Source organism: Hymenobacter sp. H14-R3 (assembly GCF_030063445.1).
Classification (GTDB): domain Bacteria; phylum Bacteroidota; class Bacteroidia; order Cytophagales; family Hymenobacteraceae; genus Hymenobacter.
On sequence record NZ_JASITD010000007.1, the window covers coordinates 56,878 to 111,993 of the forward strand.

Annotated in this window: 56 protein-coding genes and 1 pseudogene (2 of these 57 cut by a window edge); 20 read left to right on the plus strand and 37 right to left on the minus strand. The window is 61.0% G+C overall.

What is annotated here, in order from left to right:
• From QMK33_RS08550 to QMK33_RS08570, 5 genes are all read left to right on the plus strand, one after another.
• A protein-coding gene (locus tag QMK33_RS08550; RefSeq protein WP_283564161.1) for a glycosyltransferase family 4 protein crosses the window boundary here: on the plus strand, window positions 1-634 show its 3' portion. It extends 530 nt beyond the left edge of the window; only the last 634 of its 1,164 coding nucleotides appear in the window; its start codon lies beyond the left edge, outside the window; it ends in the stop codon at window positions 632-634.
• A gap of 40 nt (window positions 635-674) precedes the next feature.
• On the plus strand, window positions 675-1,982 hold the full coding sequence (locus tag QMK33_RS08555) for a glycosyltransferase family 4 protein (protein ID WP_283564162.1): 1,308 nt from the start codon (window positions 675-677) through the stop codon (window positions 1,980-1,982).
• Between the two features lie 11 nt (window positions 1,983-1,993).
• Window positions 1,994-3,208: a glycosyltransferase gene (locus QMK33_RS08560; RefSeq protein ID WP_283564163.1), complete on the plus strand. Its 1,215-nt coding sequence runs from the start codon at window positions 1,994-1,996 to the stop codon at window positions 3,206-3,208.
• An 87-nt stretch (window positions 3,209-3,295) separates the two neighbouring features.
• Window positions 3,296-4,525: a bifunctional 3,4-dihydroxy-2-butanone-4-phosphate synthase/GTP cyclohydrolase II gene (locus tag QMK33_RS08565; RefSeq protein ID WP_283564164.1), complete on the plus strand. Its 1,230-nt coding sequence runs from the start codon at window positions 3,296-3,298 to the stop codon at window positions 4,523-4,525.
• A gap of 129 nt (window positions 4,526-4,654) precedes the next feature.
• Complete coding sequence (locus tag QMK33_RS08570; protein WP_283564165.1) at window positions 4,655-5,119, plus strand: BLUF domain-containing protein; 465 nt, start codon at window positions 4,655-4,657, stop codon at window positions 5,117-5,119.
• A gap of 79 nt (window positions 5,120-5,198) precedes the next feature.
• Here QMK33_RS08570 and QMK33_RS08575 read toward each other — a convergent pair whose 3' ends face one another.
• The gene (locus QMK33_RS08575) at window positions 5,199-6,959 is read right to left on the minus strand and encodes a M14 family zinc carboxypeptidase (protein ID WP_283564166.1); all 1,761 of its coding nucleotides are present in this window, start codon (window positions 6,957-6,959) and stop codon (window positions 5,199-5,201) included.
• Between the two features lie 142 nt (window positions 6,960-7,101).
• Here QMK33_RS08575 and surE point away from each other — a divergent pair, with 142 nt between their 5' ends.
• Window positions 7,102-7,956, plus strand: a complete 855-nt coding sequence (gene surE, locus QMK33_RS08580) for a 5'/3'-nucleotidase SurE (protein ID WP_283564167.1) — start codon at window positions 7,102-7,104, stop codon at window positions 7,954-7,956.
• A 199-nt stretch (window positions 7,957-8,155) separates the two neighbouring features.
• Here surE and QMK33_RS08585 read toward each other — a convergent pair whose 3' ends face one another.
• Together QMK33_RS08585 and corA are read right to left on the minus strand one after the other, a co-directional pair.
• A complete protein-coding gene (locus QMK33_RS08585) occupies window positions 8,156-8,344 on the minus strand; it encodes a hypothetical protein (RefSeq protein ID WP_283564168.1) in 189 nt (62 codons plus the stop codon).
• A 96-nt stretch (window positions 8,345-8,440) separates the two neighbouring features.
• Window positions 8,441-9,652, minus strand: coding sequence for a magnesium/cobalt transporter CorA (corA, locus tag QMK33_RS08590; RefSeq protein ID WP_283564169.1), 1,212 nt, complete (start codon window positions 9,650-9,652; stop codon window positions 8,441-8,443).
• A 116-nt stretch (window positions 9,653-9,768) separates the two neighbouring features.
• Between corA and QMK33_RS08595 the strand changes: the two genes are divergently transcribed.
• Entirely contained in the window at window positions 9,769-10,773 is a 1,005-nt protein-coding gene (locus QMK33_RS08595) for a GNAT family N-acetyltransferase (protein ID WP_283564170.1), read from the plus strand.
• A 32-nt stretch (window positions 10,774-10,805) separates the two neighbouring features.
• Window positions 10,806-11,750 (plus strand): glycosyltransferase family 2 protein, encoded by a 945-nt coding sequence (locus QMK33_RS08600; protein ID WP_283564171.1) that lies wholly within the window; start codon window positions 10,806-10,808, stop codon window positions 11,748-11,750.
• Here QMK33_RS08600 and QMK33_RS08605 read toward each other — a convergent pair.
• The 7 genes from QMK33_RS08605 to QMK33_RS08635 all read right to left on the minus strand — a co-directional run bounded on the left by QMK33_RS08605 (window position 11,747) and on the right by QMK33_RS08635 (window position 16,570).
• Window positions 11,747-12,124 carry a sugar 3,4-ketoisomerase gene (locus QMK33_RS08605; protein ID WP_283564172.1) on the minus strand — a complete coding sequence of 126 codons (378 nt, stop codon included), beginning with the start codon at window positions 12,122-12,124 and terminating at the stop codon, window positions 11,747-11,749. The two genes, QMK33_RS08600 and QMK33_RS08605, sit on opposite strands and share 4 nt — an antisense overlap.
• Before the next feature lie 87 nt (window positions 12,125-12,211).
• On the minus strand, window positions 12,212-12,631 hold the full coding sequence (locus QMK33_RS08610; protein WP_283564173.1) for a thiol-disulfide oxidoreductase DCC family protein: 420 nt from the start codon (window positions 12,629-12,631) through the stop codon (window positions 12,212-12,214).
• A gap of 204 nt (window positions 12,632-12,835) precedes the next feature.
• Window positions 12,836-13,891: an OmpA family protein gene (locus tag QMK33_RS08615; RefSeq protein WP_283564174.1), complete on the minus strand. Its 1,056-nt coding sequence runs from the start codon at window positions 13,889-13,891 to the stop codon at window positions 12,836-12,838.
• A complete protein-coding gene (locus tag QMK33_RS08620; protein ID WP_283564175.1) occupies window positions 13,888-14,403 on the minus strand; it encodes a nuclear transport factor 2 family protein in 516 nt (171 codons plus the stop codon). Before QMK33_RS08620 ends, QMK33_RS08615 begins: the two co-directional genes overlap by 4 nt.
• Before the next feature lie 118 nt (window positions 14,404-14,521).
• Window positions 14,522-15,397: an aldo/keto reductase gene (locus QMK33_RS08625; RefSeq protein WP_283564176.1), complete on the minus strand. Its 876-nt coding sequence runs from the start codon at window positions 15,395-15,397 to the stop codon at window positions 14,522-14,524.
• Between the two features lie 148 nt (window positions 15,398-15,545).
• Window positions 15,546-15,896 (minus strand): DUF6892 domain-containing protein, encoded by a 351-nt coding sequence (locus QMK33_RS08630; protein ID WP_502867055.1) that lies wholly within the window; start codon window positions 15,894-15,896, stop codon window positions 15,546-15,548.
• Window positions 15,897-16,150: 254 nt separating this feature from the next.
• Complete coding sequence (locus tag QMK33_RS08635) at window positions 16,151-16,570, minus strand: pyridoxamine 5'-phosphate oxidase family protein (RefSeq protein ID WP_283564178.1); 420 nt, start codon at window positions 16,568-16,570, stop codon at window positions 16,151-16,153.
• Window positions 16,571-16,677: 107 nt separating this feature from the next.
• Here QMK33_RS08635 and QMK33_RS08640 point away from each other — a divergent pair, with 107 nt between their 5' ends.
• A complete protein-coding gene (locus QMK33_RS08640) occupies window positions 16,678-17,175 on the plus strand; it encodes a hypothetical protein (RefSeq protein ID WP_283564179.1) in 498 nt (165 codons plus the stop codon).
• 21 nt (window positions 17,176-17,196) lie between these two features.
• On the opposite strand, the gene QMK33_RS08645 is transcribed toward QMK33_RS08640, so the two are convergent.
• Window positions 17,197-17,709 (minus strand): DUF6155 family protein, encoded by a 513-nt coding sequence (locus QMK33_RS08645; protein ID WP_283564180.1) that lies wholly within the window; start codon window positions 17,707-17,709, stop codon window positions 17,197-17,199.
• Window positions 17,710-17,940: 231 nt separating this feature from the next.
• Between QMK33_RS08645 and QMK33_RS08650 the strand changes: the two genes are divergently transcribed.
• Window positions 17,941-18,915 carry an SEC-C metal-binding domain-containing protein gene (locus QMK33_RS08650; protein ID WP_283564181.1) on the plus strand — a complete coding sequence of 325 codons (975 nt, stop codon included), beginning with the start codon at window positions 17,941-17,943 and terminating at the stop codon, window positions 18,913-18,915.
• Window positions 18,916-19,376: 461 nt separating this feature from the next.
• Here QMK33_RS08650 and QMK33_RS08655 read toward each other — a convergent pair whose 3' ends face one another.
• The 12 genes and pseudogenes from QMK33_RS08655 to QMK33_RS08705 form a co-directional block, all read right to left on the minus strand.
• Window positions 19,377-19,715: a hypothetical protein gene (locus tag QMK33_RS08655; RefSeq protein WP_283564182.1), complete on the minus strand. Its 339-nt coding sequence runs from the start codon at window positions 19,713-19,715 to the stop codon at window positions 19,377-19,379.
• A 488-nt stretch (window positions 19,716-20,203) separates the two neighbouring features.
• On the minus strand, window positions 20,204-20,506 hold the full coding sequence (locus tag QMK33_RS08660) for a helix-turn-helix domain-containing protein (RefSeq protein WP_283564183.1): 303 nt from the start codon (window positions 20,504-20,506) through the stop codon (window positions 20,204-20,206).
• A complete protein-coding gene (locus QMK33_RS08665) occupies window positions 20,481-20,831 on the minus strand; it encodes a type II toxin-antitoxin system RelE/ParE family toxin (RefSeq protein ID WP_283564184.1) in 351 nt (116 codons plus the stop codon). Before QMK33_RS08665 ends, QMK33_RS08660 begins: the two co-directional genes overlap by 26 nt.
• A gap of 253 nt (window positions 20,832-21,084) precedes the next feature.
• Complete coding sequence (locus tag QMK33_RS08670; protein WP_283564185.1) at window positions 21,085-21,981, minus strand: hypothetical protein; 897 nt, start codon at window positions 21,979-21,981, stop codon at window positions 21,085-21,087.
• A gap of 15 nt (window positions 21,982-21,996) precedes the next feature.
• Window positions 21,997-22,137, minus strand: a pseudogene (locus tag QMK33_RS23585) (methylmalonyl-CoA mutase family protein); the annotation flags it as partial.
• A gap of 34 nt (window positions 22,138-22,171) precedes the next feature.
• Window positions 22,172-22,762: a hypothetical protein gene (locus tag QMK33_RS08675; protein ID WP_283564186.1), complete on the minus strand. Its 591-nt coding sequence runs from the start codon at window positions 22,760-22,762 to the stop codon at window positions 22,172-22,174.
• Entirely contained in the window at window positions 22,738-22,953 is a 216-nt protein-coding gene (locus QMK33_RS08680) for a hypothetical protein (RefSeq protein ID WP_283564187.1), read from the minus strand. Before QMK33_RS08680 ends, QMK33_RS08675 begins: the two co-directional genes overlap by 25 nt.
• Before the next feature lie 34 nt (window positions 22,954-22,987).
• Window positions 22,988-26,494, minus strand: a complete 3,507-nt coding sequence (locus QMK33_RS08685; RefSeq protein ID WP_283564188.1) for a methylmalonyl-CoA mutase family protein — start codon at window positions 26,492-26,494, stop codon at window positions 22,988-22,990.
• Window positions 26,495-26,626: 132 nt separating this feature from the next.
• A complete protein-coding gene (locus QMK33_RS08690; RefSeq protein WP_283564189.1) occupies window positions 26,627-26,968 on the minus strand; it encodes a hypothetical protein in 342 nt (113 codons plus the stop codon).
• Window positions 26,969-27,118: 150 nt separating this feature from the next.
• Window positions 27,119-28,312: a formaldehyde dehydrogenase, glutathione-independent gene (gene fdhA, locus QMK33_RS08695; RefSeq protein ID WP_283564190.1), complete on the minus strand. Its 1,194-nt coding sequence runs from the start codon at window positions 28,310-28,312 to the stop codon at window positions 27,119-27,121.
• Window positions 28,313-28,463: 151 nt separating this feature from the next.
• Complete coding sequence (locus QMK33_RS08700) at window positions 28,464-28,871, minus strand: GlcG/HbpS family heme-binding protein (protein ID WP_283564191.1); 408 nt, start codon at window positions 28,869-28,871, stop codon at window positions 28,464-28,466.
• Window positions 28,872-29,038: 167 nt separating this feature from the next.
• Window positions 29,039-29,896, minus strand: a complete 858-nt coding sequence (locus QMK33_RS08705) for a hypothetical protein (RefSeq protein ID WP_283564192.1) — start codon at window positions 29,894-29,896, stop codon at window positions 29,039-29,041.
• Between the two features lie 99 nt (window positions 29,897-29,995).
• On the opposite strand from QMK33_RS08705, the gene lepA reads away from it, so the two are divergent.
• On the plus strand, window positions 29,996-31,783 hold the full coding sequence (gene lepA / locus QMK33_RS08710) for a translation elongation factor 4 (protein WP_283564193.1): 1,788 nt from the start codon (window positions 29,996-29,998) through the stop codon (window positions 31,781-31,783).
• Between the two features lie 60 nt (window positions 31,784-31,843).
• On the opposite strand, the gene QMK33_RS08715 is transcribed toward lepA, so the two are convergent.
• The gene (locus tag QMK33_RS08715) at window positions 31,844-32,272 is read right to left on the minus strand and encodes a DUF5684 domain-containing protein (RefSeq protein WP_283564194.1); all 429 of its coding nucleotides are present in this window, start codon (window positions 32,270-32,272) and stop codon (window positions 31,844-31,846) included.
• A 248-nt stretch (window positions 32,273-32,520) separates the two neighbouring features.
• Between QMK33_RS08715 and QMK33_RS08720 the strand changes: the two genes are divergently transcribed.
• The 5 genes from QMK33_RS08720 to QMK33_RS08740 all read left to right on the plus strand — a co-directional run bounded on the left by QMK33_RS08720 (window position 32,521) and on the right by QMK33_RS08740 (window position 39,358).
• Window positions 32,521-34,770 carry a mechanosensitive ion channel domain-containing protein gene (locus QMK33_RS08720; RefSeq protein ID WP_283564195.1) on the plus strand — a complete coding sequence of 750 codons (2,250 nt, stop codon included), beginning with the start codon at window positions 32,521-32,523 and terminating at the stop codon, window positions 34,768-34,770.
• An 82-nt stretch (window positions 34,771-34,852) separates the two neighbouring features.
• Entirely contained in the window at window positions 34,853-35,752 is a 900-nt protein-coding gene (gene folD / locus QMK33_RS08725; protein WP_283564196.1) for a bifunctional methylenetetrahydrofolate dehydrogenase/methenyltetrahydrofolate cyclohydrolase FolD, read from the plus strand.
• A 224-nt stretch (window positions 35,753-35,976) separates the two neighbouring features.
• Window positions 35,977-36,558, plus strand: coding sequence for a 7-carboxy-7-deazaguanine synthase QueE (locus QMK33_RS08730; protein WP_283564287.1), 582 nt, complete (start codon window positions 35,977-35,979; stop codon window positions 36,556-36,558).
• Window positions 36,559-36,656: 98 nt separating this feature from the next.
• A complete protein-coding gene (locus tag QMK33_RS08735) occupies window positions 36,657-38,618 on the plus strand; it encodes an OmpA family protein (RefSeq protein ID WP_283564197.1) in 1,962 nt (653 codons plus the stop codon).
• Between the two features lie 368 nt (window positions 38,619-38,986).
• Window positions 38,987-39,358 (plus strand): hypothetical protein, encoded by a 372-nt coding sequence (locus tag QMK33_RS08740; RefSeq protein WP_283564198.1) that lies wholly within the window; start codon window positions 38,987-38,989, stop codon window positions 39,356-39,358.
• Between the two features lie 350 nt (window positions 39,359-39,708).
• On the opposite strand, the gene QMK33_RS08745 is transcribed toward QMK33_RS08740, so the two are convergent.
• The 5 genes from QMK33_RS08745 to QMK33_RS08765 all read right to left on the minus strand — a co-directional run bounded on the left by QMK33_RS08745 (window position 39,709) and on the right by QMK33_RS08765 (window position 45,703).
• A complete protein-coding gene (locus QMK33_RS08745; RefSeq protein ID WP_283564199.1) occupies window positions 39,709-41,001 on the minus strand; it encodes a citrate synthase in 1,293 nt (430 codons plus the stop codon).
• A 208-nt stretch (window positions 41,002-41,209) separates the two neighbouring features.
• A complete protein-coding gene (gene mnmE, locus QMK33_RS08750; RefSeq protein ID WP_283564200.1) occupies window positions 41,210-42,631 on the minus strand; it encodes a tRNA uridine-5-carboxymethylaminomethyl(34) synthesis GTPase MnmE in 1,422 nt (473 codons plus the stop codon).
• Entirely contained in the window at window positions 42,631-43,284 is a 654-nt protein-coding gene (locus QMK33_RS08755; RefSeq protein WP_283564201.1) for a metal-dependent transcriptional regulator, read from the minus strand. The genes mnmE and QMK33_RS08755 overlap by 1 nt, the downstream gene beginning before the upstream one ends.
• A gap of 84 nt (window positions 43,285-43,368) precedes the next feature.
• Entirely contained in the window at window positions 43,369-44,388 is a 1,020-nt protein-coding gene (locus QMK33_RS08760; RefSeq protein ID WP_283564202.1) for a 3-oxoacyl-ACP synthase III family protein, read from the minus strand.
• A gap of 127 nt (window positions 44,389-44,515) precedes the next feature.
• Window positions 44,516-45,703, minus strand: coding sequence for a glycosyltransferase family protein (locus tag QMK33_RS08765; RefSeq protein ID WP_283564203.1), 1,188 nt, complete (start codon window positions 45,701-45,703; stop codon window positions 44,516-44,518).
• Between the two features lie 129 nt (window positions 45,704-45,832).
• Between QMK33_RS08765 and QMK33_RS08770 the strand changes: the two genes are divergently transcribed.
• Both QMK33_RS08770 and QMK33_RS08775 read left to right on the plus strand, forming a co-directional pair.
• Window positions 45,833-46,696, plus strand: a complete 864-nt coding sequence (locus QMK33_RS08770) for a 2,3,4,5-tetrahydropyridine-2,6-dicarboxylate N-succinyltransferase (RefSeq protein ID WP_283564204.1) — start codon at window positions 45,833-45,835, stop codon at window positions 46,694-46,696.
• Window positions 46,697-47,247: 551 nt separating this feature from the next.
• Complete coding sequence (locus QMK33_RS08775; RefSeq protein WP_283564205.1) at window positions 47,248-47,427, plus strand: hypothetical protein; 180 nt, start codon at window positions 47,248-47,250, stop codon at window positions 47,425-47,427.
• A gap of 36 nt (window positions 47,428-47,463) precedes the next feature.
• On the opposite strand, the gene msrA is transcribed toward QMK33_RS08775, so the two are convergent.
• A complete protein-coding gene (gene msrA / locus QMK33_RS08780) occupies window positions 47,464-48,006 on the minus strand; it encodes a peptide-methionine (S)-S-oxide reductase MsrA (protein ID WP_349361711.1) in 543 nt (180 codons plus the stop codon).
• A 98-nt stretch (window positions 48,007-48,104) separates the two neighbouring features.
• Window positions 48,105-48,992, minus strand: coding sequence for a 3-hydroxybutyryl-CoA dehydrogenase (locus QMK33_RS08785; RefSeq protein WP_283564206.1), 888 nt, complete (start codon window positions 48,990-48,992; stop codon window positions 48,105-48,107).
• 202 nt (window positions 48,993-49,194) lie between these two features.
• Here QMK33_RS08785 and QMK33_RS08790 point away from each other — a divergent pair, with 202 nt between their 5' ends.
• Window positions 49,195-49,365, plus strand: coding sequence for a lmo0937 family membrane protein (locus QMK33_RS08790; protein WP_283564207.1), 171 nt, complete (start codon window positions 49,195-49,197; stop codon window positions 49,363-49,365).
• Between the two features lie 85 nt (window positions 49,366-49,450).
• On the opposite strand, the gene QMK33_RS08795 is transcribed toward QMK33_RS08790, so the two are convergent.
• Together QMK33_RS08795 and QMK33_RS08800 are read right to left on the minus strand one after the other, a co-directional pair.
• On the minus strand, window positions 49,451-50,263 hold the full coding sequence (locus QMK33_RS08795; protein WP_283564208.1) for an outer membrane protein: 813 nt from the start codon (window positions 50,261-50,263) through the stop codon (window positions 49,451-49,453).
• A 91-nt stretch (window positions 50,264-50,354) separates the two neighbouring features.
• Window positions 50,355-51,977, minus strand: coding sequence for an ABC-F family ATP-binding cassette domain-containing protein (locus QMK33_RS08800; protein ID WP_283564209.1), 1,623 nt, complete (start codon window positions 51,975-51,977; stop codon window positions 50,355-50,357).
• A gap of 192 nt (window positions 51,978-52,169) precedes the next feature.
• On the opposite strand from QMK33_RS08800, the gene QMK33_RS08805 reads away from it, so the two are divergent.
• Complete coding sequence (locus QMK33_RS08805; RefSeq protein ID WP_283564210.1) at window positions 52,170-52,664, plus strand: DUF4199 family protein; 495 nt, start codon at window positions 52,170-52,172, stop codon at window positions 52,662-52,664.
• Window positions 52,665-52,747: 83 nt separating this feature from the next.
• Here the strand turns inward: QMK33_RS08805 and coaD are convergent, their stop codons facing one another.
• The 4 genes from coaD to QMK33_RS08825 all read right to left on the minus strand — a co-directional run.
• The gene (coaD, locus tag QMK33_RS08810; RefSeq protein WP_283564211.1) at window positions 52,748-53,215 is read right to left on the minus strand and encodes a pantetheine-phosphate adenylyltransferase; all 468 of its coding nucleotides are present in this window, start codon (window positions 53,213-53,215) and stop codon (window positions 52,748-52,750) included.
• 32 nt (window positions 53,216-53,247) lie between these two features.
• On the minus strand, window positions 53,248-54,117 hold the full coding sequence (locus QMK33_RS08815) for a DUF3822 family protein (RefSeq protein ID WP_283564289.1): 870 nt from the start codon (window positions 54,115-54,117) through the stop codon (window positions 53,248-53,250).
• A gap of 76 nt (window positions 54,118-54,193) precedes the next feature.
• The gene (locus tag QMK33_RS08820) at window positions 54,194-54,703 is read right to left on the minus strand and encodes an NUDIX domain-containing protein (protein WP_283564212.1); all 510 of its coding nucleotides are present in this window, start codon (window positions 54,701-54,703) and stop codon (window positions 54,194-54,196) included.
• A gap of 30 nt (window positions 54,704-54,733) precedes the next feature.
• Window positions 54,734-55,116, minus strand: partial view of a DUF4126 domain-containing protein gene (locus tag QMK33_RS08825; RefSeq protein ID WP_283564213.1) — the 3' portion only. The gene runs 253 nt beyond the window's last position; the window shows 383 of its 636 coding nt (coding positions 254-636); the start codon falls outside the window, past its right edge; its stop codon occupies window positions 54,734-54,736.

The window sequence follows — 55,116 nt, forward strand, 5'->3', positions numbered from 1 at the left end:
TTTTCGGCCGCAGCCGCCCGCCCGGCAGGTGGCCGTGCGGGCGCAGTTCAGCCAGGGCCAGCCGTACTTTTTGTTTGTGGGGGCCTTGCAGCCGCGCAAAAATTTAGAAAATTTACTCATAGCCTTTGGCCTGTTCAAGGCTGCCGGGGCAGCGGGAAGTGCGCCCGCGCGGGCGGCTGCCGTGCAGCTGCTGATTGTGGGCCGCGAGGCTTGGCGGGCCGGGCCCATTTTTGAAGCCTACCAAGCCCTGACGCCGGCCGTGCGGGCCGCCGTGCACTTCACGGGTCGCGTGAGCGAGGAGGAGCTGTCGGGCCTGTACGCCGCCGCGCTGGCTACGGTGTATGTGCCCTTTTTTGAAGGCTTTGGCTTGCCCGTAGTAGAGGCGCAGGCCAGCGGCTGCCCGGTTATCACGTCCAATTTGTCGTCGCTGCCCGAGGTGGCGGGCGGTGCGGGCGGGGCCCTGCTCTGCAACCCGCACCAGCCGCCAGCCATTGCCGCAGCCCTCACCCAGCTAAGCCAGGACGCGGCCCTGCGGGCGCGCCTGCAAGCCGCGGGCCTGGCCAATGCCGCCCGTTTTTCGTGGGCCCGCAGCGCCGAGGTGCTGTGGCAGGCGGTGCAGGCCGCCCTTAAGTAGTCGTCTACGTAAGGATAGCCCGGGCTTACCTTCGCTGCCAATGCACGTTTTACAAGTTTGCTTCCGCGTTCCGTACCCGCCGCACGATGGCGGGGCCATTGCCATGTATGAAACGGTGCGGGGCCTGGCCGAGGCCGGCCACATCGTAACGGTGCTGGCCGTGAATACCCCCAAGCACCACCAGCCCGCCGACGCCCTGGCCCACCTGGGCCCCAACGTGCAGATGGTGCCCGTGGATGTTGATACGCGCCTCTCACCACTGAAGGCGCTCCACAACCTGCTGCTCACCGACCGGCCCTACAACGTGGAGCGCTTCATTAGCTCGCGCCTGGCCGAAACCTTTAAGAACCTGCTACTTACGCAGGCTATTGATGTGGTACACGTCGAAGGCACGTTTGTAGCCTGGTACGTGGCCGTGTACCTGGCCCAGGAAATAGCGGCCGGCCGCCTGCCGGCCCGCGCGCAGCTTCCGCTGTTTGTGCTGCGGTCGCATAACGTGGAGTACACCATTTGGGAGATGTTGGCGAGTCGCACGGGTAACCCGTTAAAAAAGTGGTACTTAACTAAGTTGGCCCAGCGGCTGCGTGCGTTCGAGCACTGGATACTGCCGCACTTCGACGCCATTATTGCCATTACGGAGGAAGATGCCGTGCGCTTTCGGGCCATGTACGCCAGCTTGCCAGCAGCTACTACAGGCGCGCTGGCCGCCGCTGCCACCGCGCCTACCATCGCCGTGATGCCGGCCAGCTTCGACCTGCGCCGCCTGCGGCCCGCCACCACGGCCCCGCAGCCACGCACGGTTTTTATGCTAGGCTCGCTCAACTGGCTACCCAACCTGGAGGGGGTCGACTGGTTTTTGCGCGAAATATGGCCCCAGGCCCACGCCGAGCTACCCGAGCTAGAGTTGCACATCGCCGGCTCGCACCCACCCAAGTCGCTCACCAGCCGCCCCGCCGGCCAGGATAGCGTATTTGTGCACGGCTTTGTAGAGTCGTCCACGGCCTTCATGGCCCAGTATGAGCTGATGCTGGTGCCGCTGCTCAGCGGGGGCGGCATGCGCGTGAAAGTGGTTGAGGGCCTGGCCGTGGGCAAAGCCATCCTGAGCACCACCATTGGGGCGGAGGGCATTGCCGCCCACGACGGCGAGAACCTGCTGCTGCGCGACGCGCCCGCCGCCTGGCTGCAAGCCCTGCGCGACTACTACCACGGCCGCCTGCCGCTGGCCGCTATTGGCCAAGCGGCGGCCCGCACGGCCCACGAGCTCTACGACACGGTGCAGGTAACGGCGCAGCTAGTGCGACTTTATGAGCAGGTGCGGCCCCGGCTGGCCGCCGCGCAGCCCCAATGATGGCCCTGCTCATGGCGCTCACCCTGCTTAGTGGTGGGCTGGTGGTGTACTCCTACGCCGGCTTTCCGCTGCTGCTGAGCCGCTTGAGCCGGGGCCGCACCCTGCCCGGCCCCGTGCACAGCCCCGCCGACGCCCTGCCCGCCGTAGATGTGCTGCTGGCCGTGCACAACGAGGAAGTAGTGCTGGAGCAGAAAATCAGGGCCACGTTTGCGACCACTTACCCGCGCACGCACCTACGGCTGCTGGTGGGCTCCGACGGCTCAACCGACCACACCAATGCCCTGCTGGCCCGCCTGGCCACCGAGTTTCCGCAGCTGCACTACACGGCCTTTGCCGAGCGCCAGGGCAAGCCCGGCGTGATGCAGTACCTCTCGGCCCAGGCTACCGCCCCCGTGCTGGTGCTCACCGATGCCAACGTTTTTTTTGAGCCCACTACACTCTTCGAACTGGTAAAATATTTTGCCAACCCGCACGTGGGCCTGGTGGGGGCCAATGTGCTGGCCCCGCCCATGCTGGCCGGCCCCAACCAGGGTATTACGGCCCAGGAAAGCGCCTACCTGGCCCGCGAAAACCACTTTAAGTACCAGGAAAGCGTAATTTGGGGTGCGGCTATGGGTGCGCACGGCGGGGCATTTGCCGTGCGCCGGGCCGCCTACACGCCCGCGCCGGCGGGCTTCGTGGTCGACGATTTTTTTACGTCGATGGCGGCGCTGCGGGCGGGCTACCAGGTGCTACTGAACCCGGCCGCTCGCGCTACCGAGGACGTGGGCTACCACGTAGCCGAAGAGTTTCGGCGCAAGGCGCGCATCTCGGTGGGTAATTTTCAGAATGCCCACGAATTTCGCCGCCTGTTGTGGCCGCCGTGGCGCGGCGTGGCGTTCGCATTCTGGTCGCACAAGGTGCTGCGCTGGCTCACGCCCCACCTGCTGCTGCTGGGCCTGGCCGCCAGCATGGCCCTGGTGGCGCGGGGAGCCGGCTGGTTCTGGCAGCTGGCGCTGGTGGGGCAGGTGGCGCTGCCGCTACTGGGCGGGCTCGACTGGCTGCTGCGGCGCGCCGGGGGGCCACCCGTGGCGGGGCTGCGCTACATCCGCCACTTTTACGTGATGAACGCCGCCCTGCTGCTGGGCTGGTGGCGCTACCTGCGCCGGCAGCGCTCGGCAGTGTGGCGGCCCACGGCCCGCAACCAACACGCCGGCCACGGCCCGCCGCCCCGCGTGGGGCCGTAGGCCGGCTTTAAAACGAAGTAGCGCTTTGGCGGTTACTTTCCATTATTACCTACTCTACCTGGGCAAGCCACTGCTTACCCCACCTGTATGCTTGACACCATCGAATCCGCCATCGAAGATATCCGGGCCGGCAAAGTTGTAATCGTTGTGGACGATGAGGACCGCGAAAACGAGGGCGATTTTATCTGCGCTGCCCGCTGCGCCACGCCCGAAGTCATCAACTTTATGGCTACCCACGGGCGTGGCCTCGTGTGCGCGCCGCTCACCGCCGAGCGCTGCGACGAGCTGGGCCTCGACCTGATGGTGGGCCGCAACACGGCCCTGCACGCCACGCCCTTCACGGTATCGGTCGATTTGCTGACTAACGGCGTGACTACCGGCATTTCGGCCTCCGACCGCTCCAAGACCATCCTGGCACTCATCGACCCCGCCACCAAGCCCGAGGACCTGGGCAAGCCGGGCCACATTTTCCCGCTCAAGGCCCGCAAAGAGGGCGTGCTGCGCCGCGCCGGCCACACCGAGGCAGCCGTCGATTTGGCCCGCCTGGCGGGCTTCGAGCCGGCCGGCGTGCTGGTCGAAATTCTTAAGGAAGATGGCGAGATGGCCCGCCTGCTCGACCTCGAAAAGGTAGCCAGGCAGTGGAACCTGAAGCTGATTTCGGTGCAGGACCTCATCAAGTACCGCTTGGCGCAGGAGAGCCTCATTCAGCGCGAAATCACGGTGAAGCTGCCCACCGCCCACGGCGATTTTGACCTCTACGCCTACACCCAGCGCTCCAACGGCGCGCAGCACCTGGCCCTGGTGAAGGGTGATATTACCGGCCCCGAGCCGGTGCTGGTGCGCGTGCATAGCTCATGCGTAACCGGCGATATTTTTGGCTCGTGCCGCTGCGACTGCGGCCCGCAGCTGCACCAGGCCATGGAGCAGATTGAACGCGAAGGCCGCGGCGTAATCGTGTACATGAACCAGGAAGGCCGCGGTATTGGCCTGCTTAATAAGCTGAAAGCCTATAAGTTGCAGGAATCCGGCCGCGATACCGTGCAGGCCAACGAAGACCTGGGCTTCCGGGGCGACGAGCGTGACTACGGCGTGGGAGCGGCCATTATCCGCGACCTGGGCCTGCGCAATCTGCGCCTGCTCACCAACAACCCCCGCAAGCGTACCGGCCTCAGCGCCTACGGTATTGAGGTGATAGAAACCGTGCCCATTGAAATTGCGCCCAACCAGCACAACGAAACTTACCTCACCACCAAGCGCGACAAGATGGGCCACGATATTTTACGGGCCATGACGCCCTTGGCCCCACCGGTAGCCTAGGTGTTGATTACCAGTGAAAGGCTGCGCGTACGCTTCTGTTTAACAGGCTGATGGCCGGGCATTGCCCGGCCATCAGCCTAACTTCGCCAGTGTTGCGTCGTAAGAACGAGTTCCTTTTCCTCGTTTTGCATGCTCGCCCCCCAGCCGCTCTACCACATCATTTACCACAGCATGTCCTCGGGCGAGGGCATGAGCCCCGAAGCCCTGGCGCACCTGCTGCGCAAGGCCCGGGCCTACAACCAGGACCACCGCCTCACGGGCCTGCTCCTCTACGCGGCCGGTACCCATGAGTTTGTGCAAGTGATTGAGGGTCCGCGCGATGAGGTAAAATATCTATACGATAAAATTGCCCTTGACCCGCGCCACAAGCACTCGTTTGTGCTGCACGAGGCGCTGGCCACCGGCCGCATGTTTCCCGACTGGCGCATGGGTTTTGTGGCCGCCGCCACCCAGGATTTGCGCAGCACCACCGGCTACTTTCCGCTTACGGCGCAGCCCGGCTACGCCCGCCCACCCGGCCTGGCCGTGCACGCCCCCGAGCAGCTGCGCCGCTTTTTAGCCGACTTCGCCACCCCCCTGGCTTCGGACGAATGACCCTCCAATTGTAAACTAAAAACCCGCCGTTTCTTCGAAGCAGCAGGTTTTAGTTTGTAAATAGTTGACTAGTAATAAGTTAATCAACGTTCCCCAGCCAGCGCAATACCGGGTAGCGGCGGTAGCCCGGCTCGGCGTAGGGCGAGTGCTGGTACACCCATTCGAGTTGGGCCGGGCCGCTGGCAGCCAGGGCGGGGTCGGCCTTTTTGGCGGCTTCGAGCTGCTGGCGCACGGCGGGGTTTTGGGTCAGAAACGTGGCCGCCAAGTCCTCAAACACGTAGTCGGAAAAGTGCTCTTTTTGCTGCAACACGCTGTCGAAGAAGCCCCAGGCAAAGAACGAGTCGGTGGCCTGCGGCTCCAGGGCCTGCACGAGGTAGCGGCGGGCCGGCCCCTGCTCGGCCAGCACGGCCAGGTAGTAGGTGCCGGGGGCCAGCGTATTTTGCTGCGGCGGGCGCAGGCTGGCCAATTTGACCTGCGAATGCAGATAGTGGCCCTCGTAGGGGCGCGGGCTGGTTTTATAGTCGGTAATGGAATAGGTTTCGCTGGGGCCGGTGAGGGGCTGGACGGGCTGGCGCAGTACCACGCCATTACGGCGCAGGTTGTCAAGCACTTCGCCCCAGGCGCTGGGGATGGCGTAGGCCACCGGCGCGGTCGCCGTGGCGGTGGCGCGGGCCGCGTTGTAGTAGGGCACGGGCCGGGTGTAGGGCCGGGCGCGGTCGTAGTAGAGGCGCGGCTGGCCGCTCACGGCGCTGGGCTTGTGCCCCGCCTCGTAGCCCCGAAACTGCACCGTGGCCGAAGCCGTGTCGCGCAGGGCCCAGGCCAGCGGAAACTGCGTTTGGGTGGCCAGCGCCCGGTCGGCGGCGGCGCGGGCGGCCAGTAGGGCAGGGGCCTGCTGGCCAATTACTTGCAGGTAGGTCAGCAGTAGGTCGTAGGTGGCCTGCACGCGCGGCCCAAACGCCTTGAGCATGTGCGTCTCGGGCATGAAGCCGATGGTGTTGAACAGGGCCGCGTAGCCGGTGGAGTAGCGCGGGCTTTCGAGAAAGGCGCGCAGGCCGCTCTCGGGCGTTTCGCCCTCAAAATCGACGTAGGGCGCCATCGGCCAGTGCTTCTGGTTCATGCCTTGGTACAAGGCCGGCAACAGGCTGCTTTGCAGATACTTACCCAGCTCCGGCCCCAGCTTGTCGGGCTGCGTGGGAATGAGCGTGATGGTGTACTGGTAGTCGGCGCCGTTGGAGGTGTGGGTATCAACAAAAACCTCGGGCCGCCACTTGCCAAACAGCGCCGCAAACGAGCGCGCATTGCGCGAATCCTGCTTGCTGAAATCGCGGTTGAGGTCGAGGTGCCGCACGTTGCCCCGGAAGCCGTACTCCCGCGGCCCGTTCTGGTTGGCGCGGGTGGTACTGTTGCGGTTCAGCATACCGCCGATGTTGTAGGCGGGAATGATGACGACGGTGACCTTTTGCAGCAGGGTACGTAATTTATTGTCTTGCAAGAGGTTGCGGGCCAGCATCATGCTGGCGTCGATGCCCTCGGGCTCGCCGGGATGAATGCCGTTTTGGATGAACAGCACCGGCCGGCCCTTGGCGCGGCTGGCGGCTGGCTCGAAGGTGCCGTCGGCGCTCAGCACTAGTTCGTGCAGGGGCTGGCCGCTGTCGGTGGGGCCGGCTTCGCGCAGCTGCATGGTGGTGGGGTAGCTGGCGGCCAGCGCTTTATAGAAGCCAATGCACTCGGCGTAGGTGGCCGTGGTGTTGCGAGCCGGGTCGCGCTCGAAGGGCGTGGGGAGGAGTGGCGGCGGGGTAGTGCCGAGCGCGGCGGCCAGGAGCAAATAGGCGAAGAACATGGGGCGAAAGTACCTTTGCTGGTAGTTAATCCGTACCAGCTGTCATCCCGAGCTTGCGAAGGACCTTCGTACGCTTGGGGGTCGTATCCCTGCCGTGAAAAGGTCTTTCGCAAGCGCAGGATGACACATTTATTTTCAATTAATGTCTACCCGCCCCCTCATCCTTATTTCCAACGACGACAGCCTCGTTGCCCCCGGCATTGCGCATTTGGTGCGCTTCATGCAGGAGCTGGGCGCCGAGATTGTGGTGGTAGCGCCCGCCAGCCCGCAGTCGGGCATGGGCCACGCCATCACCATCGGCCACCCGCTACGGCTCGATAAATCCGATATTTTTGGCCCCGAGGTAACGGCCTACGCCTGCTCGGGTACCCCGGCCGACTGCGTCAAAATTGCCAAGCACTACATTTTGAAAGACCGCCGGCCCGACCTCGTGGTGTCGGGCATCAACCACGGCTCCAACTCGTCGGTGAACGTGCTGTACTCGGGCACCATGTCTGCGGCCATTGAGGCGGCCATTGAGGGGCTGCCGGCCATCGGTTTTTCGCTCTGCGAATATGGCGATGATGCTGATTTCTCGCACGTTGGCCCCTGGGTACTCGCCGTGTGCCGGCAGGCGCTGGCCCACGGCCTGCCCGCCGGCACGGCCCTCAACGTGAACATCCCCAAAAACGCCCACGGCCCCATTCAGGGCATCCGGCTGGCCCGGCAGGCCCGCGCCAAGTGGCAGGAAAGCTTCGAGCAGCGCCACGACCCCTACAAGCGCCCCTACTACTGGCTGCTGGGTGATTTTGTGAACCAGGACGCCGGCCAAGACACCGACGAAGCCGCCCTGGCCGCCGGCTACGTATCGGTGGTGCCCTGCCAGTTTGACCTCACCAACTACCAGGGCCTCGGCGAAATGGCCCAGGCTTGGCAGCTACCCATGCCCACTGGCGGCACCGCCGACACCCCGCCCCAGCCCCTTGCTAGTGAGGACTACGGCCCCGCCGCGCAGTAAGCGGCAGGAAATGGATTGGCATTAAAAAAGTAGGAAAGGATAAGAAAGAACGTCCTGCTGAACGCAGTGAAGCATCTCGCAAAAACCAGTGAATCAATCGTTTAACGATTGAATTATTGCCCCACGCGAGATGCTTCAACGCGTTCGGCAGGACGTTTTTTTTATGAGTTCTTCACCGCCCTCACCGCCCTCACCGCCCTCACCGCACGGCGCGCACCAGCCGGTGCTGCTGTGCCACGGCGGGCGTGCGCACCACGCGCAGCGGCAGCAGGCGCGCAGTGCCGCAACTCACCGGGTAGTGGTGACGCCGGTGGTGCGCGCTGTGCCCAGCCGGGGGCAGCACCAGCAGTAGCAGCAGCAAACTCACCAACAACATCAGCCTTTTCATGAAGCATACATATTCTCTTTCAAGATAATACGCTACCCGTGAAGCCGTGGTGAATATAGCGAAAAGGTTGGAGACCCCGCCCGCTGGCCGGCGGGGTTAGTCGCTGCTCAGCCAGCCCTTGCGCCAAAAATAATAGAGCTGCCCCATCACGATGAGCACGAGCGCACCTATCAGAATGGGGTAGCCCAGCGGCGTGTACAGCTCGGGCATATTGAGCGGCAGCTTGTGGCCGTGCTGGTCTACTGGCTGAAAATTCATGCCGTAGAGGCCCACCACAAAGCTCAGCGGAATGAAGATGGAGCTAATGATAGTCAGCACTTTCATCACCTCGTTCATGCGGTTGCTCTGGTCCGAGAGGAAGAGGTCGGCCAGCGAGGAAATGTTGTCGCGGTAGCTTTCGGCCAGGTCGAGGGCCTGGATGGCGTGGTCGTAAGCATCACGATAATAGACCTTTAGCTCCTCGGGCATTATCTCGTCGGGCAGGCGCAGAATTTCCGACATCTTGTCGCGCTCCGGATACACGAGGCGGCGGAAGCGCACCACGTCCTTGCGGATGCGCAAAATGCGGTTGAGCAGCCGCCGCTCGCGCTTTTCTTCAAAAATACTGGTTTCCAGCTCCTCAATGTAGTCGCCGATGGCGGCCATGGTGGGGTAGTAATGGTCGAGCACCACGTCGGTGATGGCGTAGGCCAGGTAGCCTATCGACTTGCGCCGCAGCTGGCTGAAATTGGCCCGGATGCGGTTGCGCAGCACCTCCAGGCAGTCGTCGTAGTCGTCCTGAAACGAGAGCAGGTAGTTGGGCCCCGTGAAGATGGAGAGCTGGTCGTCGTGCACGCTCAGCTCGGGCGTAAACTCGGTCATGCGCGACACCAGGAAGAGGCGGTTATCGTCAAACACCTCCACTTTGGCCCGCTGGTAGTCGCCGAGCACATCCTCCATTTGCAGCGGGTGCAGGCCAAATTCCTGCATAATGTTTTCCATTAGCGGCAGGTCGTTGTAGCCGCGCACGTCAACCCAATGCTTGAGCTCGGGGTGGGCGCGCAGGTAGGCAACGAGTTCGTCGTAGCGGTCGGTGTACTCGGCTTCCTGGTAGGACTGCTCGTCGTACGATATCAGAAACAGCTTGGGTTTGAACGCGCCCGGCTGGATGTGCAGCGTGCCGGGGCGCTGGCCCACCTGCTGGTAGCGGGCCTGCCGCCGCGCCTCGCGGTCGGGCTCCAGCGGCAGGCCGGCGGCATCCAGCGCCGGGGCGGCGGGCTGGGGGCGCGGCAGGGCCTCGGCGGCGATGGGGGTGGGTGAAGGGCTCATGAAGGAAGAAACACGCGGCGAAGAAAGCCACCGCCAAGAACCGCCAAATGTAATTGCTGCCGGCTGGTGCCGTACTTTGCCCAGTGGGGCCGCCCCGAATTAAGGCTCTTTTTTAGGTGAAGCAAACTTCCTTTAGTGCGGTGGCCAGCGGCCAGGTGCTGGTGCGTGCAACGGCCGCCGGCCAATTACCCGCCGGGCCCGCGCTACCACCGGCGTTCGCGCCCTTCCTGTATTTTGAGCCTGCGCACCAAGAGTTGCAGCGGCACGAGCACCCGGTACTAGCCTTTTTTTTAGAAGATGACGCGCGGGCCCGCACCGTGGCCCAGCTCTACGTGGTGCCCGATGCGGCGGGGCCGGGCCAGGCACGCTCGCCCGCGCAGGCCACCTTTGGCGGGGCGCAGCTGGCGGCCGGGGTGCGCCTGCCGCAGGTGCACCAGCTGCTCGACCAGGCCGAAAGCACGCTGCGCGCCCACGGCCAGCAGACGCTGGAAATCAGGGGCTACCCCTTCTGCTACGACCCCGCCGGGGCGGCCACCCTGGCCGAAGCCCTGCGGGTGCGCGGCTACGCCGTGCGCCTGGCCGAGCAGAACTACTACCTCGACCTCGACCGCGACTACGAAGCCCACCTGCACCCGGCCGCGCGGCGGCGGCTGCGGGCCTGCCACCGCGCGGGCCTGGTGCTGGAGCAGGAGCCTCCGCTGCTGCTGCCGTGGGCCTACGACTTTTTGGCCGCCTGCCGGGCCGAGCGCGGGCAGCCCGCCCTGTCGCTGTCGCTGGAGCGGGTGCAGGAGCTGTTTCGGCTGTTTCCGCGCGAGTGCGTGCTGCTGTCGGTGCGCGAGCCGGGCAGCGGGAAGTGGGCGGCACTCACCATGGCCATCAAGGCCAGCGAGCGGGTGCTGCACAACTTTTACCCGGCCAGCCCCTTGGCCTTCAATAAGTTGAGCCCGGCGGTGCTGCTCACGGCGGGCCTGCACCAGCTGGGCCGCGACCTGGGCCTGCACGTGCTCGACCTGGGCCGCTCGACCCTGGGCAACCGCGAGCCCCACGAGTCACTGCTGCGCTTCAAGCGCCACCTGGGCGGCGTGGCCAGCCTCAAGCTCACGTGGAGTAAGATGCTGTAAAATAAGTTATTACCTGCAACTAACGCAACGTTATGCCGCTGCTGCCCCTCGTTACCATCGTTGCCCTGTGCCACAACCACGCGCCTTTTCTGCGGGCGGCCCTGAACTCTATTCTGGCCCAAGACTACCCGCACCTGGAGGTGTGGCTCGTGGACGATGCCAGCCACGACGGCAGCCCCGCCATTTTGCGCGAGTATGCCCAGGCGCACCCCAGCTGGCACCTGTTGCTGCTGCCCCACAACGTGGGCAACTGCCGGGCCTTCAACCAGGCCTTTTTCCAGAGTAGCGGCGAGTTTGTAATTGATTTTGCCACCGACGACCAGCTGCTGCCCCAGCGCATCGGCCAGCAGGTGGCGCTGTTTGGGGCGCTGCCCGCCAGCTGCGGCGTGGTGTATTCTAACTGTGAGTTGATAAGCGAGGCGGGCCAGTCGCTGGGCCTGCACCAGCGGCCCGACCCGCGCCACCCCGGCCAGCTGCACCCGCGCCCCGCCTCGGGCTGGGTATTTGCCGACGTGCTGTCGCGTTACTTCATCAGCGCGCCCACCATGCTCATGCGCCGCGCCACGCTGCTGGCCCTGGGCGGCTACGACGAGGCGCTGAGCTACGAGGACTTCGATTTTTGGGTGCGCGCCAGCCGCGACTGGCAGTTTCACTACCAGGATGCCGTTACGACGCGCAAGCACAAGCACCCGCGCAGCAAAAGCGCTCAGGTAACCGTGCGCCACGACCCGTACCTGGTTTCTACTGTGCGCATCTGCCACAAGGCGTTGGCCTTGTGCCGCAGCGAGCCCGAGCTGGCCGCCCTGCGCGTGCGCGTGCGCTACGAGCTGCGCAACGCCCTATACCGCCGGCAGTGGCCCGAGGCCCGCGAGCTGGCGGCGCTACTTGCCCAAACCCGCCCGCCGGGCCTGCCCGACCGCCTGCTGGCGTTGCTGCGCCACTGGCCCGCCGGCCCGCGCCAGGGGCGGGTAAGCTAGCATTCTTCCCGAATGTAATCGGCCTCGCTGTACTCCTGCGAGGCCAGGCAAAGGAGCACGGCCCCTGCCTCGAACTGCACTTCGCGCCACGAGCCGGGCGGCACATAAAGCGCTTTATTAGAATTGGTTAGCTCAAAGGTGTGGCGGGCAAAGCCGGGGGCTTCTACCGTGATGCGCAGGGTGCCGTTGAGGGCCACGAAGAGCTGCTCCAGGGTGCGGTGCGTGTGGCGGCCCCGCACCTGGCCCTCGGGCACCGCCGTTATCCAGTAGGCTCGCTTCACGGCAAACGGCAGGTTGGTGCCTTCGGCCACCGTGAGCCAGCCGCTGTCGGCCGCGCCGTGGGCGGAAAGGGATAGTAAATAGGGAAGCGTCATGCAGCGGGAGTGGCCGGCAAAGATAAAGCCAGCCGCGCCGCGCGTGGCACTCGCCCAAAACCAGGGCTGCGCGGCCGCCCGCCGGCGCTAAAGAAACCGCGCCCGCAGTTCGGGCGTGGGCAGCCAGCAGCTTTCCTGCCGCCCAAACCAGCGGTAGCGGTGCCGGGCCACAAAGCGGTAGAGGCCATCGCGCCAGCGCTGGGGCAGCAGCCCACCCACCGCCGCCAGCCGCCACGGCCCGCCCAGCCGCCGGGCAATGCGCAGCACCGCCGCCGAGTGCGAGTACAGCTGCCCGCCCTCCAGCAGAATTACCGAGTCGGGGCTGGCCAGCTGGGCCGCCGTGGGCGGCTGGCCGTGGGCCGCCAGCAGGGCCTGGCCGGTTTCGCTTTGCAGCGCCGCGAAGCGAAACCGGCCCTGCGGGTCGTGGCGAATAATGAACTGCACGAAGCCGTTGCAGAGGTTGCAAACCCCATCAAACAGAATAGTGGCGGTGACAGAAGTGGCCATGGCAGAGGGAGCAAAACAAGGGTGTTGGGACTTGCGCAAAAGCCGTTTGTCCTTGCGAGCGCAGCGAGGTAATCGCACCAGAACGAGCTGTTCGGGTGTCGTTCGGATGCGATTGCTTCGCGTTGCTCGCAAGGACAAACAGCTTTTGCGCAAGCTCTATGTGTAAAGCTTAACGCAGACGCGGCGCGGGCGGCTGCCCGCCCGCTACGGCACGGCCTGCACCTCCACCCGGCGGTTGCGGGCATCGGGGGCGGGGAAGAGGGGGCGGCTGTCGCCGTAGCCAATGGTAATCAGTCGGTTATCGGCAACGCCGGCTTGCGTTAGGTAGGCCTTTACTGCGGCAGCCCGCTGCTCGGAGAGGAGTTGGTTTTTACCCGACTCGCCTACGTTGTCGGTGTGCCCGGCTATGCGCAGGCGCAGGGCCGGGCGGGCTTGGAGGGCCGCTGCCAGCTGGTTGAGGGCGGGGTTGGCTTCGGGCAGCAGCTCGGCCGTGCCCACCCGAAACAGCACGGTGGGCAGCGCAAGGGGCGCGGGCGCGGGTTTGGGCATAGTGGCGGCAGGTGCTGGCCGGCGCACTGTGGCAACGAGCGGCTTCGTTGGTGGCAGGGTGTTGGCCTTGCCGCTTACGTTGATGGTGAGGGCCACCACGGGGCTTTGCGCGGTGGGGTAAAAGCCCTGCGTGAGGTAGAACGTAGTGGCTTTGCGGAGCCGGGTAGGGTAGGTGTTGCCGGTGGCTACGGGCTGCGTAAGCCCGGCATCGGCAAACCAGCGCACATCGCGGCCCGACACGCGCAGTGTGCTGCGCGCCCCGGCCAGCACCGTAGCGGCCGATTTCAGCCGGACGCGGTAAAACGTGAACGTGCCGGTGGTGCATTCGCCCCGCGGCAGGTAGGTGGCGTGGCCGGTCAGCTTTTCCTGGGTGGCATCGTAGGTGAAGGTGATGGCGCCGCGGCACCAGTAGCCGCGGTTGTGGGGCCGGGTTTCGTCGAGCAGCCGCGCGTGGCGCAGCTGCAAGCCGGTGGCCGTGCGCCTGCCATCCAGCTGAAACGTGGACGTGGTTTCGGCATCGCCGCCTACCTCCTCGTAGAGCACGGCCAGCACGGCCGCGCCCTTGCCGGCTTGCACCCGCAGCACGGCCGGCCAAAATTCGGTTTCGCCCGGCTCGGCCTCCACGCCCTGCCACTCGCCGGCCAGCGATTGGGCCCGCACCGGCCCGGCTAGCAGTAGCGCTACCGCGCCATACCAAAAACAGAGTTTCATGCGTCTAAAATAAAGCGGCGGGCGCGGGCGCGGCCACCGAGCCATTGCCAAACTACCCCTATTTTCACCACCACGTTGGTTGCCGGGCGGGCCCCGAGGTGCCCGGCGCCCGCCCGGCGCACCCACACGTTGGTGTAACGCCGCGTCACTGTTTTGCCCGCATTCGTAGTTTTCTTCTCCGGCTGCACCACCTCCTGGCCCATAGCCACCGCCACCTCACCGCTGCTAGTTAGCCGCTCCATAATGCGCTCAAAGGCAGTATAATCGATTTCGCCGCTGCGAATGAAGTGCCTGCTTTGCGGCACCGCTCCAATGCGCCCATCGGGGTTGTTCACCACGTAATCGGGGCTCCAAAGCTGCTGGAGCGTCGTTGCATCGCCTTGGGTTACGGCCAGCGCCTCGCGCTTTTCCAGGCGCGTAATTTCGGCAGTTACCGCCTGCTGCGCCGCGGCGGTTTCGCAAGCTCCTCCCAAGAAAAGGGCCAAAAGCAGCGGACGAAAAATGGTTTTCATAAGCAACTGAGGGTGAGTGTATTGTAGTAATATAAGCCACAAGCTATTCACCCTCACTAACATACTTGGTTAAGCGCCATCAGGCGAGTAGCCGGCTGCCCCGGCCTTGGGCGGCGCGCTACCCGAGGTAAGCCATGTCCTCCGCACTCAGCTCAATAGCAGCGGCTTGCAGGTTTTCGCGCAGGTGCGCCAGCGACGACGTGCCCGGGATGGGCAGCAGCATGGGCGAGCGGTGCAGCAGCCAGGCCATGTTGAGCTGGGCCACCGATACGCCGCGCTGCCCGGCCAGCTCCGCCATTTTATCGCCCGCCTTGGGCAGGCCGTGCACCAGCGAAAAGAAGGGCACCAGCGGAATGCCGTGCTGCTCGCACAAGGCCAGCACTTCTTCGCCGCCCTGGGTTTCGCCGTGGGCCTCGCGCAGTGTGGTGCGCTGGGCATAGCCGTACATGTTTTCGACGGTGGCAATTTCGCCCATCTTCAGGCCGGCTTCCAGGTCTGCGCGGCTCACGTTGCTGAGGCCCACGTGCTGAATTTTACCCTCCTTTTGCAGCTCAAACATGGCGCCGAGCTGCTCGGCCAATGGCACGTTGCTGTGGCCCATCAGGCGCAGGTGCACCAGCTGCACCTGCTCTTGCTGCAGGGTGCGCAGGTTGCGCTCGATGCTGGTGCGCAGGTTGTCGGGGGTGTTGAAGGGTATCCAGCTTTTGTCGGGCCGGCGGGTGGCCCCCACTTTCGTGCAGATTACCAGGTCTTTCGCATACGGGTGCAGCGCCTCCACAATGAGGCGGTTGGTTACGTCGTCGCCGTAGTAGTCGGCGGTGTCAATAAAGTTGACGCCGTTGGCCACGGCGGTTTTCAAGATTTCCAGGGCTTGCAGACGGTCGGCGGGCTCGCCCCAAACGTCGGGGCCGGTGAGGCGCATGGTGCCGTAGCCCAGGCGGTTGACGGTGAGCGGCCGAGCCGAATCAGGGGCAATGGTGAGGGTAGGATTCATACGCTGGTAAACCGCCGGCCGCTGGCGCTGGTTTTTTGCCAGCTGCTGGAAACGCCTAACTCGCGAGCCAAAAGGCCCGTTTTACCGTGCGCAACCAGGCATATTAGCTCGGTTGCTCGTTGCGAGCGGCTCCATAGGTGTTCTTCCTCTATTCCTTTGCCAGTGAATAGGTTGAGGTGCTCCTCATCGTCATAAAAAGGGTGACTTTGCGCAGGTGCGGCACCAGCGGCAGGTCGGCTGCCGGGGCGATGGTGAATAGCTCATCCTCGCCATCCCAAAAGGAGCAGAGCTGGTGGTAGATAAAGTCGCCGCCATTCTGCGCAATTTCCTCCGCATTAGTCTTGCGGGCGGTGTAATTCTTGGCGAAGTCGTACGCGTCAAAAATCGAAGTAAGTACCTGTTTATCAAATAGTAAGGCTTGTATCACCGCGAATTTAAAATTGGAATCCGTGAATTGGGTGGGCTTCTTTATGGCAGCACTACCTGGGTTAAATATAATAAAGTTAACTAATTGCCTATGAAGCTTTTATGCATGTTATGCAAGTAGCAATAAGCTTGGTAACTGCCCAAACGGTGCATTCCCTATGCTGTTGTTCGCTTGCGACGACAACCAGGGCGGCCACAAACTGCTGACCAGCAGCTTATGGCCGCCCACAGATTTGAAGGCTACGGACACAAAGGGTGGTTTCGCTGCCCGGCCCGGCCGCCGCTCGAAGGAATTTTGGACGCATACCACCGGGGCCGCTGCCGGCCCTACTTCACGCGCAGTTCGCCTTCCTCCTCGCCCTGCCAGTACTTGATGCGCGTGGCCTCCACGCGTACCAGCACGATGCCCGGCGTGTCGAGGCCGTTGGCAAACCACTTCTCCAAATCGGGTACCCAATGCTGCTGCATGGTGGCCTTTTGCCGGATGAGGTGCGCCTTGCCCACAATGGAGATATAGAGCCCCTTTGGCCCGCTCAGGCCCAGGTTAACCTGCTGGTTTTCGGTGATATCCTTCACCGTGCGCGATTCTTCAAAGGTAAAGTAATACGAGTTGCCGTCGTACTCCACGTCACCGTTGTTGCTCATGGGCCGGCTGCTGAGCTGGCCCCGGCTGGTGTGCGTGGTCAGCAGGGCAATATCGAGCTTAGCCATTTTGGTGGCAATCTCCTGCAGGGTTTTATCGGCCATGGGTGGGTGGGGTGGGTGAATGAAGCTTTACGCAGGCCAGGGGTGGGCGGTTGGGTACCCGGCCGGTACCTGCCTGCCACTTGCGGCCCCGCCCGTATAGCTTGGTTATGGCTGCTTCCCTGGTGTTTCTCGTTGCCGCGGGGCTGGTACTCGCCGGCGCTTTGGGCGCGCTTGATTCTGCGCCCCCGCCCGCGCAAACAACTGTTTCCGTGCGCCTTGTGAGTGGCCCTTGGGAGGGGAGGGCATACACTATTGCCGCCGGCACCCTCACCGTGTACCGGCTGCCCCCCGTGGCGGCCGCCAACCACTCGCCGCAGCAGCTATTTCAGGCGTCCCTTCCGCCGGATGCCAGCGCTCAGCGGCTGGCCGGGCTTGACCCGGCCGCCTACCGCGGCGTTCCCCACGAAATGCTGGATGGCGGCGGCGTGCTGATTCTGGAGCTGCAACGGGGCCGCGCCCGCCACACCGTATCCTACCAGAGCGGCCAGTATGCCCGGCTCGACCCGACTACCGCCTTTCTGCTCGGTTATATCAACCAGCATGTGCCCGCCCGGCTGGCCATTGGGGCCGATTGGCTGCGGCCGCCCGCCCCCACGGCCAGGTAAGCAGGGCCGGTGGCCGGCCTGTTACTGGGCGTAGTACTCCTCGTATAGCTCCGCCAGCATATCATGAAAGCCCCAGCCCATGCCGCTGGTATCGGTCACTACCCGGTGGCTGCGCTCCGCGAAGTGGGGGAGTAGCTTTTCGGGCCGCATGAGCGCCAGGGCCTGCTCATACATTTTTTCGAGGCTCAGGTAGAAGCCCTCGTTGATGTCGCCGTAGTCGTTGGTATAGCGCACGCCGCACTCCACGTAGTACAGCATGAGGTCGGCCTGCGCCTGGGTCGACCCGCCCAGCTTGCGAAAATCGCTGATGGCGGCTTTGCCCACGCGCAGGTCGTAGTTGTAGCCGCGCTTGGGGTAAAAAGCCCGCAGCACCCGCTCGCGGTGCGCCGCCAGCAGGACCGCCTCGTCGGGCTGCACGTAAAAATCCAGGTACTCCTTCACGTTCTTGTGCTTTTTATACAACTCGCTAAGCAGTGCAATGAGCTGCGGCTTTTCCAGCTGCTGCAATTCTTTCTTGACGTCGGCCAGAGTCATGAGGGTAGGGCGGTAAGGTTGAACGCTCGAAAGTAGCTTTTGAAAGAGTCACGTACCCAGCAGCAGCAGGGGCGCGGAGTTTTGCAAAGGGCAACGGCGCGCCCCTGGGCACGCTGCTTCTACGACTTTTGCACAAACTCTGCCGCTGGACGTTATCAGCCCTTGCCAACGAATATTTGCAGAGGCTGCTGCATTGCTACGCCGCCTACTCCTTCAACCCCACAGTTTGATATGACGACCCAACCCACCTTTGCCCACCCGGTATTTGAGCGGCTCTACGAGCGCGACTATTTTGTTGACGATGCGGTGCTGCGCGAAATACTGGCGCTGGGCCCGGCAACAGCCGTGCCCGAGCTGCTGAAAATAATCAGTACCTCGCTGGAAGACTACCAGGCTGGCAAGCTGGCGGACACCGACTGGCTGGATGCCTACTATTTTCAGCACGCTTTTTACTTGCTGCACGAGCTACAAGCCCCCGAAGCCTTCGATGAGTATCGCCGCGTGCTGCGCCTCAATTCGGAAAGCACCGAATTCTGGTTTGGCGATGACTTGTTTGAGGATGTGCCTAACCTGCTGGCTCACGCCGCCCAAACGCGCCTACCCGAACTGCTGGCCCTGCTGGAAGACAAGGAAGTGATTCTGCAGCACCGGCTGGTAGTCTCCAGCGCCATTACGCGGCTAGCCAAGGAGCAGCCCGAGCTGCGGCCCGCCATCAGCGCGTTTTTGCAGCGCTACCTGCGCCACATCATCACGCACGCCGACCAGGCAAAGCAGCTTTTCCCGGCCGATACCGGTATGTACAACTACGAGCTGGAAGATTACCTGGGCCTGCTGCTGGCCGATGTGCAGGATGCCGGCCTGCGCGAGCTGGAGCCCGAGATGCGGGGGCTGCACCGCCTGGGCTTTGTCGATGAGAGCATCAGCGGCGGGGAGAACGATATGGACTTCAACCAGGTGTCGCCGCTGCGGCCTTCCCCCGATATCTTCACCCGCTACCACGAGCTGCGCGACGACCCCGACAGCTACTCGCCCTTTCACCCCGACGCGGCCGGCATTGCCCGGCGGCGGGCCCAGCAGGAGGCGAAGTACGCCCAGGCCCGGCGCGACATGGCCCGCCCGCAGCCCCAGCCGGTACCGGCCAAAATCGGTCGCAACGACCCGTGCCCCTGCGGCAGCGGCAAAAAGTATAAGAAGTGCCACGGCTAGCAAAGGAGCAGGGTTTGGGTAGCACTAGCACTGGCACGAGTTTAGGCGTAGCCGTTACTTGTGCCAGTGCTAGTGCTTAGTAAGGCAAGTTGCGTAACAAAATGCGCGGTCGTTCGCCTCACCCCCAGCCCCCTCTCCGAAAAGGAGAGGGGAGCCGACCGCACATTCTGTTGCTTCATTTGCTTGACGCAGCACTAGTGCTATGCTGCGCCCCGCATCAGAACGGCAGAAGCAGAACGATATATCCGCGCAGGTTCGCCTTGCCGCTTCGTGGTCGTGGAGGCGCAGTCGGCATATTATGGCTGGTCACAAGTTACTACTACGCCCAACCGCGCGATAGCTTAGGTGTTGCCGCGTGGGTCCTTGCCCGCTAAGTCAAAAACCGGCCATCTGTGCGTGGCCGCCATGTGGCGGCCACGCACAGATGGCCGGTTTTTGACTTAGCCGCTACGCAGTGACGGCTACTTGTAGGCGATGCCGCGCAGGGTGGTGGCCCCCATCCGGTCCTCGCTCACGATGAGCACCTTAGTGGCTCCAAGCTTCTCGGCCTCCGCTTTCAGCTTCTTGGTTGCGCCTTTGTCGCCTAGTTTGCCACTGAGCCCGAAGAAGGGCGAGCGACCTTCAATCTCGCCCAACTTTGTCATGCCTTTTACTTCGTTGGGGTCGCGAGTAATCATGATATCGGCCGAAGTAGCGCGGACGGCGGCCGTGGCGACGCGGTGGAAACCGGCAGCGGGTGCGGCCACGGCTACGCTGGCCAGGGCTAGCAGCAAGGCGGTAGTAGGAAGGAATTTTTTCATTGGGAGTGGAAGTGAAGTGAACAAACTGTATGGGTCCAGCGGCCCCTGCATTCCTTACGAAACCATCTGAAAGAAAGACGAAACCGCACCAGGTCAGCCGGTCGCGTAGCGCCAGATGACCCAGTAGCACGGGCTTCCTCGGTTTCTCCCGGTAGTAGTCGGCAATGATTTTGCACAGAATCTCCCTATCGTGTGGCCAACCTGAGCGCCACGCGCCTAACGCTGCAAGACTACGTAATCCGGCAATTCGGCCACGGCGATGCTAGCATTTCAAAAAGCGTCCCAGCTCACGCCGAACCAGTCCGGTGAAAAGCCACCTTGATGTCGGCGTGGGTTAGGGCAATGGTCATTCAATGGGTAGAAGTTTGGGCTAAACCCCCGTTGTAGAGCAGCCATAGAGGGGTTGGGCTTTGTCAACTTACCTCACCCCCAAGCGCCCCCGACGCCTCTTGCAGTGGCTGGGGAGGCTAGGGAAGCTAAACTGGCGGCTAATACTTGATGGAAAACTCCAGATGCCCGCCCAGCCCATCCGCGATGATGCGCTGTAAAGTGGAAAGCCGCACGTCCTTCAAGTCGTTCTCCAACTTGGAGATATAAGCTTTATCCGTGCCGGATAATTCGGCCAGTTGGGCCTGCGTCAGCCCTTTGGCCTGCCGGGCCTGCTGGAGCATCACCCCCAACTTAAACGTCTCATAGCCGGCCTCAAACTCCTCGCGGGGCTTCGTGCCGCTAGCGCCGTGCTCCTGCTCAATAAACTGGTCGAGGCTAGTTAGGTTTTCGTTGGCTTTCATAGTACTCGGCTTTGACTTTGTGGGCTTTAGCTAACTCACCGGGCGAGGTTTTCTGCGTTTTCTTGGTGAAGCCGTGGCCGACTACCACCAAGTTGCCCGCATCGAAGAAGCAGAAGATGCGGAAGGTGTCGCTGCCCACCTGCACCCTGATTTCATACAGGCCATCGGTGCCGTTCAGGTGCTTAAAATACTGTTCGGGAATCTGGTCCAGGTCCTCCACCACGCGCAGCGTCCACAGAATCTTCTTCTTGACCCTCTCGCTCTGGCTGGCATAGAAGTCCCGGAAGTAGCTCTTGAAGAAAAACAGCTCGCGCTTTTTGGCCATCGGGCAAAAGTAAGCCCGGTTGTCCAATCAGACAACTGGGCTTTTTGGTGGTTCGTTCCCCCGCCCGCTCCCAGGTAACCCCGCCGCCTTTTGACTTGGCGGGTGAGGTGCTCGGGAACTGCTATCGAAACTTGCGGCGTTGCGGAGCATCGCTTGGCTGGCCTGCGTGGGCTTCAACCCTTTACATACTAACCCTTTGCCCTCCCGAGATTAGGCAGCCATGGTGTCAAGATGGATAAGTAATTTAATTCCACTACGCTCTCATCAACTTGTTTGCCGGCATTTTAAGCAGCAACTCGATTTGCGCTATTTTAGAATTCGCTAAGTTCCTGAAGTCCCTGTCTTCTTTTAAAAAGACTGCTTTATTTCTATCCAGAAAAGTATTTTCAAAATGAATACCATAGTTCTTGAAGCAGTATTCAAAGGTGCAGTTCATTAAATCCAATACTAGCAGAAGATAAGCACTAGCTTCTAATGCATAGTTTATATCGTGTAAGAGAACAAAATGCTGTTCATTCTCAATCTTAATATAATTATGAATTTCTGACTTATCTATGTGTGCCTTTTTACTTAAGACGTTGTATAGTCTTCCAGCATTGGGTAAAAGGTTTTTTAGTATACCAACTGATTTCGTCGGTGACACGAATGTTTTGAATTTTCCCGAAGCCACCTGAGAAGCAGTGTAAGCATAGGCTAGTTGCTCAAGGACCAATCTTATTAAGGAAAACCCTTCAAAGTAATAGTAGAAATTAATACAGTAATGAATAGCCCTAAAAGTAGGAGCTAAGCGGAAAAATAATGCATTACAAGCTATAGTCGATACAGTGCCTTCTCCAAAGTTTATATCAGATAACTTCTTGTGAAGTGCATTATACGTTTGCTTAGAAATGTTAAGAATTCCCTCGATTAATATCTCCTCTTGGCTACTGGTAATACTGCTCCTGCTCTCCTCAAATCCAGACAGATAATTTTTTAATACATTATCGACTGATTTTTGGCTGAACATGAGTGTGAGTTGAGAAGCAAATAAGTATTTTTCTTCCAACACATCCATATCCTTTGGTACAAAGAATGGAACATTATCGACCCACACTATTTTAAAGTCGCTAAGGTCTAAACCTAACGAATTGATATCATAAGCACCAACCATATCTCAAGTCATAAATTAACCATACATATTGCGCCGATACTGCCCGCCGACCTCAAACAGCGCGTTCGAAATCTGCCCCAACGAGCAGAATTTCACCGTTTCCATCAACTCGCCAAACAAATTCCCGTTGGCTACGGCGATTTGCTGGAGGCGCGCCGGCGTTTCGGCTGCGTTGTGCTGGTGCAGCAGGCTACGAGGTGATGCGGGGCAGCGGCAGAAAGTAGCCTTTGATGCAGTCGAGGTTGCGGACGCAGATTTGGATGTGATTCTTCTCGCGGAAGCCAGCGGTTTCGTAAATAGGCTCACCTTCCCAAAATACGCCGCGTACCGAATCAAACGCTGGCCGGTTCTCTTCCTCGAAGGAGGTATGAAGCATTTCGATGACCGCGCAGTCTAATTCGCGGAGAAGCAAATCGGCGGTGCGTCCCCGGTTGCGCGGCAACTTCGTGGCGGAGGTTTCCAGCGATGTTTGCAATAGCCGATAAGCGGATTTCAGGTATTCCAGGTTGTCGTAATCCAGCAGGTCCAGGCAATTACCCAAGTCCAGAATGACCCCGATAACAGCAGGTTGTCTGATATTGCTGCCGGGGCGTTGGCTCAATTCCGTTGCCCATTGTAAGGCCCGGCTGGGGCTGTTATCCCAGAAATAGATGCCATTGCCCAGCCAGTCGTAAGGGTTATTACGCGCCTCTAATTCGGCTTGCCCAGTTAAAACCTTTTCTACAATGCTGGCATCGGTGCCGTGAAAACCCAGCGTTAGGCCGGTTCGTGCGGTATACATAGGTTCTTATACTGCGCCTCTAAATCACCTTTCTCGGTGATGATACCAGCCTTGACCAAAAAATCGTGCGCCGCCTGCTTGTCGTTTGCCAACCGCAAACGCAGCTTTTCAAACTGCTCGATGTCTCGCGCTACTTTCTTGTTCATGGCAATATGATTTTTGGGGTCGTAAATACCTGTCGTCGCTAACACCACGGCAAGTTAATGGGTTCTTGAAAACGCAGCTCTACATATTCCTCCTATACTGCCCGCCGACCTCAAACAGTGCGTTGGTAATCTGGCCCAGCGAGCAGTATTTCACCGTTTCCATCAACTCGTCAAACAAATTCCCGTTGGCCACGGCGATTTGCTGGAGCTGCTTAAGGCGCGCCGGGGTTTCGGCGGCGTTGCGCTGGTGCAGCAGAGTGAGCATGTCGATTTGATACTGCTTTTCCTCCTCCGTGGCGCGGATGACTTCGGCCGGTACCACCGTGGGCGAGCCCGTGGACGAGAGGAAGGTATTGACGCCGATAATGGGGTACTCGCCGGTGTGCTTCAGCATCTCGTAGTGCATGCTTTCCTCCTGGATTTTGCCGCGCTGGTACATGGTTTCCATGGCCCCGAGCACGCCGCCGCGCTCCGTGATGCGGTCAAATTCGAGCAGCACCGCCTCTTCCACCAGGTCGGTCAGCTCCTCGATGATGAAGGAGCCTTGCAGCGGGTTTTCGTTTTTGGCCAGGCCCAGCTCGCGGTTGATGATGAGCTGAATGGCCATGGCCCGGCGCACGCTTTCCTCGGTGGGGGTAGTGATGGCCTCGTCGTAGGCGTTGGTATGCAGCGAGTTACAGTTGTCGTAGATGGCGTAGAGGGCCTGCAACGTGGTGCGGATGTCGTTGAAGTCGATTTCCTGGGCGTGCAGGCTGCGGCCGCTGGTCTGGATGTGGTACTTCAGCATCTGGCTGCGGGCGTCGGCGCCGTACTTCAGCTTCATGGCCTTGGCCCAGATGCGGCGCGCCACCCGCCCAATGACGGCGTATTCGGGGTCGATGCCGTTGGAGAAGAAGAAGCTCAGGTTGGGCGCGAAGTCGTTGACGCTCATGCCGCGGCTCACGTAGTATTCCACAAACGTGAAGCCATTGCTGAGCGTGAGGGCCAGCTGGGTAATCGGGTTGGCCCCCGCCTCGGCAATGTGGTAGCCGGAGATGCTGACGGAGTAGAAGTTACGCACCTTCTCCGTGATGAAAAACTGCTGCACGTCGCCCATCAAACGCAGGGCAAACTCGGTGCTGAAGATGCAGGTGTTCTGGGCCTGGTCTTCCTTGAGAATGTCGGCCTGCACGGTACCGCGCACCTGCGTCAGGGTTTTGGCTTTGATGGTGGCGTACACGTCGGCGGGTAGCACCTGGTCGCCGGTCACGCCCAGCAGGCGCAAACCCAGGCCGTCGTTGCCGGCCGGCAGCTCGCCCTGGTAGCGGGGGCGGGGCTGGCCGTAGCCGGCGTAAATACCGTCGATTTTGGCCTCTACTTCCTCGGTCAGGCCGTTTTCGGCGATGTACTTCTCGCAGTTCTGGTCGATGGCCGCGTTCATGAAAAACGCCGCCAGCGTGGCCGCCGGGCCGTTGATGGTCATCGAAACCGACGTGCTCGGGGCGCTCAAATCGAAGCCCGAGTAGAGCTTTTTGGCATCGTCGAGGCAGGCGATGCTCACGCCCGCGTTGCCGATTTTGCCGTAGATGTCGGGCCGGTGGTCGGGGTCCTCGCCGTAGAGCGTCACCGAGTCGAAGGCTGTGCTCAGGCGCTTGGCCGGCAGGCCCATGCTCACGTAGTGGAAGCGCCGGTTAGTGCGCTCGGGCCCGCCTTCGCCGGCAAACATGCGGGTCGGGTCTTCGCCCTCGCGCTTGAACGGGAACACGCCCGCCGTGTAGGGAAACTCGCCGGGGAAATTCTCCTGCATCGCCCAGCGCAGGCGGTCGCCCCAGCCGGTGTAGCGCGGCACCGATACCTTCGGTATCATGTTGCCCGACAGCGACTTAGTGTGCGTCTGCACCTTTATTTCCTTGCCCCGCACCGAGTACACGTACTCGGGGTTGCGGTAGTTTTGCAGGGTATTCTCCCAGTTTTCCAGAATGGCCTGGCTGTCGGCATCGAGCCGGCGCAGCTGGGTTTGCTTGTTCTTGGTGAATTCCTCCACGGTACCGGCCGGGCTGTTTTTATCGGCCCCGTAGTGCTCCTGCAGCTTGGCAAACGCGCCGGCCACCTCGGCAATGTGGGCCTGCTCGCGCACGCGCTGGTCGTAGGCGCGGTTGGTTTCGGCAATTTCGGATAGGTAGCGCGTGCGGTTCGGCGGGATGATGTAAATCTTCTCCGAGTCCGACGTGCTGGTTTCCAGGTGCGAGTTAAACGTAGCGCCGGTCTTGGTTTCCAGCATCTGGAGCACCGCCCGGTACAGCCGGTTCATGCCGGGGTCGTTGAACTGCGACGCGATGGTGCCGAATACCGGCATTGTGTCGGTGGGCGAGTCCCAGCGGTTGTGGTTGCGCTGGTACTGCTTGCGCACGTCGCGCAGGGCATCGAGCGCCCCGCGCTTATCAAATTTATTGAGGGCAATGACGTCGGCAAAATCGAGCATGTCGATTTTTTCCAGCTGCGTGGCCGCGCCGTACTCGGGCGTCATTACGTAGAGGCTGGCGTCGGAGTGCTCGATAATCTCGGTATCGCTTTGGCCGATGCCGCTGGTTTCCAGAATGATAAGGTCGTAGTTGGCGGCCTTCACCACGTCCACCGCATCCTGCACGTACTTACTCAGGGCCAGGTTGCTCTGGCGCGTGGCCAGGCTGCGCATGTACACCCGTGGCGAGTTGATGGCGTTCATCCGAATGCGGTCGCCGAGCAGCGCGCCGCCCGTTTTGCGCTTGCTGGGGTCCACCGAAATGATGGCGATGGTCTTGTCCGGGAAGTCCATTAAAAAGCGCCGCACCAGCTCATCCACTAAGCTGGACTTGCCCGCGCCGCCCGTGCCGGTAATGCCGAGAATGGGGGCAGCCCCACCCCCGGCCCCTCCCCTTTGGGGGAGGGGAGCCACGGCGGCGCGTTCGTCTCCATTCATTTGGCTCTCCTCTCCCGCAGGATTCCGCGCATCTAGCGGAGAAGGGCCGGGGGTGGGGCGCAATGTGGAGGGCGACCCCATTAGCTCCGCTCGCACTTTCTCAAACTCCTCGGGGAAGTTTTCGGCGGCCGAAATCAGGCGGCCGATGCTGCGGGCGTCTTTTTCCTTCACGTGGCTGACTTCGCCGTTCAGGTTTTGGCCGGTCGGGAAGTCAGCCTGCTCCAGCAGGTTGTTAATCATGCCTTGCAGGCCCATGGCGCGGCCATCGTCGGGCGAGTAGATACGGGTGATGCCGTAATCCATGAGGTCGGCAATCTCGGTGGGCAAAATCACGCCGCCGCCGCCGCCGAACAGCTTGATGTGGCCCGCACCGCGCTCCTTCAGCAAATCGTGCATGTACTTGAAGTACTCGTTGTGCCCGCCCTGGTAGCTGGTGATGGCAATGGCCTGGGCATCTTCCTGAATGGCGCAGTCCACTATTTCCTGCACCGAGCGGTTGTGGCCCAGGTGAATAACTTCGGCACCGCTGCTCTGGATAATGCGGCGCATGATGTTGATGGCAGCGTCGTGGCCGTCGAACAGCGCGGCGGCCGTGACGATACGCACGTGATTCTTAGGCTTGTACGGGGCAACTGGGGCGGGATGCATAGGGGAGGAGGGTAGGGCGAAGTGTGGATTTCGCTTTGACGCTGGAATAGGCCAAAGACGAGGATTTTTCAGTGCACGAAGGTACGCAGAAGCCCCGGCGGGGTCGGCCGCGGCATCAGGGGTAGGAATAGGCTAACAGTACTCGGTTTGTAAGTACTCTAGAAACTCGGGCCACGTGAGGCCGAGAATTATGGAGGTTTCTTCGTCGTGGCCGATAAATGGAGTTTCAATAAAACGCCCGGTAGCCTTCTCAATGGCAAAGGCCTCCCCATCGTGGGCACCTATCAGAAAATAGCCGGAGTAAGATTGGGCCGCTTCGTGGTCGGTATTGAATTGCAGCAATTCGTCGGCTTCAACCAAGTAAGCCCACCCAAACTGATACGTGCTTTCAGCTGTGAACAAATAAGCCAAATATTCTTTCGGAAGCTTAAAGTCAAGCTGTGCTAAGAAGTCCTGTTGGTAGGATGGAATCATAAAAAGGCATTGTGAGCGGTTAACTCATTTGCAGCCCAAGGAGTTGGCGAAGCAATAGGATGCACCAAAACCCACCGAATTGGATACCCATAAAATTAAACAGCCGGGCCACCTTGCGGCGGCCCGGCTGCAAAAGCGGCGCAATGAAGCTTACGCCGGAATCAAATTATGCGGGTTAATCACGAATTTCTTCGCTACCCCGCTGTCAAACTCGGCGTAGCCCTTGGGCGCGTCGTCGAGGCTGATAATCTCCACGTTCACGGCCTTGGCAATCTGGATTTTATCATACAGAATGGCCTGCATGAGCTGGCGGTTGTAGCTCATTACGGGCGTTTGGCCGGTGTGGAAAGAGTGGCTTTTGGCCCAGCCCAGGCCGAAGCGGATGGACAGGTTGCCGGTTTTGGCGGCCTGGTCCTCCGCGCCGGGGTCGGCGGTTACGTACAGGCCGGGGATGCCGATGGAGCCGCCCGCGCGGGCAATTTCCATGAGCGAGTTGAGCACGGCGGCGGGCACTTCGGTCTTGGCCTGGGCGCCGTGGCCGCTGGCCTCAAAGCCCACGCAGTCGATGGCGCAATCCACCTCGGGCACGCCCAGGATGTTGGCAATCTGGTCGGCCAGGTTGGCGTCCTCGTTCAGGTCCACGGTTTCGCAGCCGAATGAGCGGGCGTGCGCCAGGCGCGCCTTGTTCATGTCGCCCACAATGACCACGGCCGCGCCCAACAGCTGCGCCGAGGCGGCGGCGGCCAGGCCCACCGGGCCCGCGCCGGCCACGTACACCGTGGTGCCGGGGCCCACGCCGGCCTTCACGGCCCCGTGGAAACCAGTGGGAAAAATGTCGCTCAGCATGGTCAGGTCGCGGATTTTCTCCATCGCCTGGTCCTTGTTGGGAAATTTGAGCAGGTTAAAATCGGCGTAGGGCACCATCACGTACTCGGCCTGGCCACCGACCCAGCCGCCCATGTCCACGTAGCCATAAGCGCCACCGGCGCGGCCCTCGTTGACGGTCAGGCAGATGCCGGTTTTCATCTCCTTGCAGGTGCGGCAGCGGCCGCAGGCCACGTTGAAGGGCACCGACACGAGGTCGCCCTTCTTGAGAAACTCCACGTCGTCGCCGGTTTCGATAACCTCGCCCGTGATTTCGTGGCCCAGTACCAGGCCGGCCGGGGCCGTGGTGCGGCCGCGCACCATGTGCTGGTCGGAGCCGCAGATATTGGTCGAAATTACTTTCAGAATTACCCCGTGGGTAATTTTCTTGCCCTTGGGGTTTTTAAGCTCCGGGAAATCAATGCTTTGCACTTCGACCTTGCCGGGGCTCAGGTACACAACGCCTCTATTACTAGCCATAAGATGGGAATTAAAAAAAATGAATATAAGATATTGATTATCAATAACTTAATTGAAAAAGCACTTGTAATTAACAATCAGAGCCATATAAAATATAACTCGCTGGTTATCAATTACAAGTGCTCTAACTACGCAGGCTAAGCCACGCGGCTTATTTGCCGGCCACGGCCTCCAGGCCGGCAGTGGCCACGGTGTGGTCGTTCTCAACGGAGTCGCCCGACACGCCTATGGCCCCGATTACCTGGCCGCTGCCATTGCGAATGGGCAGGCCTCCGGGGAAGGTGATGAGGCCGCCGTTCGACACCTCAATATTGAAGAGCGAGCCGCCGGGCTGCGACGCCTGGCCGAGGTCGCCGGTGGGCATGTCGAAGAAGCGGGCCGTTTTGGCCTTCTTAATCGAAATGTCGAGCGAGCCGAGCCACGCATCATCCATGCGGGCGAAGGCCACGAGGTTGGCCCCGGCATCAACCACGGCAATGTTCATTTTTACACCTAAGTCAAGCGACTTCTGGTGGGCGGCCTGGATGGCGGCCTGGGCCTGTTCGAGGGTGATACCCATGAGGATGGTGGGGTTTTGGAAAAAGGGAGGAAATAATGACCGCCAAAATGACGGGCCGCCTCCCTAACCGCATTTTCTGGGTGCTGGTTGTGGCAGGCCGCGCAATTGCGGGGATTTTGTACCACTTGTATGATAAGGGCTCCCCGCTTACGCCAACCGCCCAGGGGTCACCGAAACGCTACCGGCGTGCCCAGCGCTAGCCGCCAGGCCAGCAGGCCCAGCAGCGCCAGCCCCACCAGGCCCCAGGCCACGCGGGTGGGCTGGGGCAGCGCTTCGTTCGGGCTGGAAAACTCTTGGTTGCAGCCAATGGCCAGCGGCAACAGCAGCAGGCCCATGGTGGCGTAGTGCAGCGCCTCGTTCACGCCCAGGTGCGGCAGCTTGCTCAGGGCCAGCAGCAGCGAGCCCAGCACCCAGGGCCCCGCCACCCCGTACACAATCAGCCGCGCCCGATTCTCGAATTGCAGCGCCGTGCGCGAGTCCTGGGCCAGCAAAAAAGGCACCGCTGCCAAAAAGCCCAGCCCCAGCTGTACCAGCGCAAACAGCAGCCCTAGCACCGTGCTGGGCCAGGTGCCACCCCCGCCCAGCAGCCAGTTGGGCACGTACCACGAGCCTGATTGCGTAACCATGTCGGCCAGCAGGCCGCCCAGCACGGCATTGGTGGCGTGCAGGGCTACCCACAGCAGCAGCAGCTTGGGCAGGCCGCGGCGGTGGCGCAGGTATAGCCAAAAGAGCAGGAAAGCCCCTGCGCCCAGTGCCGTAAGCAGCACCGGCCCCAGGCCGTATACGTTCACCACGGAGTCGCGCTGCCAGCCGCCATCCCCCAAAATGAAGCGAATGCCGCTGAGGCTCCAGATGCCCGGAATGTTGGCCCGCCGCGCCACAAATACCGGCGCGGCCTCGGCCAGCAGGTGCACCAGCTGGTAGGCCAGCAGGTAGCAGGCCGTGCCGTTGAGCAGCAGCATGGTAAACTTGGCCCGCCCGGCAGCAGGGGTCGAATCGGCGGAGGGAGCGGGGGCGGACTGCAAAGCGACGGGTGGGAGGTGGGCCAGGGACGGGGGCCAACCCCAAACATACGCCCCGCCGCAAAATGGCCGTATCTTCGCGTTGCTAAAAACCGCCCTCCGTTGAAGAATATCCGTAATTTTTGCATTATTGCCCACATCGACCACGGCAAAAGCACCCTGGCCGACCGCCTGCTCGAATTCACGAGCACCGTGGCCAAGCGCGACATGCAGGCCCAGCTGCTCGATAACATGGACCTGGAGCGTGAGCGCGGCATCACCATCAAGAGCCACGCCATCCAGATGCAGTTTCCCTACAAAGGGGAAACCTACACGCTCAACCTCATTGACACCCCCGGCCACGTCGATTTCAGCTACGAGGTAAGCCGCAGCATTGCCGCCTGCGAAGGCGCGCTGCTCATTGTGGATGCGTCGCAAGGCATTGAGGCCCAGACGATTTCCAACTTGTACCTCGCCATCGGGGCCGACTTGGAAATTATTCCGGTGCTCAATAAAATCGACCTTCCGCACGCCATGCCGGAGGAGGTAACCGACGAGATTGTGGACCTCATCGGCTGCAAGCCGGAGGACATTATCCACGCTTCGGGCAAGGCCGGCATCGGCATCGAAGCCATCCTGAACGCCATTTGCGAGCGCATTCCGGCCCCCAAGGGCGACCCCGAGGCGCCGCTGCAAGCCCTCATCTTTGACTCGGTGTTCAACTCGTACCGGGGCATCGAAGTGCTGTTCCGCATCAAGAACGGCACCATGCGCAAGGGCGACAAGGTGAAGTTTATGGCCACCGGTAAGGAGTACGGGGCCGACGAAATCGGCATCCTGGGCCTCAACCAGGAGCCGCGCCAGGTAATGAGCGCCGGCAACGTGGGCTACCTCATCTCGGGCATCAAGGAAGCGCGCGAGGTGAAGGTGGGCGATACCATCACGCACGTGCACAACCCCACGGCCGAGGCCATCCAGGGCTTTGCCGACGTGAAGCCGATGGTATTTGCCGGCATCTACCCCGTGGATACCACTGAGTATGAGGAGCTTCGCTCCAGTATGGAGAAATTGCAGCTCAACGACGCCTCCCTGGTGTGGGAGCCTGAAACGTCGGTGGCGCTGGGCTTCGGCTTCCGCTGCGGCTTTTTGGGCATGCTGCACATGGAAATTGTGCAGGAGCGCCTAGAGCGCGAGTTCAACATGACCGTGATTACCACGGTGCCGAGCGTGCAGTTTCACGCCACCGGCACCAAGGACCAACTGCTGACCATCAACGCGCCGAGCGAAATGCCCGAGCCGAACATGATTAAGCAAATCGAAGAGCCATATATTAAAGCGCAGATTATCACCGCCGCCGAGTATGTGGGGCCGATTATCACGCTGTGTATGGAGAAGCGCGGCATCATCAAGGGCCAGAGCTACCTCACCAGCGAGCGGGTAGAAATGACCTTCGAATTGCCGCTGTCCGAAATCGTGTTTGACTTCTTCGATAAGCTCAAAACCATCAGCCGCGGCTACGCTTCGCTCGACTACGAGCTGATTGGCTTCCGCGAGTCCGACATGGTGAAGCTCGACGTGATGCTGAACGGCGAGAAGGTAGATGCCCTCTCGGCCATTGTGCACCGCTCGAAGAGCTACGAGTGGGGCCGCCGCCTCTGCGAAAAGCTGCGCGAGCTGCTGCCCCGCCAGATGTTCGACATCGCCATTCAGGCCAGCATCGGCCAAAAAATCATTGCCCGCGAAACCATCAAGGCGCTCCGTAAAAACGTAATTGCCAAGTGCTACGGCGGCGACATCAGCCGCAAGCGCAAGCTGCTCGAAAAGCAGAAGGAGGGCAAAAAACGGATGCGTACCGTGGGCTCGGTCGAGATTCCGCAAGAAGCGTTTCTGGCGGTGCTCAAAATTGACTGATAACGAAAAGGCCGGCTCCCGTAAGGAAGCCGGCCTTTTTAGTTTAAAGGAGCACAATGCTTAGTACGTGCTCGGATTAGTTTTGAAACCGTTGGTAGTTAGGCTAGGGCCTTCGCTAGGGCCTTCGTACTGAGCTTTGCTCAGGCCCAGCGTGATTGGCCAGAAGAAGAGCGCCAGAATTAAGTCTCCCGTACTGCGTTTGCCGAAGGACTTTGCCAGGCTGATATGCAGCGTGATGCTGAAGTAAATGTTTACAAACGGAATTAAGTAAAAGAGCATCTTAACTAGTTCGCGGCCCACAATCTCGTGCATGATGACGATGTTATAGATAGGTACCAGAATGGCCCAGCCTGGCTTACCTGCCTTTTCAAACGTTTTCCAGCCCCCGAAAATGAAACCTATAAACAGGCCCAGAAAAACCAGGTTAAAAAGTATGGCGATTATGCCGACAATCAGGCCGGTGAGCGAAAAGAGTAGGGGAGTTTGCATGCGTAGTGAACGGGGGGTTGGATGAAGAGTTGGTGTTTTGCTTGCAATATAGGCTGGGTTATAAAATTTCCATGTTTACTAAATTAATTGCTTGCTTGAATTGCTTCCCTGGTCTTCGGATAGTTACATCAGGTGCGTTCGCTATTCGCTGGTTTGTGCTTTTGAGCTTGTTGGTTGGCGGGCTGCCGGCGCTCCAGGCTGCTCCCTCACTGCCTAGGCGAGCCGCCGCAGCTCGCCCGCCCGCCCCCGTGCTGCCCGACACCCTGGCCCAGCGCATTGAGCGCGCCTACTTCACGCTGAGCCGCATCAACGGGGCGGCCCGCCGCAACGCCGATACCGACGACCTGAGCGACGACCTGCCCACGGTGGAGGAAAACCTCGAAACCATCCGCCAGAACCTGGAGCAGTACGGCAATGTGGTAGACGTGAAGCAGTTGCAAATGTATCGCGTGCTGCTGGCCGACATGCAGGAGAAGCTCGGCGCGTGGCGCGCCACCCTGGCCGATGGCAGCAAGCAGCTCACCGCCACCAAGGGCCGGCTCGATACGCTGGCCACCGAGCTTTCGCCTACCATTGCCCAAACGCCCGCCACCGCCGCCATCGAGCGGGCGCTGGCCCGCCTGCGCACCAAGCAAGACCGCGCCACCGCGCTGCTGGCGCGCCGCCACCAAACCGTAACGGCCCTGCAAACGCGGGTGTCGGCCGGCTTTATCCTGGGCTTGGAACTGCAAGACTTGGTGCGCGAGCAAATGGGCCGCTTCAATCGCCGCAACAGCGCGGCCGAGCTACCGCCACTGTGGCACCCCAGCCGCATTGTGGCCGACGAGGAAACCAGCGCGCTCGTGCGGCAGTCGTACGCTGCCCAGCGCTCGCTGGTGGGCTACTACTTTGCCGAGCACTGGGACTACTGGGTGTGGATGGTGCTGCTGGCGGGCGGCTTTTTTACCTGGGTGTTTCGCAGTTTCCGGGTACTGCGCCAGGCGGCGGCCACTGAGGCGGCCACGGGCGCGCCGGCCGCGCCGCTGGTGCTCACCGAACATCGCCTGCACTACCTGCGGCCGGTGCCGGTAGCGGCCGCGCTGCTGGTGGTGTTCAGCCTGGCCCCGTTTTTCGATTTGCAGCCGCCCGCTGCCTATACCGATTTGCTGCAGCTGCTGCTGCTGCTCACGCTCACGGCGCTGGGCTGGCGCAGTTGGCCGCGGCCGCTGTTTTGGTACTGGGTAGCCATCGTGGTCGCGTTTTTTGTCCTCAACATTACCTATGCCCAGCGCGCGCCGGGGCTGGGCGCGCGCTGGGCCATGCTGCTGCTTAATGCGGGTGCAGTGGCGCTGGGCTGGCGTTTCTGGCAGTACCTGCGGGGCCACCGCGTGCTGGCCGGCTTCGTGAAGCCCGTGGCGCTGCTCTTTATTGGCCTGAACGCGCTGGCCCTGCTGGCCAATGCCTACGGCCGCGTGAGCCTGGCCAAGATGTTTACCACCACGGCCATCTTCGGCCTCACGCAGGTGGTGGCGCTGTCGGCCTTCGTACGCATCGTTACGGAGGCGTTTTACCTGCAGGTGCAGCGCAGCCGCACGGCCGGCGGCCTCAATGGTCGCCTGGCTTTTGGCAAAATGGAGAGCGGCCTGCGCAAGGGCCTCACGGCCATGGTAAGCGTGCTCTGGCTGATGCTCTTCACCACCAACCTCAACCTCTACAACCTCTTCTACCGCCTTATCGGGCACGTGCTCACGGCCCCGCACAAGCTGGGCAGCACCACGTTCACGCTGAGCAGCATCCTGCTGTTTGTGGGCATCATCTTTCTCACCATTCAGCTCCAGAAGTACGCGGGCTACTTCTTCGGCGAAACCGACGACGAGTTCAGCGTGGAGGCCGACCGTAAGGGCTCCTGGATGGTGGCCATCCGGCTGGCAATTCTGGCAGTGGGGCTGTTTCTGGCTACGCTGGCCTCGGGCCTGCCAGTCGATAAAATCGCCATCGTGCTGGGGGCCCTGGGCGTGGGTATCGGCCTGGGCTTGCAGAACATTATCAACAACCTGGTGTCGGGCGTCATCCTCATTTTCGAGCGGCCGTTTCAGGTAGGCGACTACATTGAGGTGAAAGGCCAGACGGGCCGCGTGAAGGACATCGGCATCCGGGCCAGCAAGCTCATCTCGCAGGCGGGCTCCGAAATCATCCTGCCCAACGGCGACCTGCTCAGTAACCACGTCATCAACTGGACGCTCAGCAACAACCACATTCGCACCGAGCTGGCCCTCAACCTGGGCCCCGAAATCGACCTCGACGAGGCCCGCCGCCTCATCAGTGAGGAGATTCTCAAAAACCCCAACACCCTGCATAAAGTTGCCCCCGAAATCCTGCTCAACAACGTTACCACCACCGGCTACGACCTGCGCGCCCTGTTCTGGATAAACAACATTCGCCAGGAGCAAGCCCTGAAAAGCGAGCTGCTGGCCGGCATCTACCAGCGGCTCACGCAGGCGGGCATTGCCATGCGGTAGCGCGGACTTTCAGTCCGCGTTGGCTGCACTCTTTCCTCTTCGTTTTCACCGCGGGCTAAAAGCCCGCGCTACTTTTACCCCCATGCCCCAAGACGCCCCGCACCTTATCGACGGCAAGCAAACTGCCGAAGACATCAAAGTTGAAATTGCCGCCGAAGTGGCAAAAATCACGGCTACCGGCCAGCGCCCGCCGCACCTCGCCGCCGTGCTCGTGGGCCACGATGGCGGCTCCGAAACCTACGTGCGCAACAAGGTGCTCGCCTGCGAGCGCGTGGGCTTCGCCAGCACGCTGCTGCGCTTTGAAGACAACATCACTGAGGCCGCGCTGCTGGCCCAGGTGGCCGCGCTTAACGAAGACCCGGCCATCGACGGCTTTATTGTGCAACTGCCGCTGCCCAAGCACATCGACACCGAAAAGGTCATCGAGGCCATCCGCCCCGAGAAGGACGTGGATGGTTTTCACCCCATGAACCTGGGTCGCATGGTGGCCGGCCTGCCCGCGCTGCTGCCCGCCACGCCCTCCGGCATTGTGGAGCTGATGGCCCGCCAGGGCATCAAAACCAGCGGCCAGCACGCCGTGGTTATCGGCCGCAGCAACATTGTGGGTACTCCAGTTAGTATTCTATTAGCCAAGAACTTGGAGAATGCTAATTGCACCGTTACTTTATGCCACTCGCGCACCAAAAACCTGGCTGAAATCGTGCGCCAGGCCGACATCATTGTGGCCGCCATCGGCCGGCCCGAGTTCGTAACGGCCGACATGGTGAAGCCCGGCGCGGTGGTTATCGACGTGGGCACCACCCGCGTCACCGATGCCAACAAGAAGTCGGGCTACAGCCTGAAGGGCGACGTCAACTTTGCCGAAGTGGCCCCGCTGGCCTCGCGCATCACGCCCGTGCCGGGCGGCGTAGGCCCCATGACCATCGCCATGCTGCTGCTCAATACGCTGCGCGCCGCCAAGGGTGAGGTGTACGGTAAGTGAGTAAGTGAGTAACGTGTTGCCCCTGCCTGCAACTTGCTCATTTACTCACTTACTCATTTACCCACGCTACCGTTCGTAAATTTGGGTGACCGGAACCCCCGGTCGCGCCTTGGGCGTTGACGTAAGTCGCGCCCTTTTTTATGTTACTTATGTCTGCTGTTACCGATTTTCTCGCCGTGCTCCCAATTTTGCAGGGCGATGCTGCTGCTTCAACTCTTCCTGTAATGGAACAGTTTTATACTATTCAGGGTGAAGGCTTTAATACCGGCCGGGCGGCTTATTTCATCCGCCTCGGGGGCTGCGACGTGGGCTGCGTGTGGTGCGACGTGAAGGAGTCGTGGGACGCCGACGCCCACCCGCGCCAGGCCATCCCGGTCCTGGTGGCCGCCGCCAGCGAGTACCCCGGCCGCAGCGTCGTTGTCACCGGCGGCGAACCGCTGATGCACAATTGTGGTCCCCTCACCAAGGCCCTGCAAACGGCCGGCTTCCAGACCTGGATTGAAACCAGCGGCGCCCACCCGCTCTCGGGCAGCTGGGACTGGATATGCGTGTCGCCCAAGAAGTTCAAGGCCCCGCTGCCCGAGGTGCTGGCCCACGCCGACGAGCTGAAAATCATCGTCTTCAACGACAGCGACTTTGCCTGGGCCGAGGAGCACGCCGCCCTGGTGCCGGCCACCACGCGCCTCTACCTCCAGCCCGAGTGGAGCCGCGCCGCCCGCATGACGCCCGCCCTCATCGACTACGTGAAGGCCCACCCGCGCTGGCAGGTGTCGCTCCAGACGCATAAATACCTCGACATTCCGTAGCCCCTGGACTCATATTTGCGGTCATTCCCGGAACGGTTCGGCCACGTAGCCGTTAGGAATAAACCTGGGCTACTCGTCCGGGCCACGACTCGTACTCTATGATTCTGCAAAAATTTCTGCTGAGCTTCGGCCTAGTTAGCTGCTTGGCCACCGCGCCCGTTTTGGCCCAACAGGCTCCTGCCACCATCACTGATGGCAAGGCGCGCAGCCTCTACGAAAAGGCGCAGAGCCTGTATTACCGCGACCGCCAGCCCCAGCAGGCGCTGCTGGTGTGGCAGCAGCTCACCGATAAGTACCCCGACTACGGCGACCCGTTTCTGCGCAAAGCTTCGCTGCTCACCATATTGGGCGACCACCCCGGCGCGCTGCAAGCTTATAAAACCGGCCTCGGCAAGCTGCCCGTGGAGGCCGCCCGTGCCGGCGATTACCTAGTGCTGGGCAAGCTGGCCGCCGAAGTGGGCGACTACGCTACCATGCGCGCGGCCTACACTAACTACCTCAGCACCAGCCCCACCAACAAAAGCCAGGTGGCGCTGGCAAAGTTGCAGCTGCAAAACTGCGACTTTGCCGCCACGGCCATGGCCAACCCCACCGGCCCCGCGCCCGAGCGCCTGGCCGCCCCGCTCAACCAGTTTCGCAGCCAGTACTTTCCGGTGCTCACGGCCGATAATAAGTCGCTGATTTTCACCACCCAGCGCACGCCTGAAAAGGTGGGCCAGGAAAACGAGGACGTCTTCATCAGCACCGTGGCCCCCGATGGCACGTTTGGCGTGCCGCAGTCCATTTCGCCGGTCATCAACTCGCGCGAAAACGAGGGCACGGCCACCATCTCGGGCGATGGCAACACGCTGGTATTCACTAGCTGCGGCCGGGCGGGCGGCGTGGGCAACTGCGACCTCTACATCTCGCACCGGCGCGGCAGCCAGTGGACGGCCCCGCGCAACCTGGGCCTGCTCGTCAATTCCAAGGCCTGGGACTCGCAGCCCTCGCTCTCGGCCGATGGACGCACGCTCTACTTTGCGTCGCAGCGCGGGGGCGGCCTGGGTGGCTACGACCTGTACATGAGCACGTTGGGCACTGATGGCAGCTGGAGCCTGGCCCGCAACGTGGGCGCGCCCATCAACACGGCCGGCGACGACCTGGCGCCCTTCATCCACGCCAGCGGCACCACGCTCTACTACGCCACCAACGGCCTGGTGGGCCTGGGCAGCAGCGACATCTTCCGCGCCGAGCTCGATGCCAAGGGCCAGTGGAGCACCCCGCGCAACCTGGGCTACCCGCTCAATACCTTCGCCAACGAGGCGTCGCTGTTCATCTCCTCCGACAATAAGCGCCTCTATTGCACCCGCGCCGAGCCCGGCCGGCCTGGCGAGCCGGCTGGCATTACGCCGCCCATCGTGCTGTATGGCAGCGAAGTACCGGCCAGCGTGCGCGCCCGCGAAACCAGCACCTACACCCAGGGCCGGGTATTCGACGCCCTCACCAAGCAGCCGCTCAACGCCATGGTGCAACTCTTCGACCTCGGCACCAACGCCCTCACCCAGCAAGTGTACTCCGATGCCGAAACCGGCCAGTACACGGCCGTGCTCAACGAAGGCCGGGCCTACGCCATGTACGCCAGTGCGCCGGGCTATCTGCTTAAAAGCCTGAGTTTTGACTACTCAGTACCCCAGAAATTCGACCCGTTGACGCTCGACATCTATCTCGACCCCGCCAAAAGCGGCCGCAGCGCAGTGCTCAATAACCTGTTTTTCGATTCCAACCAGGCCGTGCTCAAGCCCCGCTCGCGCACCGAGCTCGACCGCTTGGTCGATTTCCTGCGCCAGGATACCGGCCTGCGCGTGGAAGTAGCCGGCCATACCGACAACGTGGGCAAGGCCGCCAGCAACTTGGCCCTGAGCCAACGCCGCGCCCAGGCCGTGCTCACCTACCTCACCGGCCACGGTGTGCCCGCCAGCCGCCTCCGGGCCCACGGCTACGGGGCGGCCAAGCCCCTCGTGGGCAACGATTCGGAAGCGCACCGGGCCCAAAACCGTCGAATTGAGCTGCAAATCCTGTAAAAAGCGCACTTCAAGTACTACTTGAAGCAGTTGGACTTGTGGTTAAAATTCAATAATTTCACTTAAAGCAAGGCTTGAAGGAAGTGGAAATATAGTAGGACTAATTCAATAATTGCTAGTGCCCGCCTAAGTGCGGGCATTTTTTTTGAATGAAGGGCCGCTTTTTTTGTAAGAAATAATAAATTGTAAATCAGTAGTTTGCGTAATCAGCAAAAAATAGGTTACTTAAAAAAGTACTAAAGTGACGAGGTTTTATTCAAAAAGAAAAATTAGCGTAGGTTTGGAACAGTTCTGAGGGTCGCCGCTATGGCAGCCTGGCCCTGGGCACCCAATTACTCACCATTTTTCACCCCCAACCTTTTTTTAGTATGAATAACCTCCTCGTTGCCGCCGCTTGTCTCACGGCCAGCCTCGCCGCCACCCCAGCGCACAAGAAGCAGCCCGGCCAGGACTATCCCAAGTCCATTCAGGTGCGGGCTACTACGCTCACCCAGGCGCTGGCCCACCGCATTCACCTCAATGAGGCCCAGTATGTGCGTATCAAGCGCCTGCACCTCCAATACCTGGGCGAGCGCCGCGAATTGGAGCAGTCGCTGGCCAGCGCCCCCGCCGCCGACCGCGATGCCAAGCTGGCTGCCGCCCAGCTGGGCTACGAGCAGTCGCTCAATGACCTGCTTCAGCCAAACCAGCGCGTGGCCTACCAGCAGCTGCGGGCCAACTTCACCGCCCACCGCCTCTAGCCAGCCACAACCCAATCCCCGCGGCACCGCTGGCCCCTCACCGGGCCAGTGGTGCTGCGGGAATGCGGATGGTGTTGAGTTCTGAAGGAAGTTGAACATCAACTCTGGAAGTGGCCGATGGCCCTTTCAGCTCGGTTGATAGAAATCAGAAACTGCCGGCCCCGCTCAACAGCTTGGGCTTGCAGGCGTCAGAATTAGTAGGCGTAACCAGTGCAGACTCGCTCTGGCAGGGGCGCGCCGCGCGGTTGGTCGCTACCCTCAAGCGCAAGCTGCCGGGGTAGGATAGGAGCCAAAAAAAGCCAGCCTACCGCACGGGTAGACTGGCTGATTTGTGAATGGGTGCCGATGCCCTAGCGGGCCGACATGGGCACGTAGTTGCGCTCGGTTTCGCCCACGTAAATCTGGCGGGGGCGGCCGATGGGCTCCTTGTTTTCGCGCATCTCTTTCCACTGGGCAATCCAGCCGGGAAGGCGGCCCAGGGCAAACATCACGGTGAACATCTCGGTCGGAATGCCGAGCGCCTTGTAGATGATGCCCGAGTAGAAGTCGACGTTCGGGTAGAGCTTGCGCTCGATGAAGTACTGGTCGGTGAGGGCGGCTTGCTCCAGCTCCTGCGCTATTTTCAGCAGCGGGCTGTCTTCCAGGCCCAGCGCTTTCAGCACCTCGTCGGCGGCTACTTTAATGATTTTGGCGCGCGGGTCAAAGTTCTTGTACACGCGGTGGCCAAAGCCCATGAGCCGGAACGAGTCGTTCTTATCCTTGGCCTTGTTGATGAACTTGCTAGTGTCGCCGCCATCCTTTTCAATAGCTTCCAGCATCTCAATCACCTCCTGGTTGGCACCGCCGTGCAGGGGACCCCACAGGGCGTTGATGCCCGCCGATACCGAGCCGTAGAGGCTGGCGTTGGCCGAGCCCACGAGGCGTACGGTGCTGGTCGAGCAGTTCTGCTCGTGGTCGGCGTGCAGAATGAGCAGCTTATTGATGGCCGCTACTACTACCGGGTTGACTTCATACTTCTCGGTAGGGAAGCTGAACATCATGTACAGGAAGTTGGAGGCGTAGTCGAGGTCGTTGCGCGGGTAGTTGAGCGGGTGGCCCACCGAGTTCTTGTACGTCCAGGCCGCGATGGTGCTCATCTTGGCCATGAGGCGCACAATAGTGAGGTCGATTTCCTCGGTGCTCTGGTTGGGGTTGATGCTCTCGGGGTAAAAGCCGGTGAGCGCGCAGGTGAGGCTGCTTAGGATGGCCATCGGGTGCGTGCTGCTCGGAAAGCCGTCGAAAATCTTCCGCATGTCCTCGTGCACCAGCGTATGCTTGGTGATTTGGCCGCTAAAGTCTTTCAGCTCGGCCTCGGTGGGCAGGTGGCCGTAGATGAGCAGGTAGGCTACTTCGAGAAAGCTCGACTTTTCGGCCAGCTGCTCAATGGGATAGCCCCGGTAGCGCAAAATGCCTTCCTCGCCGTCGAGAAAAGTGATGGCGCTCTTGGTAGCGCCGGTGTTCTTGTAGCCAGGGTCGAGAGTTACGTAGCCAGTCTGGTCGCGCAGCTTGCTAATATCGAAGGCTTTTTCGTGCTCGGTACCCTCAATGATGGGTAGCGTAATGGACTGGCCGCCCGGGAGGTTAAGTTCAGCAGTTTCTGCCATTGGTTGGGTAGGATAGGGAAGTGAGTTAGCCGCTTATTTCAAGCGCGAAGCTACGGCCCAGGCGGTGAGCCGGGAAATTTTTCCTGGCTGGCGAGCCGTGCATACTACAGCGCAGGAAGCCTGCAGGTTTCCGTAAGTGCTACAGTTTAGGGCCTCAGCGTGGATTGGTAACGTTTGCAGTGATTTTTGCAGAGGGAATATGCGGGTGCTACTTTCCAATGCAAAATTGGGTAAAAATGCTCGTGAGCAGGTCGTCGGAAGAGATTTCGCCCGTAATCTCGCCCAGGGCGCCCAGCGTGTGGCGCAGGTCGGCGGCCAGCAGTTCGGTGCCCCGGCCTTCGTTGAGGCCCTGGCGCACGGCCGCCAGGTGCTCAGCGGCCCGCTCCAGGGCGCGGGCGTGGCGCACATTAGTCACGATGGTGGCCGTGCCGGTGGTGGCCAGCCCCGCCCCGCGCACCTGCGCCAGCAGCGCCGTCTGCAGCTCATCGAGCCCCTCGCGCTGGCTGGCCGCAATGAAGACCACCGGCAGCGCTTGCGCCTGCTCACCGTGGGAAGTGGCCAACTGATAATCGCTAACCGATAGCTGAGCAGCCAGGTCGCGCTTGTTGCCCACGGCCAGCACGGGCAGCTTGGGTAGGGCGGCGGTCAGCTCGGCAATATCGGCCTGTACTTCACTGGGTGTAAGCTCGGTAAGGTCGAAGAGGTAGAGTAGTAAGGCCGCTTGCCCGATACGCTCGCGGGTGCGGCGCACGCCGATGGCCTCCACCTCGTCGGCGGGGTTGTCGCGCAGGCCGGCCGTGTCTACAAAGCGGAACCGCAGGCCGTCGATACTCACCTCATCCTCAATAAAATCGCGGGTAGTACCCGGAATAGCCGATACGATGGCCCGCTCCTCGCGCAGCAGCGCGTTGAGCAGCGTAGACTTGCCGGCGTTGGGCCGGCCGGCAATCACGGTGGTGATGCCATTTTTAATCACGTTGCCCAGCTCAAATGAGCGCAGCAGGCCCTGCACCACGCCTGTAACCTCGGCCAGCAGCCGCGCCAGCCCGGTGCGGTCGGCAAACTCCACGTCTTCTTCACCAAAATCCAGCTCCAGCTCCAGTAGCGAGGCAAACGTGATGAGGCGGGCCCGCAGGCCCCGCAACTCGTCGGAGAAGCCGCCCCGCAGCTGATTCAGCGCCACCTGGTGGCTCAGGGCTGAGTCGGCGGCGATAAGGTCGGCCACGGCCTCGGCCTGGGCCAGGTCGAGCGCCCCGTTGAGGAACGCGCGTTTAGTAAACTCGCCGGCTTCGGCCAGGCGGGCGCCCTGGCGTAGCAGCGCCGCCAGCACCTGGCGCACAATAAAATCGGAGCCGTGGCCCGAAATCTCCACCACATCTTCGCGGGTGTAGGAGCGGGGGCCGCGGTAGAGCGCCACCACTACCTCATCCAGTATCTGGGCGGTGCCGGGCTCGCGTAGCGTACCGTAGTGCAGGGTGTGGCCGGGCTGGGCCGACAGGTTTTTCTTCGAAAAAAGCGCCTGCACAATGCTCACTGCTTCGGGCCCCGAGAGGCGCACTACCGCCAGCGCCCCCACGCCGGGTGGGGTCGAGAGGGCCACAATAGTATCGGTGTAGCTAGCCGCAAGCATCAGGCAGTAAATAAGTTGCGGCCCACTTCGGCCGAAATAAGAACGGTGCGCCCCTCGTTAACGCATAGCTCCAGGGAGTTGTCGAACGCTACTCTGCTGAGCACCTGCACCTGCGCGCCCAGCGGCAGGCCCACTTTATCGAGGTATTGGAGAAAGGGGGCGGAGGTGTCTTTCACGGCGGCCAGCGTGCCGCACTCGCCCACGGCCAGCTCGGCCAGCAGGCGGTAGTCGGGGCGGCGCATGGCGCCATCCTCGGCCGGAATGGGGTCGCCGTGCGGGTCAAGCGTCGGGAAGTTCAGGAACGCATCGAGCCGGCGCGTAAGCAAGGGCGACTGCATGTGCTCCAGCTCCTCGGCTACGTCGTGCACCTCGTCCCAGCTAAAGCCCAGGTGCTGCACCAAAAATACCTCCCACAGCCGGTGCTTGCGCACGGTGAGCAGGGCCAGGCGGCGGCCCTCTGCCGTGAGGCGCACGCCCTTATACTTCTCGTATTCAAGCAGTTCCTTCTCGGCTAGGCGGCGCAGCATGTCCGTAACCGAGGCGGCGCGGGTGCTAAGCCCCGCCGCAATGCGGTTGGTGCTCACATCCTGCCCCGGCTCGGCCTCGGCCAGCTTATAAATGGTTTTGAGATAGTTTTCCTCGGCAATCGTCATTCAACTAAGTGCGGTAAGCATTGGCTTACCGTTGGAGTACATGGATAATTGGCTGAACGGTAAGCTGAAGCTTGCCGCACTTGCTCACCACTTTATGAGCGCCGAGGCCCAGGTGAAGCCCGAGCCGAAAGCAGCCAGGCACACGAGGTCGCCGCGCTTGATACGGCCTTCCTGCACGGCCTCGCTGAGGGCGATGGGGATGCTGGCGGCCGTGGTGTTGCCGTAGCGCTGGATGTTACTGAACACCTTGTCGTCACTCAGGCCCATTTTCTGCTGCACGTACTGCGTAATACGCAGGTTGGCCTGGTGCGGAATGAGCAGGTCGATGTCGGCGGCTTGGTAGTTGTTCTGGTCGAGCGCCTCCTTAATAACCTGCGGGAAGCGCACCACGGCGTGCTTAAACACGTTCTGGCCGTTCATATAAGGGTACATATCCTGCTCATTGGCAATGGCATAGTCCACGCGGCCCTCGCGGTTGGAGCCAGGCTCCTTCACAATCAGCTCCTCGGCAAACTCGCCCTGCGCGTGCAGGTGGGTGCTGAGAATACCGTTGCCCTCGGTGCGCGCCGGGCGCAGTATCACTGCGCCCGCGCCGTCGCCAAAAATGACCGACACGGCCCGGCCGCGCATGGTTTTATCGAGGCCCGAGGAGTGGATTTCGGAGCCCACTACCAGCACGGTATCGTACATGCCGGTGCGGATGAACTGGTCGGCCACCGACAGCCCGTAGATGAAGCCCGAGCACTGGTTGCGCACATCCAGAGCCGGCACGTTGCCGGTCATGCCCAGCTCGCGCTGCAGGAGTACGCCCGAGCCGGGGAAGAAGTAATCGGGTGATAATGTGGCGAATACGATAAGCTGCACATCGGCCACGGTGAGACCGGCGTTGGCCAGGGCGCGGCGGGCGGCTTCGGCTCCCATGTTGGCGGTAGTGTCCTTGCCTTCCTCAAACCAGCGCCGCTCCTGAATGCCGGTGCGCTCCTGAATCCAAGCATCGGTGGTAGACATCAGCTCTTCAAGCTCGGCATTTTTAACAACGCGGTCGGGGACGTAGTGGCCCACGCCGGCAATTTCGGCGTGGCGCAAAGTGGTAGGAGAAGCCATTGGAATAGGAAGCGTGAGGGTGGGCAGGGGGGGAGAGCGCTGAACGAAGCCAGCAGGTAAGCTGGCCCGCAAATAAGAAAAATTTATCCGAAATAATTCGGCTGGCTACCAGCCCGCCCCCATCCGGCTACGCGAAAGGGGCCGCAAAGGTCGGTCCTGGCAGGAGGCTTTCCAGCAAAACTCGTAATTTTTTGCCCTCGCCTGCCCATTGCACTGTCTCGGTGGGCACGCCGGCGGGGTAGAAAAGGGCGTCCGGCAAGGCCGCGGCTACGGCTGCCGCGGTGCTGGGCGCATCAGCAAAATCCACTACCAGGCCAGCTTGGTATTTACTCAACTCGCTTTCCCATAGTGAGTTGTGTGGAATGAGAATGGGCAAGCCGTGCGCCAGGTACTCGAACAGCTTGGTGGGCTGGCAGCGCTCGGTACTGGTGTGAGGTCGGTAGGGCAGCAGCCCCAGGTGGCTGCGCGCTATTTCGGCCACAATGCGGCGATGCGGCACCAGCCGGGCCCCGCCAACGAGCGTGAGCCAGGTGCTTTCGGTGGCCGCTACCCGTTGTAAATCAAGCAGTAAGCCAGGCTGCTGGCAAAAACCGACAATAGTGAGCGTGGCCCCGCCGGGCCGGGTGGCGCGCAGGTGGCGCGCCAGCTCAATAGCCTCCCACACCCCGTTGAGCACCGAGATGGTGCCCGAAAATAACAGCCGTAGCGGCTCGGCGGGCGTGGGTAGCGGGCGGGCCACGCGGGGAAGCTGTTCACCGGGCGCGGGCTGGTATTTGTTTTCGAGTAGTAGCACCCGGCTGGCGGGCAGCCGCGCTAGAAAGGGCAGCTCGGGCGCGTAGCTGGCTTCGGCCAGCAGCACGGCCGCCGCGCGCGCCGCCGCCGCGCCTTCCACCCAGCGCAGGCCCGCCGCCAGCCCGCGCTTGAGCCAGCCACGGTACACCTGCTGGGTGCGCACGTTGAGGGCATAATTCTCCCGGATGTCATACATGAACTGCCGACCGCCGCCCAGCGCCCGCCACAGCAGCGTGAGCGGCAGCAGTTCGGGCGCGTGCACAATAACCATACTGGGCCGCAGCGCCCGCAGCAGCCGCCAGTAGCGGCCTTGGGCCAGCAGGCGGCCCAGCCCCAGCCGCGAGCCCCAGAAAATGCGGTGCTGGCCCACCGGCGGCCCGGTGTCGGCCGTTGGCGCAGGCCCGGCGCTGCCGCAGGTGCGCCCCGCCACGTGCACCTGCCAGCCGGGGCGGGCGCGCAGCGTTTCGGCAAACTTGCCCCGCATGCGGGTATCATCCACCGGCTTGAGGACGGAGGCTAGCAAAAGCCGCGTTGGAGAGGAGAAATTGGCCGGCATGGCGGGCGGGGCGCACGAAAAGGCAGCCAATCGGCTAGCCTACCTGCCCCCAAAGATGCTAGTTTTGCCGGTAATTAACTCTTAACTGCTTTTCCCATGGAAAATACGGAAACTCATCACAGCCCCGTGCTCGACCGCTTTGCCGCCCAGGAGGCCATTGAGGAAGCCTGGAACGACCGCACCCTGCTCGACCAGCCCGAAACCAAAGCCGCCATCGAGCACGTTATCGAAGACCTCGACAAGGGCAAGCTGCGCGTAGCCGAGCCCCCGACCGAAGAAGGCGGCGACTGGAAAATCAACGAGTGGGTGAAGAAGGCCGTCATTCTCTATTTCCCCATTCGCCAGATGGCGACCCACGAAATCGGCCCTTTTGAGTACCACGACAAGATGCTGCTCAAAACCGACTACGCCGGCCAAAAAGTGCGCGTGGTGCCGCCCGCCGTGGCCCGCTATGGGGCCTACCTGGCCCCCGGCGTTATCCTGATGCCCAGCTATACCAACATCGGGGCCTATGTGGGCGAGGGCACGATGGTGGACACCTGGGCCACTGTGGGCTCGTGCGCCCAGGTGGGCAAGCACGTGCACCTGAGCGGCGGCGTAGGCCTCGGCGGCGTGCTGGAGCCCGTGCAAGCCCAGCCCGTCATCATTGAGGACGGCGCGTTCATCGGCTCGCGCTGCATCTTGGTTGAAGGCTGCCGCATTGGCAAGGAAGCCGTAATTGGGGCGGGCGTTACCATTACCGGCAGCACCAAAATCATCGACGTAACCGGCCCCGAGCCCAAGGAATACCGCGGCTACGTGCCGCCCCGCTCGGTTGTTATTCCGGGCACCATTCCGAAGCAGTTTCCGGCCGGCGAGTACCAGGTGCCCTGCGCGCTTATTATCGGTCAGCGCAAGCCGAGTACGGACTTGAAAACCTCGCTCAACGACGCGTTGCGTGATTTCGGAGTGAGCGTATAATTTTGCTAAATGAGCGTATATTATTTCGACGATGAAGAAGAAGGATTGGCTCGGGAAACGAGCCATCCTTTTTTTGTGTCGCACGCTACATCAGATTTCTACTATAATTTAAGGGATTACTTCTCTCCTTTTGGAAATGACTCTGGTTCTGATATGCTATTCTACTTGCAAGAGTGGTTTAATGAACGCTCGCAGGATGAAGACATAACAAGCTTCCTGCTAGAATTTCTTGAAATTAATCACCCTGGTAGTTTTGATTACATAAATTTGAGTAAGTACCCGTCGCTAATTAGTTTATGATATCAAGAACGTCATGCTGAGCTTGTCGAAGCATCTCTACCACGAGAGTAATCTCAATATTCAGAGTTAGTTACGCGGCAGAGATGCTTCGACAAGCTCAGCATGACGTTCTTTTTTTAACATAAACTATTTACTGACAAGTACTTAAATTCCAACAGCTAGCTGAGTTTGCTGTAAATAAACAAATTTATTGTGATGGTATTGACCAGTTCATAGTTGCTGCAGCTTTTGGTCAATGCAAAATTTCTGGCATGATTGATAAAGCCCTGTTCGTAATAGCAGAAAAGGCTTTATGTAGGCAATATTACTTTGCTAAAAAGGCTGGGCAAAAAGAAAATATTTCCTGGCCTTATACAAACCAATATCTGCAACGTATAGAAGTAATGCAAGCAGCTTTGAACAGTATGAAAGCAAAAAAGCCCGCTAATTAGCGGGCTTTTTTGCTTTCATACTGTTCAAAGCAGTGCTTATGCCGCTACCGGCTTCAGCTTCTCGCCAAACAGCGCCTTCACCTTGTCCACTTTGGGCTTGGCCACAAACTGGCAGTAGGGCTCGTGGCCGTGCATGTTGAAGTAGTTCTGGTGGTAGTTCTCGGCGGCGTAGAACTCGGGGGCCGCCGTGATTTCCGTTACCACGGGGTTCGGGAAAGCGTGGCCGTCGTTGAGCTTCTGCTTGTATTCTTCGGCGAACTGCTTTTGCTCGTCGTTGTGGTAGTAGATAACCGAGCGGTACTGCGTGCCCGCGTCGGCCCCCTGGCGGTTGAGGGTGGTGGGGTCGTGGGTTTTCCAGAAGATTTCCAGCAGCTCCTTGTAGCTAATCACGGCTGGGTCGAAGGCGATGTCAATCACCTCGGCGTGGCCGGTCATGCCGCTGCATACTTCCTTGTAAGTGGGGTTTTTGTTGCGGCCGCCGGCATAGCCGGAAACCACTTTCTCCACACCCTTCAAGTTTTGAAAAACGGCCTCGACGCACCAGAAGCAGCCGGCGCCGAATAATGCATGTTCAGTCACGGAATTGTCAGTTAAAGCGATGAAAAAACGGCTCCCAGCTAGTGCCAAGAGCCGCTCATCTAACGTGTAGCCGGGCCGGGTAGTTCAGCTATTGGCGGTTACTTGGCAAAGCGCGGGGCTACTACCAAGTCCTTCGAGCCGGCGGTGTACTGGTAGAAGCCCTCGCCCGACTTCACGCCCAGGCGGCCGGCCATCACCATGTTTACCAGCAGCGGGCAGGGCGCGTACTTGGGGTTGCCGAGGCCCTCGTGCAGCACCCGCAAAATGGCCAGGCACACATCGAGGCCAATAAAATCGGCGAGCTGGAGCGGGCCCATCGGGTGGGCCATGCCCAGCTTCATTACCGTGTCGATTTCGGCTACGCCGGCCACGCCCTCAAACAGGCTGATAATGGCCTCGTTAATCATGGGCATCAGGATGCGGTTGGCTACGAAACCGGGGTAGTCGTTGACTTCGGTGGGCGTTTTGCCTAGCCGGCGCGACAAGTCCATTACGCGCGCCGTCACCTCATCGGAGGTAGCGTAGCCGCGGATAACCTCCACGAGCTTCATCACCGGCACGGGGTTCATAAAGTGCATGCCAATCACCTGAGCCGGGCGCTTGGTAACGGCCGCAATTTTGGTAATCGAAATCGACGACGTGTTGCTGGCCAAGATGGCCCCGGCCGGCGCGTGCTGGTCGAGTTCGCGGAAAATCTGGAGCTTGAGGTCCACGTTTTCGGTGGCGGCCTCCACTACCAGCTCGGCGTCGGCCACGCCAGCGGCCACCGACGTAAACGTGCGGATGCGACCCAGCGTGCCGGCCTTATCCTCTTCGCTCAGGGTGGCTTTGGTTACCTGGCGGTCGAGGTTTTTGGTGATGGTAGCCACGCCCCGGTCAAGGGCAGGCTGGTTGATATCGATGAGGGCGACGGCAAAGCCGTGTTGGGCAAAAACGTGGGCAATACCATTGCCCATGGTGCCCGAGCCAATAACGGCAACGTTCATTGGGTGGGAAGAAAAAGGGTAAGAGAAAGCTGCCAGCCACTGCCAGCACTGCATAACAAAGTTACTGGCTAGGGAGGTTTTGGCTGGTCAGCTAAAAAAAATTCGCTCAACTTCATCTTTTTTCTAGCTGCGCCGTACAAACCGCTCAACAAGCCACACGGGCTTGTTTCTACCCTTTCACTCCATTCTTTCCTTTTCACTCATGGGCAACCTACTTTACATTATCGCCGTCATCCTCATCATCATCTGGGCACTCGGCTTCTTCGGTATTATGGGCGCTGGCCTGGCCGGTAACAACCTGCTGCACATCCTGTTAGTAATTGCCATTATTGCCATCCTACTGCGCGTTATCAGCGGCCGCAACCCGGTATAACTCGGGATAGCGCTTTCGCTTAAACATAGAAAAACCCCCGCCGTATACACGGCGGGGGTTTTTGTTTTGCCCAACGGCCGGCCTCTTAGTGACCGATGTTGAACAGAAAGTTGAATCGGATAACTGGGTTCGGATAAATGCTATTGTAGTTGTCCTGAAAATTATAAAGCACCACAATGTCGGCGGCGGCGCGGTTGCTAATCTGCGAGCGGTAGCCAATGCCGGCCAGCGGCGTTTGCACGGTGCGCGTCACGGTGCCCACGTACTGGTTGTATTGGTCCACGGCCAAAAACTGCGCCTTGGTAGACTCATATTCGGCGTGGATGAAGAAGTTATTATACACCATGAACTGCGCAAATACCTTGGCCCCGAAGCTGCTGGTGCTGATGCTGGTACTGGGGCCATTGCTGTAGTCTTGCCCATAGTGGTTGTACGCGTAGCTGATGCCAGGGCCAATGGAAAAGCGGTCCGTAACGCGGTAGCCAATGGCCGGCGAAATACTGAAGTTGAAATTGCTGTATCCGTAGAACGAGCTATAGCCCAGCCCGATACCCGAATACACAAACAGTTTGGTGTACTGCTCGGCGTGCTGCTCGGCGGCCTTGCGTGCCTGCTCGCGGCCGGGTAGCTCCAGGCCCGACGGGCTGTAGGGGCTCGGCTGCGCCTCGGCGGGCGCGGCTGGGGCTGGCGGCGTGTAAGTAGGCCGGGTAGCCGGCGTGTACACCGGAATGGTGGGGGCTACGTTGGCCGTATCGGTAGTGACCGGCGCGGGGGCCGGGCGCGGGGGCACCGTACCGGGAGGCGCGGTATTCAGCGAGGGTTTGCCTTGGGCCAGCACGCGGCCGGGGGCCAGCAAAACCACCGAACCTAGCAGAAAGGGCAGAAGCAGACGTTTCATGAACTGAAATTAGCGGAAAGGCAAAGAGAAATAAGGAAGAAGCCCAGTTAACTAGACGAAACCGCCAAAAGCGTCTGCTTAATTCCAGTAATTAAGCGAGTTGGTACATTTTCTGGCGTTGCGCTTTCAGCGTTTCGTCGGCCAGGTACTCTTCGTAGTTCATGCGGCGGTCGATGATGCCTTCGGGCGTGAGCTCGATGATGCGGTTGGCGACGGTTTCGATAAACTGCAAGTCGTGCGAGGCGAAGATGAGCGAACCCTGGAAGTCACGCAGCGCATTGTTCAGGGCCTGAATGCTTTCCAGGTCCAAGTGGTTCGTGGGGTCGTCGAGCACCAGCACGTTGCCGCTTTCGAGCATCATTTTGCTGAGCATGCAGCGCACTTTCTCGCCGCCACTCAGCACGTTGGGTTTCTTCTGCGATTCCTCGCCCGAGAACAGCATGCGGCCCAGCCAGCCGCGCACAAAGCTCTCGTCCTTCTCCGTCGAGTACTGGCGCAGCCAGTCCACGAGGTTCATGTCGCCGGCCTGGAAAAAGGCGCTATTTTCCTTAGGGAAGTAGCTGGGCGTGATGGTGGTTCCCCACTCGGCCTTGCCCTTGTCGGGCGTGGCTTCCTTAAACAGGATATCGAATAGGAGCGAAGCTGCGCGGTCGTCGCGGCCCACAATGGCTATCTTATCGCCCTTGTCGAGCGTGAACGACACGTTTTTGAGGACCGAATTACCGTCCACGGCCTTGCGCACGCCTTCTACGCTAAGTAGCTGGTTGCCAGCTTCGCGCTCGGGCTTAAAGGCGATGTAGGGGTAGCGGCGCGACGAGGGCTTAATTTCCTCCAGGGTCAGCTTTTGCAGCAACTTCTGGCGGCTGGTGGCCTGCTTCGATTTCGAGGCATTGGCCGAGAAGCGGCGCACAAACTCTTCGAGCTCCTTGCGCTTGTCCTCCGTTTTCTTGTTCACGTCCTGGCGCTGGCGCAGGGCCAGCTGGCTGCTTTCGTACCAGAAACCGTAGTTGCCGGGGTACATCGTGATTTTGGAGAAGTCCAGGTCAGCCATGTAGTTGCACACGGCATCGAGGAAGTGGCGGTCGTGGCTCACCACAATTACCGTGTTCTGAAAGCCATCGAGGAAATTTTCGAGCCAGAGCACACTCTCCGCGTCGAGGTTGTTGGTGGGCTCGTCGAGCAGCAGCACGTCGGGGTTGCCAAACAGCGCCTGCGCCAGCAGCACCCGCACCTTTTCGCTGGCGCCGAGGTCCGACATCACCGAGTAGTGCTTGTCCTCCGTAATGCCCAGGCCGCTAAGCAGTTCGGCGGCTTCGTAGTCGGCGTTCCAGCCTTCGAGGTCGGCAAACTCGCCTTCCAGAATGGCGGCGCGTTCGCCGTCGGCGTCCGTAAAGTCGGCCTTGGCGTACAGGGTGTCCTTCTCGCTCATCACTGCCCACAGGCGCTGGTGGCCCTGAATCACGGTTTGCAGTACCTGCTGCTCATCGTAGGCAAACTGGTTCTGCCGGAGCACCGCTAGGCGCTGGCCAGCTGGCAGCTCTACCGAGCCCGTATTAGGCTCCAGCTCGCCCGACAAAATCTTCAAAAAGGTGGATTTGCCAGCCCCGTTAGCCCCAATGAGGCCATAGCAGTTGCCGGGCAAAAACTTCACCGTTACGTCTTCAAACAGTACCCGCTTGCCATAGCGCAAGCTCACGTTGGTCGTGGAAATCATCTAAGCCGGGATAAAAAACCAAAAAATCTTTGCAAAAATACGCCGCCGCGCGTCCTTACCTTCTCCTAACGCTGCCCGGCGGCAAATTGTGCCCCCCGGGTTAGCACAACAACAGTTGCCCAAATGCAGTATAGAGGCTCAGGCTGCGCTAGTGGCCGCCTCGTTGCTCTCCCACTTCACGCATACTTTTTTATGGCCGCCCGTCCCAACTCTGCTTCTACTGCACCTGTGCTTACCCCCGAACAAAATGGCTTCCGGTTTGGCCTGATTACTGGAGTTGTGCTATGTATCTACACGCTGGTAGCCGCGTTGCTTGGCTTTTTCTCGCGCATTGAGGCGGGCAGCCTCGACGTACTCATTCTTATTATTGGCTCGGTGCTGGCCATCCGGCACCTCAAGCAGCTGCGCGGCAACCAAATGCCCTACCTCGGCGGCTATGGCACCGGTATTATTGCGGCCATGGTCGCTTCGGTGGTGCTCGGGCTGTTTTTTATCATCCTCACGGCCATCATGCCTAAGATGCTGGATTTGACACAGGTAGAAAATCTGTTCGGCTTCGATTTGTCGGTAGTAGTAGCCTTTCTGGCTATTATCCTGATGGGAACGATGTCGGGCGTCATCACCTCGCTCATCGCCATGCAGTACTACAAAGCCGATGCCATTGACCCGCTGAAAGCAATGGAGTAGCCGCGTGCTGGCTTCCAATTAAGAAAAGGGTTCTCTTCCACCAGTGGAAGAGAACCCTTTTTAATTAAAAACCTATTAGTGAGTTATTTAGCGAATTCAGGTAATGCGAATGGCACAAACTGCTGCACATCGCCCCCAAAGCGGTGAATTTCGCGGATAATGGTGCTACTCACGGCAGCCAGCGTGGGCGAGGTAATGAGAAACACCGTTTCCAGGCCGGGGCTGAGCTGGCGGTTGGCCTGGGCAATGGCGCTTTCGTACTCAAAATCGAGGGTGTTGCGCAAGCCGCGCAGTAGGTAGCGCGCCCCGGTTTCGCGGGCAAACTCGGTGGTGAGGCCCTGGTAGCTACGCACCGACACGCGCGGCTCATCCTGGAACAGGATTTCCAGTTGGCTCATCATCCACTCCACCGGTAGGTGGCGCTGCTTGCTGCTGTTGGTGCCAATGGCAATGATTATTTCATCAAAAAGCGCCGCACCGCGCCGCACCACATCGAGGTGGCCATTAGTAAACGGGTCGAAAGAACCGGGGAAAAGCGCGATTTTTTTCATGGCGAGAGCCAAAGGCAAGGGTGGATAAGCAGCTATTCGCAGAAAGCCAGGCTGAATAAATCGAAATGCCGGTAGTCGGCAATTTCATTCAGGTAATAAAAATATTTAAGCCCAAATGGCCGGGAGCCGAAGCGCAAATTGCGCACGTAGGTGCTCAGCAGCCCAAACGTGGCCGAGTCGCTGGTTAGCTCCCCCCAAATAGTTACGGCGTCCTGGTCAGGGTTCAGCCCTAGCTCCTGCATTACCAAAATGGTGTAATACACGGCATCTTCGGCAGTGCTGACGGTGAAGGAGTTGCAGAATTCCACCTGGCTGCCCAGCACAATGGCCGTCAGTTCCTGGTCAATCAGGTTGAGGTAGAGCTGGCGCGGCGCGGGGCCGGGCCCACGCTGGTGTAGCAGGCCGCCCAGCAGCGCTACCGCCTGCGGCAGCAGCCGGGCGCTGGGGCCGTGCACGGTGTGCAGCCACGCGGTGAGGCTGGCCGGCGCGGCAAACAGGCTCACCATGTCGGTGGCCGGGGCCGGCAGGTGCAGGGTATAGGCCAGTGCCTCTTCGGTGGGGGCTAAGGCCTGGTGCAGCTTCAGGTAAGCGGCCTCATCCCCAGTACGATACAAGGGCGCGGGCAGCAACGGGCAAGCCCGGCCGGCCAGCGCCAGCCGCAGCCGCGCCCACCCCGGCTGGCCCAGCAGCGGGTGCTGTGCGGCCAAGGTGGACAGGTCGGCCAGGGTAGCCAGCGCCACCTCATCGAAGGCTACTATTTTGTGGCGGGCCACATCCAGCGCGGCCACGCGCAGGCGTCCGGGGCCAGCCAGGGCGTAGAGGTGGTAGGCCGTGGGGTTGTGCGCGTCGAAGGTATCGTCGCGCAGGCTGAGGGTGTCGAAGGCGGGCAGGGTAGAAGGCACGGACAAAAATAGGCCGCTCGGCGGCCCGGCGGCGCCAAGCGCCCCCGCCGGGCCACCGGCGGCGGGCAATGAGGCGCTAAAGGTCGAGCAGTACCTGGGGCACAAATACGTCGTCGGTGCTGAGCAGGCCGCGCAGCACGGGATGCACCTGGGCCAGCGGCAGGGCCAGCAGTTGGCGCGGCGTGAACCAGGTCAACTCGGTCAGTAGTTGATTGTTAGCGTCGTGCTCGGGGTCGTGGCCCAGGCGCGGGGTGGCGGTAGGGTCTTCGGCCACTACTTCAAAGAAAACCTCCAGCGCTTGCAGCTCACCGCGCCGAAACTCGTGCAGGTGCAGCTGCCGGCCCACGCGCACGGCCAGGCCGGTTTCCTCCCTGAACTCGCGGCGCAGGCCCGATTTCAGGCTTTCGCCGAAAGCCCAGCCGCCGCCTGGGGGCGACCAAAAAACGGTGTTGCCCGGCAACAGGCCCCGGTGGGCCGCCAGCAAAATGGCCCCGCCCCGCACTAGTAGGCCGCCCACCCGCACCCGCACCATGCCCGCATAAGGAGTTAATGAAGGACTGGTTGTTTCGTTGGGGGAACTGGGCATAGTGTAGAAAAGGCAGGTAGTGCGTTGCCTTTACGCAAACCCGCCGGGCGCGGGTGCTTGGGCAATGTCCGCCGGCCCCGCGCGCCGGGCCGCCCGCTGCCGCTGCCCGCGCCGCCAGCGGCTAGCCAAAAATACCAGCAAGCCCACGGCCAGCGCCGCCGCTACCAGCGGTAGCAGCAGCGTAAAAACGGTGCCCACCACTGCCAATACATTTTCCAGGGTAGCAAACAGCGGGTTGGCCAGCCCGCCCGTGGTGGCCGTGGAGCCCGCCCGCAGCAGCGCCGTGCTGCCCTGCACCAGCCCCGCCGCGCTGCCGCCCACCAAAACGCCCAGCGTCCAGCGCAGGGTGGGGTCGAGGTGGGTGAGGGAGGATGTCATCAGCAGTGTGCCCGCGACGAACGAGGCGGGCGTGG

Bases quoted from the DNA above. Each gene is read 5' to 3' on its own strand.
- QMK33_RS08555 (WP_283564162.1), top strand. From the start codon at position 675: ATGCACGTTTTACAAGTTTGCTTCCGCGTTCCGTACCCGCCGCACGAT.
- QMK33_RS08560 (WP_283564163.1), top strand. From the start codon at position 1,994: ATGGCGCTCACCCTGCTTAGTGGTGGGCTGGTGGTGTACTCCTACGCC.
- QMK33_RS08565 (WP_283564164.1), top strand. From the start codon at position 3,296: ATGCTTGACACCATCGAATCCGCCATCGAAGATATCCGGGCCGGCAAA.
- QMK33_RS08570 (WP_283564165.1), top strand. From the start codon at position 4,655: ATGCTCGCCCCCCAGCCGCTCTACCACATCATTTACCACAGCATGTCC.
- QMK33_RS08575 (WP_283564166.1), bottom strand. From the start codon at position 6,959: ATGTTCTTCGCCTATTTGCTCCTGGCCGCCGCGCTCGGCACTACCCCG.
- surE (WP_283564167.1), top strand. From the start codon at position 7,102: ATGTCTACCCGCCCCCTCATCCTTATTTCCAACGACGACAGCCTCGTT.
- QMK33_RS08585 (WP_283564168.1), bottom strand. From the start codon at position 8,344: ATGAAAAGGCTGATGTTGTTGGTGAGTTTGCTGCTGCTACTGCTGGTG.
- corA (WP_283564169.1), bottom strand. From the start codon at position 9,652: ATGAGCCCTTCACCCACCCCCATCGCCGCCGAGGCCCTGCCGCGCCCC.
- QMK33_RS08600 (WP_283564171.1), top strand. From the start codon at position 10,806: ATGCCGCTGCTGCCCCTCGTTACCATCGTTGCCCTGTGCCACAACCAC.
- QMK33_RS08605 (WP_283564172.1), bottom strand. From the start codon at position 12,124: ATGACGCTTCCCTATTTACTATCCCTTTCCGCCCACGGCGCGGCCGAC.
- QMK33_RS08610 (WP_283564173.1), bottom strand. From the start codon at position 12,631: ATGGCCACTTCTGTCACCGCCACTATTCTGTTTGATGGGGTTTGCAAC.
- QMK33_RS08615 (WP_283564174.1), bottom strand. From the start codon at position 13,891: ATGAAACTCTGTTTTTGGTATGGCGCGGTAGCGCTACTGCTAGCCGGG.
- QMK33_RS08620 (WP_283564175.1), bottom strand. From the start codon at position 14,403: ATGAAAACCATTTTTCGTCCGCTGCTTTTGGCCCTTTTCTTGGGAGGA.
- QMK33_RS08625 (WP_283564176.1), bottom strand. From the start codon at position 15,397: ATGAATCCTACCCTCACCATTGCCCCTGATTCGGCTCGGCCGCTCACC.
- QMK33_RS08635 (WP_283564178.1), bottom strand. From the start codon at position 16,570: ATGGCCGATAAAACCCTGCAGGAGATTGCCACCAAAATGGCTAAGCTC.
- QMK33_RS08640 (WP_283564179.1), top strand. From the start codon at position 16,678: ATGGCTGCTTCCCTGGTGTTTCTCGTTGCCGCGGGGCTGGTACTCGCC.
- QMK33_RS08645 (WP_283564180.1), bottom strand. From the start codon at position 17,709: ATGACTCTGGCCGACGTCAAGAAAGAATTGCAGCAGCTGGAAAAGCCG.
- QMK33_RS08650 (WP_283564181.1), top strand. From the start codon at position 17,941: ATGACGACCCAACCCACCTTTGCCCACCCGGTATTTGAGCGGCTCTAC.
- QMK33_RS08655 (WP_283564182.1), bottom strand. From the start codon at position 19,715: ATGAAAAAATTCCTTCCTACTACCGCCTTGCTGCTAGCCCTGGCCAGC.
- QMK33_RS08660 (WP_283564183.1), bottom strand. From the start codon at position 20,506: ATGAAAGCCAACGAAAACCTAACTAGCCTCGACCAGTTTATTGAGCAG.
- QMK33_RS08665 (WP_283564184.1), bottom strand. From the start codon at position 20,831: ATGGCCAAAAAGCGCGAGCTGTTTTTCTTCAAGAGCTACTTCCGGGAC.
- QMK33_RS08670 (WP_283564185.1), bottom strand. From the start codon at position 21,981: ATGGTTGGTGCTTATGATATCAATTCGTTAGGTTTAGACCTTAGCGAC.
- QMK33_RS08675 (WP_283564186.1), bottom strand. From the start codon at position 22,762: ATGTATACCGCACGAACCGGCCTAACGCTGGGTTTTCACGGCACCGAT.
- QMK33_RS08685 (WP_283564188.1), bottom strand. From the start codon at position 26,494: ATGCATCCCGCCCCAGTTGCCCCGTACAAGCCTAAGAATCACGTGCGT.
- QMK33_RS08690 (WP_283564189.1), bottom strand. From the start codon at position 26,968: ATGATTCCATCCTACCAACAGGACTTCTTAGCACAGCTTGACTTTAAG.
- fdhA (WP_283564190.1), bottom strand. From the start codon at position 28,312: ATGGCTAGTAATAGAGGCGTTGTGTACCTGAGCCCCGGCAAGGTCGAA.
- QMK33_RS08700 (WP_283564191.1), bottom strand. From the start codon at position 28,871: ATGGGTATCACCCTCGAACAGGCCCAGGCCGCCATCCAGGCCGCCCAC.
- QMK33_RS08715 (WP_283564194.1), bottom strand. From the start codon at position 32,272: ATGCAAACTCCCCTACTCTTTTCGCTCACCGGCCTGATTGTCGGCATA.
- folD (WP_283564196.1), top strand. From the start codon at position 34,853: ATGCCCCAAGACGCCCCGCACCTTATCGACGGCAAGCAAACTGCCGAA.
- QMK33_RS08730 (WP_283564287.1), top strand. From the start codon at position 35,977: ATGGAACAGTTTTATACTATTCAGGGTGAAGGCTTTAATACCGGCCGG.
- QMK33_RS08735 (WP_283564197.1), top strand. From the start codon at position 36,657: ATGATTCTGCAAAAATTTCTGCTGAGCTTCGGCCTAGTTAGCTGCTTG.
- QMK33_RS08740 (WP_283564198.1), top strand. From the start codon at position 38,987: ATGAATAACCTCCTCGTTGCCGCCGCTTGTCTCACGGCCAGCCTCGCC.
- QMK33_RS08745 (WP_283564199.1), bottom strand. From the start codon at position 41,001: ATGGCAGAAACTGCTGAACTTAACCTCCCGGGCGGCCAGTCCATTACG.
- mnmE (WP_283564200.1), bottom strand. From the start codon at position 42,631: ATGCTTGCGGCTAGCTACACCGATACTATTGTGGCCCTCTCGACCCCA.
- QMK33_RS08755 (WP_283564201.1), bottom strand. From the start codon at position 43,284: ATGACGATTGCCGAGGAAAACTATCTCAAAACCATTTATAAGCTGGCC.
- QMK33_RS08760 (WP_283564202.1), bottom strand. From the start codon at position 44,388: ATGGCTTCTCCTACCACTTTGCGCCACGCCGAAATTGCCGGCGTGGGC.
- QMK33_RS08770 (WP_283564204.1), top strand. From the start codon at position 45,833: ATGGAAAATACGGAAACTCATCACAGCCCCGTGCTCGACCGCTTTGCC.
- QMK33_RS08775 (WP_283564205.1), top strand. From the start codon at position 47,248: ATGATTGATAAAGCCCTGTTCGTAATAGCAGAAAAGGCTTTATGTAGG.
- QMK33_RS08785 (WP_283564206.1), bottom strand. From the start codon at position 48,992: ATGAACGTTGCCGTTATTGGCTCGGGCACCATGGGCAATGGTATTGCC.
- QMK33_RS08790 (WP_283564207.1), top strand. From the start codon at position 49,195: ATGGGCAACCTACTTTACATTATCGCCGTCATCCTCATCATCATCTGG.
- QMK33_RS08795 (WP_283564208.1), bottom strand. From the start codon at position 50,263: ATGAAACGTCTGCTTCTGCCCTTTCTGCTAGGTTCGGTGGTTTTGCTG.
- QMK33_RS08800 (WP_283564209.1), bottom strand. From the start codon at position 51,977: ATGATTTCCACGACCAACGTGAGCTTGCGCTATGGCAAGCGGGTACTG.
- QMK33_RS08805 (WP_283564210.1), top strand. From the start codon at position 52,170: ATGGCCGCCCGTCCCAACTCTGCTTCTACTGCACCTGTGCTTACCCCC.
- coaD (WP_283564211.1), bottom strand. From the start codon at position 53,215: ATGAAAAAAATCGCGCTTTTCCCCGGTTCTTTCGACCCGTTTACTAAT.
- QMK33_RS08820 (WP_283564212.1), bottom strand. From the start codon at position 54,703: ATGCCCAGTTCCCCCAACGAAACAACCAGTCCTTCATTAACTCCTTAT.